Origin of the sequence: Streptomyces albiaxialis (genome assembly GCF_039530985.1) — a bacterium.
Classification (GTDB): domain Bacteria; phylum Actinomycetota; class Actinomycetes; order Streptomycetales; family Streptomycetaceae; genus Streptomyces; species Streptomyces albiaxialis.
Genome location: NZ_BAAAPE010000032.1, coordinates 22,827 through 78,729, shown reverse-complemented (window position 1 = coordinate 78,729; position 55,903 = coordinate 22,827). Strand labels below are relative to the sequence as shown.

The 55,903-nt window shown below is 72.2% G+C and carries 50 protein-coding genes and 1 pseudogene (1 of these 51 running past the window's edge); 30 read left to right on the top strand and 21 right to left on the bottom strand.

Annotated features, from left to right (window positions below):
• Positions 1–411: the 3' portion of an alpha/beta fold hydrolase gene (locus ABD343_RS40415; RefSeq protein ID WP_344535854.1), read on the top strand. It extends 408 nt beyond the left edge of the window; 411 of the gene's 819 nt are visible here — the last part of the coding sequence; the start codon falls outside the window, past its left edge; it ends in the stop codon at positions 409–411.
• Here ABD343_RS40415 and ABD343_RS40410 read toward each other — a convergent pair.
• A complete protein-coding gene (locus ABD343_RS40410; protein ID WP_344535910.1) occupies positions 408–998 on the bottom strand; it encodes a PadR family transcriptional regulator in 591 nt (196 codons plus the stop codon). The genes ABD343_RS40415 and ABD343_RS40410 overlap by 4 nt on opposite strands.
• Positions 999–1,082: 84 nt before the next feature.
• Between ABD343_RS40410 and ABD343_RS40405 the strand changes: the two genes are divergently transcribed.
• On the top strand, positions 1,083–1,934 hold the full coding sequence (locus ABD343_RS40405; RefSeq protein ID WP_344535852.1) for an alpha/beta fold hydrolase: 852 nt from the start codon (positions 1,083–1,085) through the stop codon (positions 1,932–1,934).
• Positions 1,935–1,980: 46 nt separating this feature from the next.
• On the opposite strand, the gene ABD343_RS40400 is transcribed toward ABD343_RS40405, so the two are convergent.
• Positions 1,981–2,934 (bottom strand): LysR family transcriptional regulator, encoded by a 954-nt coding sequence (locus ABD343_RS40400; protein ID WP_344535851.1) that lies wholly within the window; start codon positions 2,932–2,934, stop codon positions 1,981–1,983.
• 235 nt (positions 2,935–3,169) lie between these two features.
• On the opposite strand from ABD343_RS40400, the gene ABD343_RS40395 reads away from it, so the two are divergent.
• From ABD343_RS40395 to ABD343_RS40385, 3 genes are all read left to right on the top strand, one after another.
• Positions 3,170–3,865: a type 1 glutamine amidotransferase domain-containing protein gene (locus tag ABD343_RS40395; protein WP_344535849.1), complete on the top strand. Its 696-nt coding sequence runs from the start codon at positions 3,170–3,172 to the stop codon at positions 3,863–3,865.
• Positions 3,866–3,868: 3 nt separating this feature from the next.
• Positions 3,869–4,609: a TetR/AcrR family transcriptional regulator gene (locus ABD343_RS40390; RefSeq protein WP_344535848.1), complete on the top strand. Its 741-nt coding sequence runs from the start codon at positions 3,869–3,871 to the stop codon at positions 4,607–4,609.
• 123 nt (positions 4,610–4,732) lie between these two features.
• Positions 4,733–5,569: an aldo/keto reductase gene (locus ABD343_RS40385; protein ID WP_344535846.1), complete on the top strand. Its 837-nt coding sequence runs from the start codon at positions 4,733–4,735 to the stop codon at positions 5,567–5,569.
• An 86-nt stretch (positions 5,570–5,655) separates the two neighbouring features.
• Here ABD343_RS40385 and ABD343_RS40380 read toward each other — a convergent pair whose 3' ends face one another.
• Both ABD343_RS40380 and ABD343_RS40375 read right to left on the bottom strand, forming a co-directional pair.
• Positions 5,656–6,333 (bottom strand): hypothetical protein, encoded by a 678-nt coding sequence (locus ABD343_RS40380; RefSeq protein WP_344535844.1) that lies wholly within the window; start codon positions 6,331–6,333, stop codon positions 5,656–5,658.
• Positions 6,334–6,522: 189 nt separating this feature from the next.
• A complete protein-coding gene (locus ABD343_RS40375) occupies positions 6,523–7,362 on the bottom strand; it encodes a nitroreductase/quinone reductase family protein (RefSeq protein ID WP_344535843.1) in 840 nt (279 codons plus the stop codon).
• 264 nt (positions 7,363–7,626) lie between these two features.
• Here ABD343_RS40375 and ABD343_RS40370 point away from each other — a divergent pair, with 264 nt between their 5' ends.
• From ABD343_RS40370 to ABD343_RS40360, 3 genes are all read left to right on the top strand, one after another.
• On the top strand, positions 7,627–8,121 hold the full coding sequence (locus ABD343_RS40370) for a MarR family winged helix-turn-helix transcriptional regulator (protein WP_344535841.1): 495 nt from the start codon (positions 7,627–7,629) through the stop codon (positions 8,119–8,121).
• Between the two features lie 141 nt (positions 8,122–8,262).
• Positions 8,263–9,741 (top strand): MFS transporter, encoded by a 1,479-nt coding sequence (locus tag ABD343_RS40365; RefSeq protein ID WP_344535840.1) that lies wholly within the window; start codon positions 8,263–8,265, stop codon positions 9,739–9,741.
• A 105-nt stretch (positions 9,742–9,846) separates the two neighbouring features.
• Positions 9,847–10,257 (top strand): pyridoxamine 5'-phosphate oxidase family protein, encoded by a 411-nt coding sequence (locus ABD343_RS40360; RefSeq protein ID WP_344535838.1) that lies wholly within the window; start codon positions 9,847–9,849, stop codon positions 10,255–10,257.
• Between the two features lie 35 nt (positions 10,258–10,292).
• On the opposite strand, the gene ABD343_RS40355 is transcribed toward ABD343_RS40360, so the two are convergent.
• Positions 10,293–10,961: a TetR/AcrR family transcriptional regulator gene (locus ABD343_RS40355; protein ID WP_425578387.1), complete on the bottom strand. Its 669-nt coding sequence runs from the start codon at positions 10,959–10,961 to the stop codon at positions 10,293–10,295.
• Between the two features lie 108 nt (positions 10,962–11,069).
• Here ABD343_RS40355 and ABD343_RS40350 point away from each other — a divergent pair, with 108 nt between their 5' ends.
• Positions 11,070–12,689, top strand: a complete 1,620-nt coding sequence (locus tag ABD343_RS40350; RefSeq protein ID WP_344535835.1) for an ABC-F family ATP-binding cassette domain-containing protein — start codon at positions 11,070–11,072, stop codon at positions 12,687–12,689.
• Positions 12,690–12,717: 28 nt separating this feature from the next.
• Here ABD343_RS40350 and ABD343_RS40345 read toward each other — a convergent pair whose 3' ends face one another.
• Both ABD343_RS40345 and ABD343_RS40340 read right to left on the bottom strand, forming a co-directional pair.
• A complete protein-coding gene (locus ABD343_RS40345; protein ID WP_344535834.1) occupies positions 12,718–13,935 on the bottom strand; it encodes an aminotransferase-like domain-containing protein in 1,218 nt (405 codons plus the stop codon).
• Between the two features lie 149 nt (positions 13,936–14,084).
• Positions 14,085–14,354: a muconolactone Delta-isomerase family protein gene (locus ABD343_RS40340; protein ID WP_344535832.1), complete on the bottom strand. Its 270-nt coding sequence runs from the start codon at positions 14,352–14,354 to the stop codon at positions 14,085–14,087.
• Positions 14,355–14,577: 223 nt separating this feature from the next.
• On the opposite strand from ABD343_RS40340, the gene phsA reads away from it, so the two are divergent.
• Positions 14,578–16,503 (top strand): O-aminophenol oxidase PhsA, encoded by a 1,926-nt coding sequence (gene phsA, locus ABD343_RS40335; protein WP_344535830.1) that lies wholly within the window; start codon positions 14,578–14,580, stop codon positions 16,501–16,503.
• 71 nt (positions 16,504–16,574) lie between these two features.
• Here the strand turns inward: phsA and ABD343_RS40330 are convergent, their stop codons facing one another.
• The 3 genes from ABD343_RS40330 to ABD343_RS40320 form a co-directional block, all read right to left on the bottom strand.
• The gene (locus tag ABD343_RS40330; protein ID WP_344535829.1) at positions 16,575–16,994 is read right to left on the bottom strand and encodes an ankyrin repeat domain-containing protein; all 420 of its coding nucleotides are present in this window, start codon (positions 16,992–16,994) and stop codon (positions 16,575–16,577) included.
• A gap of 202 nt (positions 16,995–17,196) precedes the next feature.
• Entirely contained in the window at positions 17,197–18,627 is a 1,431-nt protein-coding gene (locus ABD343_RS40325) for a dihydrolipoyl dehydrogenase family protein (protein ID WP_344535827.1), read from the bottom strand.
• 67 nt (positions 18,628–18,694) lie between these two features.
• Positions 18,695–19,852 (bottom strand): SAM-dependent methyltransferase, encoded by a 1,158-nt coding sequence (locus ABD343_RS40320; RefSeq protein WP_344535826.1) that lies wholly within the window; start codon positions 19,850–19,852, stop codon positions 18,695–18,697.
• A 118-nt stretch (positions 19,853–19,970) separates the two neighbouring features.
• On the opposite strand from ABD343_RS40320, the gene ABD343_RS40315 reads away from it, so the two are divergent.
• Positions 19,971–21,197 carry a sensor histidine kinase gene (locus tag ABD343_RS40315; protein WP_344535825.1) on the top strand — a complete coding sequence of 409 codons (1,227 nt, stop codon included), beginning with the start codon at positions 19,971–19,973 and terminating at the stop codon, positions 21,195–21,197.
• A gap of 87 nt (positions 21,198–21,284) precedes the next feature.
• Positions 21,285–21,968: a response regulator gene (locus tag ABD343_RS40310; protein ID WP_344535823.1), complete on the top strand. Its 684-nt coding sequence runs from the start codon at positions 21,285–21,287 to the stop codon at positions 21,966–21,968.
• A 21-nt stretch (positions 21,969–21,989) separates the two neighbouring features.
• On the opposite strand, the gene ABD343_RS40305 is transcribed toward ABD343_RS40310, so the two are convergent.
• Together ABD343_RS40305 and ABD343_RS40300 are read right to left on the bottom strand one after the other, a co-directional pair.
• The gene (locus ABD343_RS40305; protein WP_344535822.1) at positions 21,990–22,742 is read right to left on the bottom strand and encodes a nucleotidyltransferase domain-containing protein; all 753 of its coding nucleotides are present in this window, start codon (positions 22,740–22,742) and stop codon (positions 21,990–21,992) included.
• A gap of 85 nt (positions 22,743–22,827) precedes the next feature.
• Positions 22,828–23,937, bottom strand: a complete 1,110-nt coding sequence (locus tag ABD343_RS40300) for a DUF5937 family protein (protein ID WP_344535820.1) — start codon at positions 23,935–23,937, stop codon at positions 22,828–22,830.
• A 132-nt stretch (positions 23,938–24,069) separates the two neighbouring features.
• Here ABD343_RS40300 and ABD343_RS40295 point away from each other — a divergent pair, with 132 nt between their 5' ends.
• From ABD343_RS40295 to ABD343_RS40245, 11 genes are all read left to right on the top strand, one after another.
• Positions 24,070–24,327, top strand: coding sequence for a hypothetical protein (locus ABD343_RS40295; protein ID WP_344535819.1), 258 nt, complete (start codon positions 24,070–24,072; stop codon positions 24,325–24,327).
• A gap of 65 nt (positions 24,328–24,392) precedes the next feature.
• Positions 24,393–25,379 (top strand): Rossmann-like and DUF2520 domain-containing protein, encoded by a 987-nt coding sequence (locus ABD343_RS40290; RefSeq protein WP_344535817.1) that lies wholly within the window; start codon positions 24,393–24,395, stop codon positions 25,377–25,379.
• The gene (panC, locus tag ABD343_RS40285) at positions 25,376–26,290 is read left to right on the top strand and encodes a pantoate--beta-alanine ligase (RefSeq protein WP_344535816.1); all 915 of its coding nucleotides are present in this window, start codon (positions 25,376–25,378) and stop codon (positions 26,288–26,290) included. The genes ABD343_RS40290 and panC overlap by 4 nt, the downstream gene beginning before the upstream one ends.
• Before the next feature lie 17 nt (positions 26,291–26,307).
• Positions 26,308–28,143, top strand: a complete 1,836-nt coding sequence (locus tag ABD343_RS40280) for an L-aspartate oxidase (RefSeq protein ID WP_344535814.1) — start codon at positions 26,308–26,310, stop codon at positions 28,141–28,143.
• Positions 28,140–29,156, top strand: coding sequence for a carboxylating nicotinate-nucleotide diphosphorylase (gene nadC, locus ABD343_RS40275; RefSeq protein ID WP_344535813.1), 1,017 nt, complete (start codon positions 28,140–28,142; stop codon positions 29,154–29,156). The genes ABD343_RS40280 and nadC overlap by 4 nt, the downstream gene beginning before the upstream one ends.
• Positions 29,156–29,953, top strand: a complete 798-nt coding sequence (locus ABD343_RS40270) for a type III pantothenate kinase (RefSeq protein ID WP_344535811.1) — start codon at positions 29,156–29,158, stop codon at positions 29,951–29,953. The genes nadC and ABD343_RS40270 overlap by 1 nt, the downstream gene beginning before the upstream one ends.
• 110 nt (positions 29,954–30,063) lie before the next feature.
• Positions 30,064–30,846, top strand: a complete 783-nt coding sequence (locus ABD343_RS40265) for a hypothetical protein (protein ID WP_344535810.1) — start codon at positions 30,064–30,066, stop codon at positions 30,844–30,846.
• A 55-nt stretch (positions 30,847–30,901) separates the two neighbouring features.
• The gene (locus tag ABD343_RS40260) at positions 30,902–31,069 is read left to right on the top strand and encodes a hypothetical protein (protein ID WP_344535808.1); all 168 of its coding nucleotides are present in this window, start codon (positions 30,902–30,904) and stop codon (positions 31,067–31,069) included.
• 64 nt (positions 31,070–31,133) lie between these two features.
• A complete protein-coding gene (locus ABD343_RS40255; protein ID WP_344535806.1) occupies positions 31,134–31,544 on the top strand; it encodes a BlaI/MecI/CopY family transcriptional regulator in 411 nt (136 codons plus the stop codon).
• A 9-nt stretch (positions 31,545–31,553) separates the two neighbouring features.
• On the top strand, positions 31,554–32,078 hold the full coding sequence (locus ABD343_RS40250; RefSeq protein ID WP_344535805.1) for an amino-acid N-acetyltransferase: 525 nt from the start codon (positions 31,554–31,556) through the stop codon (positions 32,076–32,078).
• A gap of 160 nt (positions 32,079–32,238) precedes the next feature.
• Positions 32,239–32,577: a histone-like nucleoid-structuring protein Lsr2 gene (locus ABD343_RS40245; RefSeq protein WP_344535803.1), complete on the top strand. Its 339-nt coding sequence runs from the start codon at positions 32,239–32,241 to the stop codon at positions 32,575–32,577.
• Here ABD343_RS40245 and ABD343_RS40240 read toward each other — a convergent pair.
• Complete coding sequence (locus ABD343_RS40240; protein ID WP_344535801.1) at positions 32,556–32,981, bottom strand: hypothetical protein; 426 nt, start codon at positions 32,979–32,981, stop codon at positions 32,556–32,558. The genes ABD343_RS40245 and ABD343_RS40240 overlap by 22 nt on opposite strands.
• Positions 32,982–33,468: 487 nt before the next feature.
• Between ABD343_RS40240 and ABD343_RS40235 the strand changes: the two genes are divergently transcribed.
• Positions 33,469–35,997, top strand: a complete 2,529-nt coding sequence (locus tag ABD343_RS40235) for an ATP-dependent Clp protease ATP-binding subunit (protein WP_344535800.1) — start codon at positions 33,469–33,471, stop codon at positions 35,995–35,997.
• A 102-nt stretch (positions 35,998–36,099) separates the two neighbouring features.
• Here ABD343_RS40235 and ABD343_RS40230 read toward each other — a convergent pair whose 3' ends face one another.
• From ABD343_RS40230 to ABD343_RS40215, 4 genes are all read right to left on the bottom strand, one after another.
• The gene (locus ABD343_RS40230; RefSeq protein WP_344535798.1) at positions 36,100–37,041 is read right to left on the bottom strand and encodes a serine hydrolase; all 942 of its coding nucleotides are present in this window, start codon (positions 37,039–37,041) and stop codon (positions 36,100–36,102) included.
• A gap of 78 nt (positions 37,042–37,119) precedes the next feature.
• A complete protein-coding gene (locus ABD343_RS40225) occupies positions 37,120–39,708 on the bottom strand; it encodes an NACHT domain-containing protein (protein WP_344535797.1) in 2,589 nt (862 codons plus the stop codon).
• Between the two features lie 77 nt (positions 39,709–39,785).
• Positions 39,786–42,935, bottom strand: a complete 3,150-nt coding sequence (locus ABD343_RS40220) for an NACHT domain-containing protein (protein WP_344535796.1) — start codon at positions 42,933–42,935, stop codon at positions 39,786–39,788.
• 54 nt (positions 42,936–42,989) lie between these two features.
• Positions 42,990–45,578: an NACHT domain-containing protein gene (locus tag ABD343_RS40215; protein WP_344535794.1), complete on the bottom strand. Its 2,589-nt coding sequence runs from the start codon at positions 45,576–45,578 to the stop codon at positions 42,990–42,992.
• A gap of 330 nt (positions 45,579–45,908) precedes the next feature.
• On the opposite strand from ABD343_RS40215, the gene ABD343_RS40210 reads away from it, so the two are divergent.
• On the top strand, positions 45,909–46,601 hold the full coding sequence (locus tag ABD343_RS40210) for a M23 family metallopeptidase (RefSeq protein ID WP_344535793.1): 693 nt from the start codon (positions 45,909–45,911) through the stop codon (positions 46,599–46,601).
• A 61-nt stretch (positions 46,602–46,662) separates the two neighbouring features.
• Here ABD343_RS40210 and ABD343_RS40205 read toward each other — a convergent pair whose 3' ends face one another.
• On the bottom strand, positions 46,663–47,271 hold the full coding sequence (locus ABD343_RS40205; RefSeq protein ID WP_344535792.1) for a TetR/AcrR family transcriptional regulator: 609 nt from the start codon (positions 47,269–47,271) through the stop codon (positions 46,663–46,665).
• A gap of 100 nt (positions 47,272–47,371) precedes the next feature.
• Here ABD343_RS40205 and ABD343_RS40200 point away from each other — a divergent pair, with 100 nt between their 5' ends.
• From ABD343_RS40200 to ABD343_RS40190, 3 genes are all read left to right on the top strand, one after another.
• Positions 47,372–49,189, top strand: a complete 1,818-nt coding sequence (locus ABD343_RS40200) for an MDR family MFS transporter (RefSeq protein ID WP_344535790.1) — start codon at positions 47,372–47,374, stop codon at positions 49,187–49,189.
• Positions 49,186–49,614 carry a helix-turn-helix transcriptional regulator gene (locus tag ABD343_RS40195; protein ID WP_344535788.1) on the top strand — a complete coding sequence of 143 codons (429 nt, stop codon included), beginning with the start codon at positions 49,186–49,188 and terminating at the stop codon, positions 49,612–49,614. The genes ABD343_RS40200 and ABD343_RS40195 overlap by 4 nt, the downstream gene beginning before the upstream one ends.
• Positions 49,615–49,683: 69 nt before the next feature.
• Positions 49,684–50,124 (top strand): VOC family protein, encoded by a 441-nt coding sequence (locus ABD343_RS40190; RefSeq protein WP_344535786.1) that lies wholly within the window; start codon positions 49,684–49,686, stop codon positions 50,122–50,124.
• Positions 50,125–50,176: 52 nt separating this feature from the next.
• Here the strand turns inward: ABD343_RS40190 and ABD343_RS40185 are convergent, their stop codons facing one another.
• Positions 50,177–51,181, bottom strand: a complete 1,005-nt coding sequence (locus ABD343_RS40185; protein WP_344535785.1) for an HhH-GPD family protein — start codon at positions 51,179–51,181, stop codon at positions 50,177–50,179.
• A 294-nt stretch (positions 51,182–51,475) separates the two neighbouring features.
• Here ABD343_RS40185 and ABD343_RS40180 point away from each other — a divergent pair, with 294 nt between their 5' ends.
• Complete coding sequence (locus tag ABD343_RS40180; protein ID WP_344535783.1) at positions 51,476–52,360, top strand: hypothetical protein; 885 nt, start codon at positions 51,476–51,478, stop codon at positions 52,358–52,360.
• A 36-nt stretch (positions 52,361–52,396) separates the two neighbouring features.
• Here ABD343_RS40180 and disA read toward each other — a convergent pair whose 3' ends face one another.
• Positions 52,397–53,530: a DNA integrity scanning diadenylate cyclase DisA gene (gene disA / locus ABD343_RS40175; protein ID WP_344535782.1), complete on the bottom strand. Its 1,134-nt coding sequence runs from the start codon at positions 53,528–53,530 to the stop codon at positions 52,397–52,399.
• Between the two features lie 205 nt (positions 53,531–53,735).
• Positions 53,736–55,136 carry a DNA repair protein RadA gene (radA, locus tag ABD343_RS40170; RefSeq protein ID WP_344535781.1) on the bottom strand — a complete coding sequence of 467 codons (1,401 nt, stop codon included), beginning with the start codon at positions 55,134–55,136 and terminating at the stop codon, positions 53,736–53,738.
• A gap of 288 nt (positions 55,137–55,424) precedes the next feature.
• Between radA and ABD343_RS40165 the strand changes: the two are divergent.
• Positions 55,425–55,903: pseudogene (locus ABD343_RS40165) on the top strand (hypothetical protein); the annotation flags it as partial.

The following is a 55,903-nucleotide window of genomic DNA, read 5'->3' as shown; positions in this document are numbered from 1 at the left end:
GCCGCGCGCCTCATCGCCACGCTCACGGAGGCGGGCGAACGGCGTGCGGTCGCCCGCTTCGCGGCGCTCACCGTCCTCGCGGAACACCACCTCGCCGCGATGTCCCCCACCGACATCGAGGAGGCCGTCAACGGCGTCCTGGCGGGAATGCCCGACGGAATGCCCGCCCACTTCGAACTCATCACCCGCGTCGACGTCCGCGACGACCTCGCCCACGTCCGCGTGCCCACCCTGGTCGCGGTGCCGACCGGCGACCGTCTGGTCCTGCCGGACAGTACGCGCCGCCTCGCGCACGGCATCGCCGGAGCCACCCTCCTCGAACTCCCCGGCGGCGCCCACATCCTGGACGAGACCGACAGGGCGGAGTGGCTCACGCACGTACGGCGGTTCCTCGCGGGGCAGGCCGCCTAGGCGGCTCCGCCGCGCGGTGTCCCACTGCGCGGTGTCCCGTCTCGCGGCGTCTCGCCTCGAGGGGCGTCGTCGAGCGCCTTCAGTGCGCCTTTCAGCCAGCGCAGTTCCGCCTCGCTCGTGGCGCGGGCGATCGTGAGCAGCCCCTTGCGGAAGGGGTCCTCCACCTCCTCCGCGGGCAACGGCCGGTCGCCCTCGTAGAAGAAGCTGCTCGGCCGCTCCAGGAAGGCCAGCCGACGGCGCAGCACCGCCGCCTGCTCGGACGGGCTGTCGAGGTGGCGGAGGAACGCGAGCACGGTGAACCAGCGGTTCTCGTCGCTGATGTCCGTGTCGTCGGCCTCGCGCAGCCTGCGGCGCAGCTCGTCCCGGCCCTCGGAGGTCAGTGTCAGCGTGTGGCGGGGCGCGGCCCTGCTGCCCGGCTCCGTACGGCGGTCGAGCCGGCCCGCGCGCTCCAGCCGTTTGATCGCCGGATAGAGCGTCCCGTCGGCGATGGGGCGCACATGGCCGGTGAGGTGCGCGACGCGGCGCTTCAGCTCATAGCCGTGCAGCGGCTGCTCGTACAGGAATCCCAGGATGGCCAGCTCCAACACCCGAGTATCTTCCCTCACCGTCGCTATACCTCGCAACCTATGTATAGTCTCGGCGATGTATACGGCGTACGAGGAGGACGGCCCATGCGCGATGCCCAGGTGACCCCGGACGGGGCGCGGATCCGATGGGTGGAGATCCCGGCCGCCGGGGAGGGGGACGGTGCCGGTGCCGGTGCCGGTGCCGGTGGCGGTGCCGGTGGCGGTGGCGGGGTCGGCATCGCCTCCGCGCGGCCGCGCGTCTGGCTGCACGGGCTCGGCGCCTCGTCAGGCCCGTACTTCGCCGCGAGCGCCGCACACCCCCTGCTCGCCGGGCCGCGCTCTCTCCTCGTCGATCTGCTGGGTTTCGGCATCAGCGACCGGCCCGCCGACTTCGGCTACAGCCTGGAGGAGCACGCCGACGCGCTCGCCCGCGCCCTGGAGGCGGCGGACCTGGGGGCGGGCGGCGCGGATGTCGTCGCGCACAGCATGGGCGGTTCGGTCGCGATCGTCCTCGCGGCCCGCCACCCGCACCTGGTCGCGCGGATGGTTCTGATCGACGCCAACCTCGATCCGATCGATCCGCAACGGAACGGTCCAGGCAGCAGCGGAATATCGGCCCAGACCGAGGAGGAGTTCCTCGCGGGCGGCTGGCGCGCGGTGCGCGACAAGGCCGGACCCCACTGGTGGTCCACCATGCGGCTGGCCGGACGTGAGGCGCTGCACCGCAGCGCCGTCCACCTGGCGCGCGCGACGGTGCCGACGATGCGGGAGCTGCTGCTGAAGCTGGAGATCCCCCGTACGTTCCTCCGCCCCGAGGGGGACGGACCCCTGCCCGACGAGGAGGGGCTCGTCGCGGGCGGCGTCACCGTCGTGCCCGTACCCGACTGCGGGCACAACGTCATGCTGGACAACCCGGAGGCGTTCGTACGGGCGACGGCCGCCGCGCTGCGTCCCTGAGGAGCGGCACCCGGCACCCGGCACCCGGCACCCGGGGCGCGGGCGTTCACCAGGAGCGGGCCGCCTCCAGCAGGCGGTCGCGTACGCGCGCGACATGCGGGTTGGCCGCCGAGCCCGGGCGCTGGACGAGATAGGCGGTGTTGATCGGCGGATCCTCCGGCTCGCGCAGCGCTACGAGGGCACCGGAGGCCAGCTCGTCCAGGCACAGGTAGCGGGGGAGCACGCTGAACCCCGCGCCCGCCGTGAGCGCCGACAGCACACCCCGCAGATCCGGCACGGTGACGGCGGCCTGGCACGAGAGGTGCTTGCCGAAGACATGGCGCCAGTAGCGCCGGGCGATGGGCAGGTCCTCGGCGTAGGTGATCAGGGGCACGGAGTGCAGGGCGGCCGGTAGTTCGTCCGCGGTAGCGGCACCGGCACCGGCACCGGCACCGGCATCAGCACCCGCGTCGGCGTTCAGCCGTTCCGCCCAAGAAGGCGCGGCGACCAGTACGAACTCCTCGTCCATCAGCGGCACGGCGCTCAGCGTCCGGCCGCGGGGGCGCGTGGTCGCGATGACCAGGTCGTGACGGCCGCCCGCGCGCATTTCCTCCAGCAGCGCGTCGGTCAGGCCCGTACCGACGCGGAGCCGTACGCCGTCCTCGACCAGCGGCGCGAGCGCGGGCAGCGCGCGGGCGCACAGCAGCTCGGCGGGCCCCGCGAGGTGGACGGGGTCGGGGCGAGGCGTCTCGTCCGCCTGCGGATCCCCGGTGCCGCCGCCCGCGACGGCGGCGAGGGCGTCGAGCGGGGCGACCACGCGGGCGGCCAGCTCGTCGGCGAAGGGGACGGGGGAGACGCCGCGCGGCAGCCGTTCGAACAGCTCGCGCCCGAGCTGCCGCTCCAGGGCGCGGATCTGCGTGGTCACCGTCGGCTGCGACAGTCCCAGCAGGTGGGAGGCGGCCGTGAAGGACCCGGAACGGTACACGGCCAGGAAGGTCCGCAACAGATTCAGATCCCGCATACGGCTCACTTTACTCATTGGGATCTCTATGGGAGCCAGAGGATCTTCTATTGGAAACCGATGGCGAACGCGCTTACGTTCGAGATCAGTGGGCGCGCTGACGTTCTGCGTGCAGAACGTCAGAACGTAGACGATCCGCCAGGCCATCATCCGCAGCCCACGCGCGCGGATCGCGCACGCGGAACGTGGGGCGCGGAACCCGGACGGCCGATCCCGAGCAGTGGAGATGAGTGGCATGGCAAAGATCCTTTTCGTGGTGACCGGTGTCGACCACTGGACGCTCGCCGACGGCACCCGGCACCCCACCGGCTTCTGGGCCGAGGAGGCCGTCGCCCCGTACGAGGAGTTCACGCGGGCCGGCCACGAGGTCGTCGTCGCCACCCCCGGCGGCGTCGTCCCCACCGTCGACCAGGGCAGCCTCTCCCCCGACGCCAACGGCGGGCAGGAGGGCGCGGAACGCATGAGCGCCGCGCTCGCCTCCTTCACCGAGCTGGAGCACCCCGTACGCCTGGAGGACGTCGACCTGGCCGACTACGCCGCGGTCTTCTACCCCGGCGGCCACGGCCCCATGGAGGACCTCTCCGTCGACGCGGACTCGGGTCGTCTGATCACCCGGGCCCTCGACTCCGGTACGCCGCTCGGCGTGGTCTGCCACGCCCCCGCGGCCTTCCTGGCGGCCACCCGCGAGGACGGCGCGCACGCCGTGGCGGGCCACCGGATCACCGGGTTCACCAATGCCGAGGAGCGCCAGGCCGGGTTCGCCGACAAGGCGTCCTGGCTGCTCCAGGACCGGCTGACGGAGGCGGGCGCCGCGTTCCAGGAGGGCGAGCCCTGGGCCCCGCACGTGGTCGTCGACGGCACGCTCGTCACCGGCCAGAACCCGGCCTCGTCCGCGCCCCTGGCCGTCGAACTGCTGAAGAAGCTGGCCTGACCCATGGGCACCGGGCGGCTCGACGAGGTCCTGGACGCGACGTACACGTGTCTCGTCAGATACGGCGTACGCCGCACCACCATGGACGACATCGCCACCGTCATGGGCGTCTCCCGCTCCGCCGTCTACCTCTACGTCCGCGGCAAGGACGACGCCTTCCGCAGGCTCGCCGAACGGCTGCACACCCAGGCGCTCGAACGCGCCAGGGAGTCCGCCGAATCGGACCTCCCGCCCGCCGAACGCGTGCGCGGCATCCTCGCCGCCAAGCTCGACCTGGTGCTCCAGCTCGCCGGTGACTCCCCGCACGCCGCCGAACTCCTCGACGAGAAGGCACGCCTCTTCGGCGACATCTGCCACGACTTCACCGCGCGGCTGCGCGGGATGCTGGCGGACGCGTTCGCCGAGACGTTCGCGGAGGCCTCCGCGGCGGCGGGTGCCGCGGGGACGGGTGCCGCCGGGGCGGGCGGCCGGGGCCAGGGGCAGGTGGAGCCCGCCGAGGCGGCCGACATCTGCATCGCGCTCGTCATCGGCCTGGAGTCCGTGCCCGACGGAGCGCGTCTCCTCGGCCCGGCGGCCGAGGCCCTGCTCGCGGGCCTGCTGCCGACGGGTGCGGCCGGGTCCGGCGCGAACGGGTTCGCCGCGGATGGATCCGTCGCGGATGGATCCGCCGTGGAGGGGTCCGTTGCGGACCATGCCGAGGCGGACCATGCCGAGGCGGACCGTCCCGTTGGGGACAGTCCCTGACGACCTTCAACGGCCGCTGGCGGCCCCCCCGCCCACTGCCTCCCACCCCCATCCCCCTCCCCGTCCCGTCCCCAAGATCAATCTCCCCGACAGCAACACCCCGCACAGAAAGCACGGCTCATCATGACTACGCAGCAGCACCTCACCCTGAACAACGGCCTCCGCATGCCGCAGCTCGGCTTCGGCGTCTGGCAGGTCGAGGACGACCAGGCGTACGAGGCCGTGTCCGCGGCCCTCCAGTCCGGCTACCGCTCGGTCGACACCGCCCGCATCTACGAGAACGAGACCGGCGTCGGCCGTGCGCTGCGCGACGCGGACGTCGCGCGCGAGGACGTGTTCCTCACCACCAAGCTGTGGAACAGCGACCACGGCCACGACGAGACCCTCAAGGCGTTCGACGCCAGCCTGGAGCGCCTGGGCACGGACTACGTCGACCTGTACCTGATCCACTGGCCGGTGCCGGAGCAGGACAGGTACGTCGAGGCCTGGCGCGCCATGGAGAAGATCTACGCCGACGGCCGTGCCAAGGCGATCGGCGTCTCCAACTTCACCGCGCGGACCCTGGGCCGCCTGCTGGACGAGACGGACATCGTGCCGGTCCTCAACCAGATCGAGCTGCACCCGTACTTCGCCCAGGGCGAGATGCGCGCCTTCAACGCCAGCAACAACGTGGCCACCGAGGCCTGGAGCCCGCTCGGCCAGGGCAAGGAGCTTCTGGGTGAGCCGGTGCTCGCGCGCATCGCCGAGAAGCACGGCAAGACCGCGGCCCAGGTCGTCATCCGCTGGCACCTCCAGCTCGGCAATGTCGTCATCCCCAAGTCCGTGACCCCGTCGCGGATCAAGGAGAACATCGACGTCTTCGACTTCGCGCTGGACGCAACCGACATGAACGACATCGCGGGCCTGGACCGCGGCGGCCGTATCGGCGCCGACCCGGCCACCATGAACTGGCTCGGCTGACCGGCCGCCCGCCTGGCCGCTCGCCCGACCGGCCGACCGCCTGACCGCTCGCCGACTGTCGAGCGGTCAGGCGCCGTTCATGCCGTTCACCCGTTCAAGGCGTCGAGGTCCACGAGCTGTTCGCGCAGCCCGTGCTCCTCGGCGTAGCGACGGCGGCACGTGTGATGGCAGAAGCCGTACACCGTGCCGCCGTGCTCCAGTTTCAGGTCCGTGTCCGCCTCGACGGTCATCCCGCACACCGGGTCCAGCAGCCTGCCGAGCGGTGGCGTGGGGACCTTGCCCTGGGAGAGGTTCTGCCGGTAGGTGCGCGTCAGTTCTTCCAGCAGATCGTCCGCTCCGAAACTCTTCCCGTACAGACCGATCCCGCCCTCGGAGATGCCGAGCATGTGGACCGTGGCGTGCGGGGAGTTCCACAGCCGTTCGGGATCGCGCCCGGCGGCCTCCTCGGTCTCGGCCAGCGCCCGGGTGACCCTCTCGATGACGCTGTCGCCCATTCTCTTGCGCCAGGCCCCCGGAACGCTGACCCGTACGACATAGCGCGGCGGATCCGCCGGGTCGGCGCCGTTCTCCCCCGGGCGCGAGCCCACGAACCAGCCGTCGGTCTCGTGGACGAGCGCCTGGGCCAGCGTCCTGGCGACGTCGAGGACCTCACTCGCGTGTGTGCCGTCGTCGGTCGTGAGCGCCTCGACCAGGCGGCGGGCGAGGGCCTGCCGCTCGTCCGGGCCGAGCGCGCCTCGGGGTACGTACACGTCGAACAGCAGCATGAGGGGCTCCCTTTCCAGGGCTTCCAGGGCTTCCGGGCATTCCGGGATTTCCGGGATTCCGGTCCGGTGTTCCGTCGTGCTGCCAGGTTCGTGCCAGCCGGGGGCGGGAGAATCCTGCGGGCGTTGACTCCTCTTCGTACGCCCCCGGTCGTACGTCCCGGGGCGAGGTCCGCCCGTGGGAGGGGGCCGTCAGCGGCCCGCCCCCTGGAGAACGGGTATCAACTGTTCCTCTTCATAGAGAAGATGAGCTTCCAGATCGTCCGTGATGCGTTCGACCTCGGCGAGGAGGCGAGCCGTCTCCATGCCGTCCGCCCTGAGGAGCTGCTGGAGCTCTTCCAGGAGCGCGGCGAGCTTCTCGTGCTCCTCGTTCAGCCGCTGGACGGTCGGCGCGAGCGAGGGGTCGGCGTCGACGAGTGCGGGGAACATGCCGAGGGACTCGCCCGTGTGGTGGTTGTGCAGGCCCTGGCAGAGGGTGAGGCAGTTGATGCGGAGCTGCGCGCCGATACCGGGTCCGGAGGAGACGATCTCGTCGCGGATGAGGGCGAGTTCGCGCCGGAAGGCGTTGTGGACCACCCGGAGCGCCTCGCCCCAGTCGTCGGCGTTGGGGTTCGGCGGGCCGGGGACGGCGTCGAGGGCGACGACGGGGATCACGCGGTCCGTCTTCGCCTGGTAGTCGGCCCAGCCCGAATCGGTCTCCACGGCGCGCGCGAACGCGGCGTCGCGCTCCTCGCGCTCCAGAACGGTCGCGGTGACCTCGTACGTGAACGCCCCCGACTCGACGGTGGCACGCGGGTGCGCCCGCAGGTTGTGGAACCAGGCCGGGTGGCGCGGCGCCCCGCCGGCCGACGCGATGACGAGCACGCGTCCGTCGCCGTCGGCGAGATAGCCGAGCGGGGTGGTGTGGGGCGCGCCGGAACGGGCGCCCGTGGTGGTCAGGAGAAGGAGGCGGGCACCCTCGAAGGTGCCGCCGACGCGGCCCTCGTTGGCGCGGAACTCGGTGATGATGTGCTGGTTGAAGTCGTTCGGCATTCGCTGCTTTCTCGTCCGGAGGAAAAAGATTCGCGGAGGGAATGCAGCGAAGGCGGGCCTCTCGCCCGCCCGGCGGTCAAGCCGTGGCCGGGCGCCTCACTCGTGCGTGGCCCATGGCCGACCCGGTAGTCACGGGAAGCACGGTATTACGGGGGAGGGGACGGGGCAATGGGATTCGGCGAAACGATTCTCTGGCGGACTATCTTGCACGGTTCCATCCTGTACGGATCTATCCAACACGGAACGAATCGCTACCCTGGCGGTATGACTGCCATGGCGCCCACGCGCACCCAGCCCGACCTGTCCTTTCTCCTGGATCACACCAGTCATGTGCTGCGCACGCAGATGTCCGCGGCGCTGGCCGAGATCGGGCTGACCGCGCGCATGCACTGCGTGCTGGTCCACGCCCTGGAGGAGGAGCGGACGCAGGCCCAGCTCGCCGAAATCGGCGACATGGACAAGACCACGATGGTGGTCACCGTCGACGCGCTGGAGAAAGCCGGGCTCGCCGAGCGCCGCCCGTCCAGCACCGACCGCAGGGCCCGGATCATCGCGGTGACGGAGAAGGGGGAGCGGGTCGCGCGGGAGAGCCAGGAGATCGTCGACCACGTGCACGTGGAGGCGCTGTCGGCGCTGCGGCAGCGGGAACGGGAGACGCTCGTCAAGGCGTTGGAGCGGCTGGCAGGGGGGCATCTCGCGGCCCCTGTCGAGAGCGAGCGCCCGGTGCGGAGGGCGCGGCAGCGGGGGGAGAAGGGGTAGGGGTCGGGCCGGGGCCCGGTCGAGGAGGGGTGGGAGGTCCGTCGGTCCGGGCGCCGACCGAGGGTTAGATCCGAGAAAGATAGTCCGCAACAAAACTATCTGCTACGTTCTCTTCTGTCGTCCTCATGACAGGAGAGACCCATGTCGCCTGCTGTGCCCCCGACTCCAGCCTCGACCCCAGCTCCAGTCCCAGCGCAGGTCCCCGCCCAGGGCCCAGCCCTCTCCCGCGCCCCGCGCTCCCGGTGGATCGCCCTCGGGGTGATCGCCACCGAGTCGCTGATGGTGATCCTCGACGGCAGCATCGTGACCGTCGCGATGCCCGCCATCCAGAACGACCTGGGGTTCTCGCCCGCGGGTCTGAGCTGGGTCGTCAACGCCTATCTGATCGCGTTCGGCGGCCTGTTGCTGCTGGCCGGGCGGATGGGCGATCTGCTCGGGCGGAAGCGGATGTTCCTGGCCGGGGGCGCGGTGTTCACTCTCGCGTCGATGCTCGCCGGCGCCGCCACGAGCCCGGCGCTGCTGGTCGCCGCGCGCTTCCTCCAGGGCGTCGGCAGCGCGATGGCCTCGGCTGTCGGGCTCGGCATCCTCATCACGCTCTTCCCCGAGGCGCGTGAACGGCGCCGCGCCATCGCCGTGTTCAGTTTCACCGGCGCCGCGGGCGCCTCGATCGGGCAGGTGCTCGGCGGCGTGCTCACCGACGCGCTGAGCTGGCACTGGATCTTCTTCATCAATCTGCCGATCGGGATCGCCGTCTTCGTCCTCGCGCTGCGTTCGCTCCCCGCCGATCGCGGCCTCGGCCTCGCCGCGGGCGCCGACGGGCCCGGGGCGCTGCTGGTCACCGCGGGGCTGATGCTGGGGATCTACACGGTCGTCCAGGTCGAGAGCCACGGCTGGACCTCGGCGCGGACGCTGGGCCTCGGCGCACTGGCTGTGGTGCTGCTCGTGGGGTTCGTCGTCCGCCAGGCAACCGTTCGGACGCCGATCATGCCGTTGCGGATCATCCGCTCGCGGAGCGTCGCGGGCGCCAATCTGGTGCAGGTCCTGATGGTCGCCGCGCTCTTCTCCTTCCAGATCCTCGTGGCCCTCTACCTCCAGCAGGTCCTCGGCTACGGCGCGGCCAAGACCGGCCTCGCCATGCTCCCCGCGGCCGCCGTCATCGGCGTCGTCTCCCTCGGCGTCTCCGCCCGCCTCAACGCCCGTTTCGGCGAACGCGCCGTGCTCCTCGCCGGGCTCGTCCTGCTGACGGGAGTCCTGGGCCTTCTCGTCCGTCTCCCCGTCCAGGCGAACTACGTCACCGACCTGCTGCCGGTGATGCTGCTCGCTGCCGGGTTCGGGCTCGCGCTGCCCGCGCTCACCACCCTCGGCATGTCCGGCGCCCAGGAGGACGACGCGGGACTCGCCTCCGGTCTCTTCAACACGACGCGCCAGATCGGTATGGCGCTGGGCGTGGCCGTGCTCTCGACGCTGGCCGCTTCCCGTACGGACGCGCTGCTCGCCGAGGGGCGGTCCCGCGCGGAGGCGCTGACCGGCGGCTATCACCTGGCGTTCGCCGTCGCGACGGGTCTCCTCGTGACTGCGTTCGCCGTAGCGGCCCTCGTCCTCCGGCGCCCTCGCGCCTGACCAGGGCGTACGGCCCACACCTCGCGCCCCCTAGTCCTTCTCCGCCCCTATCCCTTCTCCACCCTTCGCCCCCTCTCCACTCTTGACCTCTCCGAAGGAGCACCTATGAACGCCGCCGACGCAGCCGACGCCCAGTCCGAAGAAGCCAAGCCCGCGCCCCGTGTGCTCACGGACGCGGAACTGGACGCGCTGCTCCAGGAGCAGCAGTTCGGGGTCCTCGCGACCGTCAAGCGCAGCGGGCATCCGCATCTGTCCACCGTGGTCTACCGGTGGGACCCGGAGGAGCGCACCGTACGGGTCTCCGCGACCAAGGACCGCCTCAAGGTGCGTCACATAGGGCGCGACCCTCATGTGGCACTGCATGTGTACGGGCCGGACGTCTGGTCGTTCGCTGTGGTGGAGGGCGAGGCGACGGTCGTACCCGACCCGGGGGGTGAGACCGAGGACCGCGTGACCATCGAGCTGCGGGCCGCACGTCTCTACGGGACGGCGCTGGACTTCCCCTCCGGGTCGTAAGGCCCTTGTCCCTACTGCCGTCCCCACCGCTGCCTCTACCGCGCCACCCCGAACGCGCGTGCCGCGTCCCGCGCGGCCTGTTCGGGGAGGGCGGGGTCCGGGTCGGAGCGGAGCAGCACCAGATGGTGGTACAGGGGCGCGGTCGCGGCGATCAGCACGCGGCGGGCGTCCGTGTCCCGGGGCAGTTCCCCGCGCCCGGCGGCGCGTTCGACGAGGACCTCGCAGCGCCCGTACCGGTCCTCCCAGAAGCGGCGCAGCGCCTCGGCGGCCTCCGCCGAGCGGAACGACGCGGCGATCAGCGCGGCCGTCACGGAGGGGCGCGCGGTGAGCGCCGCGTACAGCTCGCGGTTGAGGGCGCGCAGATCGTCATCCAGGGCGCCCGTGTCCGGCGGAGTCCAGTCGTCGTCGGCCCCGGCGTCGAGAACGTCCGCGAGAAGGCCTCCCACGTCCCGCCAGCGGCGGTACACGGTCGTACGGTGCACACCCGCGCGGGCCGCGACCGCGTCGACGGTGAGCGCGTCGTACCCGCCCTCCACGAGTTCGGCGCCGACCGCTTCGAGCACCTGGGCCCGCACCCGGGCGGTCCGGCCCCCGGGGCGACGCCCAGAAGGTCGGTCAGGAGACCGCCCAGGAGCACGCTCACGCGACCGCCCGGAACGTCCCTCGGCCTCTGAGGAGGCACTTGCCCTCGCTGACGTACCCATGGCACCATGCTAACGCAACTGTTGTCGCACTAGTGAGGTAGCCCGTGCTCTTCCGCAGCGTTCACCCGGTTTGGCCCGCACCCATCTCGAACGCTCCGGAGACCACGTATGCCCACGCAGATCACGGCGCTCGCCGTCACCAAGTCCTTCGGTGAACTGACCGTCCTCTCCGACGTCACCGTCTCGTTCGCCGCCGGTGAGCGCACAGGGATCATCGGTGAGAACGGGTCGGGGAAGTCCACCCTGCTCCGCCTGCTCGCCGGGCTCGACCGGCCCGACAGCGGTGAGATCGTCGTCCGCGCCGACGGAGGAGTCGGCCATCTCGCCCAGGACGAATCTCTGCCCCCGCATCTGACCGTCCAGGACGTCATCGACAGGGCCCTGTCCGAACTGCGCTCCATGGAGGCGCGGCTGCGCCATCTGGAAGCCGCCATCTCCAAAGGGGCGGAAGGGGCCGAGGAAGCCAAGGAGGCCGAGGACGCCCTCGCCGAATACGGCGAACTGCTCACCGTCTTCGAGCAGCGGGGCGGTTACGAGGCGGAGGCCCGCGTCGAGCGTGCCCTGTACGGGCTCGGCCTCGGCCTCCTGCCGCGCGGCCGTCACGTGGACTCCCTCTCAGGGGGCGAGCAGGTACGGCTGCGTCTCGCCTCCGTCCTGGCGGCGGCCCCCGAGGTGCTGCTCCTGGACGAACCCACCAACCATCTGGACGCTGCGGCCCTCTCCTGGCTGGAGGAACATCTCCGTACCCGGCGCGGCACGACCGTGGCGGTCTCGCACGACCGGGTCTTCCTGGAACGCGTGACCACCACCCTGCTGGAGGTCGACGCCGACCGCCGCACCGTCGTCCGGTACGGCAACGGGTACGCGGGCTATCTCGCCGGAAAGGCCGCCGCCCTGCGCCGCTGGGAGCAGGAACACGCGCGCTGGACGGACGAGATCGCGCGGCTGCGCGAGTCCGCCGCCACGACGGCCCGCAGGGTCGCGCCGGGCCGCGCCATGAAGGACGGCAACAAGATGGCGTACGACCGCGCGGCGGGCCGCGTGCAGCAGTCCCTCGCCAGCCGGGTGCGGAACGCCGAGGAGCGCCTGAGCCGCCTTCTGGCCGAGCCGGTGCCGCCCCCGCCCGAACCGCTCCGTTTCGCCCCGTCGTTCGGCGGCGGGAGGCGGCTGGAGGGGCCGCTGCTCGAAGCCGACGGCGTGACCGTTCCCGGCCGCCTGGCGCCGACGGCGCTCGCCGTCGAGGCGGGCGACCGTGTGCTCGTCACCGGGCCCAACGGGGCCGGGAAGAGCACCCTGCTGGGCGTCCTCGCCGGGGAACTCCCTCCCGGCGGCCATCTGGTGACCAAGGGACGCGTTGGCCACCTTCCGCAGGAGCCCGGCCCCGGGCGCCCCGGCGAGACGCTGCTGCGTGCCTACGCGCGCGGGCGCGCGGGGACGCCCGAGGAGCACGCCGAGAAACTGCTCTCCCTGGGGCTGTTCACTCCGGACAAGCTGTCCGTCCCGGTGACGGCCCTTTCGACCGGGCAGTGCCAGCGGCTCGCGCTGGCACGGCTGGTGACCACGCCGTCGGACGTGCTCCTGCTGGACGAACCGACGAACCATCTGTCCCTGGCCCTGGTGGAGGAGATGGAGGCCGCGCTGGAGATGTACGAGGGCGCGGTGGTCCTCGTCAGCCACGACCGCCTGCTTCGCTCCCGCTGGAAGGGCCGCGAACTCGCCCTTTCTTAAGAGGACAGCTTCTCAAGAGGGCAGCTTCTTAAGAGGACAGCGCCTTCGACAGGCGGCGCAGCCCCTCCTCGATCTCGGCGGGGGTGTGGGTGACGAACGACAGCCGCATCGTCGCCGCGTCCGGGCGCTCGACATGGAAGGGCGCCCCGGGGACGTACGCGACGTCGTGCGCGACGGCACGGGGGAGCAGCTCGGCGGCGTCGTACCCCTCGGGGAGGCGGGCCCAGACGAACATGCCGCCCTCCGGACGGTTCCACCGCGAGCCGTCCGGAAGGGCGTCCGGCAGTCCCGCGAGGAGGGCGTCGCGGCGCTCCCCGTAGACCGCGCGGATACGGGAGATGTGCGCGTCCAGGTCGTTGTCGGCCAGATAGCGCGCGGCGGCCATCTGGTTGACGGTCGGGGTGTGCAGATCGGCGGACTGCTTGACGACCGTGCAGGCGCGCAGCAGTTCGGCGGGGGCGCGCATCCAGCCCAGGCGCATGCCGGGGGCCATGATCTTCGAGAAGCTGCCCAGCAGCACGGCCCGGTCCCCGGCGCCCACGGCCCCGGCGCAGGCGGTGAGGCGGGGGACGTCCTCGCCCTCGTAACGGAGTTCGCCGTACGGGTCGTCCTCGACCAGCCAGAGGCCGCGCCGTGCGGCCAGTCCCGCGACGGCCTCGCGCCGTTTGGCGGGCATGGTGCGGCCGGTGGGGTTCTGGAAGGTGGGGACGGTGTAGAGCAGCTTGGGACGGAGGCGGACGAGCAGCTCGTCCAGGGCCTCCAGGTCGGGCCCGTACTCGTCGCACGGCACGGGCACCACTCGGGCGCCCGCGAAGCCGAAGACCTGGAGGACGGCCAGATAGCACGGGTCCTCGACCAGCACCGTGTCGCCGGGCTCGATCAGCGCGGTGGCCAGCAGGGTCAGCGCCTGCTGTGAACCGGCCGTGATCAGCAGGGACGCGGGGTCCGTGGGCAGCCCGCCGGCCGTCAGGCGGGCGGATATCGCGCCGCGCAGCTCCGGGTCGCCCTCGGTGGTGCTGTACTGGAGCGCCGCGCTGCCCGAATCGGCGAGCACCGCGTCGTAGGCGCGGGCCAGGCCCGTCACGTCGAAGAGTTCGGGGGCGGGCAGACCGCCCGCGAAGGAGATGATCTCCGGCTTGGCCGTGGTCGCCAGGATCTCCCGTACGGCCGAGCCGCCGACGGCGGTGGCGCGGGAGGAGAGAGCGGGCGGGGGCGCGGCGGCGCTCCGGGGGCTCGCGGTGCTCATGACGAGGCGACTCCTTGTTCGTTCCAGCGGCCTTGGAGGCTACAGGACCGCTGGTCAGAGCCTTACCGAGGCTGTAGAGGGGCCCCGAGTCCGTAGAGGGGCCCCGAGGTCGCAGAGGGGCCGTGGGGGCCGTAGAAGGGCCGTGTGGCTCAGCGCGGTCCGAAGCCGCCGTACGGCTGCAGGGGGATCACGCGGAACTCGGACATCTCCCTGCGGGCCAGGGGGAGCCGTGAGACGGCCGCCTCGGCCTCCGCGAGGGAGTCGGCCTCCAGGAGGAAGCAGGCGCCCCTGGTGTCGCCCCGCAGCCAGATCTGGCGCACGGCACCGTCCGCGTACATCTCCCGTACGGCCTCGGTCTCCTGGGGCAGCACCTCGGCGAATTCGTCCTCGGTGAACTGCTGCGTAAAGCGCTCAGTCATGACCATGAATTGCACAGAGCGCAACCTAGCACCCTTGTCCGTACATGCGTGGAGTGGCTCCGACCGCTGGCCACCCCCGGCTACGGCAGCGGCGCCAGTGGTGGCGTGGATCCGGTGGCACCCAGGGGGCACGCGCAACCTCGGAAGGGCGCACATGTGTCCCCTTTACCGTGATTCGCCCCTCAGGGGGCGGTCCGGTGAAATCGCAGTAACGGGGGTTCACTTGTCCGACTTCATCGAGACCATCGAAGAGCTCTTCACACCAGACGAGGGGGAGGGGAACGCGGCGGAGGCCGCGCCCGAGGAGGGCGCGCTCACGCCGTACACGGACGCCCTGCGCGTCCCGCCGACCCTGCGGCCCGGCCCCGACGGCCGGGTCGAGATCGCCCTCACCGAGACCTGGACCCGGCTGCACTCGCAGCTCCCGCCGACCCGCGTATGGACATACGACGGGCACTCCCCGGGGCCCACCCTGGAGGTGCGGCGCGGTCAGCGGATACGGGTCGCGTGGACGAACCGGATCACCGGCACCTACCCGGCCGCGTCCGTCGCGGTCGGCCGCGGTGACCCGAAGGACCCGAACACCAACCATCCCGGCAGGGACGGCGTGAAGCCCGACGAGAACGTCGCCGCGCTGCCCGCCTGGACGGTGACGCACCTGCACGGCGGCGTCACCGGCGGCGGCAACGACGGCTGGGCGGAGAACGCCGTGGCGGCCGGGGACGCCCAGCTCTCCGAGTACCCGAACGACCATCCGGCGACCCAGTGGTGGTACCACGACCACGCCATGAACATCACCCGGTGGAACGTCTACGCCGGGCTGGTCGGTACCTATCTCGTCCGTGACGCCGAGGAGGACGCGCTCGGCCTGCCGCGCGGGGAGCACGAGATCCCGCTCGTCCTGGCCGACCGGAACCTCGACGAGGACGAGGACGGCCGTCTCAACGGCCAGTTGCTCTACAAGGTGATCAACCTCGGGCCGGACCCCGAGTCCGGCAAGGACGTCACCCTGCCGTTCACGGGCCCGTACGCGACCGTGAACGGCACGATCTGGCCGTACCTGGAGGTCGAGCCCCGCTGGTACCGCTTCCGGCTCGTCAACGCCTCCAACGCCCGTACGTACGCGCTCGCGCTCGTCGACGAGAGGGGGCGGCCCGTTCCGGACGGGACGGTCAAGCAGATCGGCAGCGACGGCGGGCTGCTCCCGCGCCCCGTGGACGTGCCGTTCGCGGACGACCGGGACCCGGCACGCCGGAAGGTGCTGTCCGTGGCTCCCGCGGAACGCTTCGACCTCCTGGTCGACTTCCGGGCGCTGCGCGGCAGGAGGCTGCGGCTCGTCAACACGGGCGGCACGGGCTTCGGCAGGCCGGACCGGCCGGCGGGGATCCCGTTCCCGCACGTGATGGAGTTCCGCGTCGCGGACGAGCCGTCGGGCGACCCGGAGCCGTTCACTCTTCCGGAGACGCTCTCTCCGTCGTTCCAGCGGCTCACCCATGACACTCCGCACGGCCACCGGATGGTGCTGCTCACCCCGCCCGGCACCAAGGGCGGCGGCGGTCACCCGGAGATCTGGGAGATGGCCGACATCACCGGGGAGGTGGGGGACAGGCCCGTCGAGCCCCGGGACGGCGTCGTGCAGGTGCGCGGAAAGGACGGAGTGCTGCGCACGTACCGCCGTACGGCCCGGATGTTCGACGACGCCCTGGGCTACAAGGTCGAGCAGAACGACTACGAGCAGTGGAGCTTCCTCAACCTGGGCTCCGCTCCGGTCGACCCCATGCACCCGATGCACATCCATCTGGCCGACTTCCAGGTCCTGGCCCGCGACGGGTACGACACGTCCGGGTTCAGCAAGACGGTCGGCGGGACCACCACTCCCGTCGTCTACAGGGCCGAGGATTCCGTGCCGGTGCCGCCCGGGGAGAGCGGCTGGAAGGAGGTCTTCCAGGTGCCCCGGGGGCAGATGGTCAACGTGATCGGCCGTTTCGACGGGGCGCACGGAAGGTTCATGTACCACTGCCATCTGCTGGAGCACGAGGACGCGGGAATGATGCGTCCCTTCACGGTCATGCCGCCCGAGGTCATGAAGTTCGACCACGGGCACGGCGGCGGCCACCCGCACGACGGCGGCCCCCCGCACGACGGCTGAGCGAGCCGCCGCGTCAGGTGCCGTCGTGCGGGGGCAGTGCCGCTGTTCGGGGAGGGGCCCCGGGCGTGGGATCACCCCTCCCCGAACAGCTCCAGCAGCTCCCGCTTCTCGAACATGCGGGCCGTGTCGATCGCCGAGGGCTGGCCCGCGCGCGGGTCGGCCCCGGCCTCGAACAGGGCGCGGACGACCTCGTCCTCGCCCTTGAAGACGGCGCCGGCGAGGGGTGACTGGCCCCGGTCGTTCAGCCGGTTCGGGTCGGCCTCGCGCGCGAGGAGCGCCCGTACGGTGTCCGGGTGCCCGTGGTAGGCGGCGAGCATCAGGAGCGAGTCGCCCTTGTCGTTGGTGAGGTTCGCGGGCACGCCCGCGTCCACATAGGCCGCGACCGTGTCCGTGTCGCCGTTCCGCGCCAGGCCGAAGATCCGCTGGGCCAGCTCAAGGACCTCGGGGTCGTGCGCGGGCTCGTCGCTCTCGGGCGTGGGTGCGTTGGACATGGCGTGTGAGCCTCCCTGCCTGCGTGCTTGATGTCGGACGCCGAGGCGTCAGCTTACGTACGGGCAGACTCCGTACGGGCCCGGCTCACGTACGGACGGCCGTTTCCGCGTCCGTGCCCGCGTGCGGCACGCGTGTCTCCGTGCGTCACGCGTGTCTCCGTGCGTCACGCCTGTCTGCGTGCGGCACGCGTGCCTCCGTGCCTCACGCGCGCTCGGGCCGGTCCAGGTCCGCCAGCGCGTCCAGGACGCCCCGGTGGAACGTCGGGTACGCGTAGATCATGTCCCGTAGCGTCACCACCGGCACGGCGGCGCGTACGGCCACCGCCAGCCCGTAGAGCGTCTCGCCGCCCTCGGGTCCCGCGGACGTGGCGCCCACGAGCACGCCGCGGGAGGTGTCCTCGACGAGCTTGATGAAGCCGTCGTTGCCCGCCTTGTGGATCCAGCCGCGCGTGCTGGACGGCACCTCGGCGATGCCCGTGCGGATCGAGAGGCCCTGCTCGCGTGCCGCCTCCTCGGTCAGCCCGACGGCGCCGATCTCCGGGTCGGTGAACGTCACGCGCGGCACCGCCCGGTAGTCGGCCGCGGGGCCGTCCTCGCCCAGGATGGAGCGCACCGCGATGTCCGCCTGGTACATCGCCATGTGCGTGAACGCGCCCTCTCCGGTCACGTCGCCCACCGCCCACAGCCCCGGCTCCCCGCCGCGCCCGTGGCCATGCCCGTGTCCGAGGAGCCCGCCGTGCTTTTCCGGCACCGCGCGCATATGGCCGTCCACCCGCAGGGTCCGCGCCTCCGGGTCGAGCCCGGCCGTCTCCAGGCCCAGCCCGGACAGCCGGGGCCGCCGCCCCGTGGCGACCAGCAGCCGGTCGGCCCGCAGTTGTTCACCGCCGTCCAGGACGAGCGTGAACGTGTCGCCCTCGTGCCGTACGGACGCCGCGCGTGCCCGTGTCCGTACGGTCAGGCCCTCCGACTCCAGCACCCGTGCGACCAGGGCGCCCGATTCGGGCTCCTCCGGCGGCAGCAGCCTGTCCGCCGCCTCGACGACGGTCACGCGCGTGCCGAAACGGGCGTACCCCTGCGCGAGTTCGACACCGACGGCCCCGCCGCCCAGGACGAGCAGCGACTCCGGCCTCTCCTTGGCCGAGACCGCCTCCCGGTTCGTCCAGTAGGGCACCGCGTCCAGGCCGTCGACGGGCGGGGCCCAGGAAGCGGAACCGGTGGCGACGACGACCGCGCGCCGCGCGGTGTACGTCTCGCCGCCGGCCTCGACCTGGCCGGGGCCGGTGAGCCGTCCGCGCGCACGGACGAAGTGGCCGCCCTTGCCGGTGAAGCGCTCGACCGCCGCCGCGTCGTCCCAGTCGGTCGTGGCCTCGTCCCTGATGCGCGCCGCGACGGGCGACCAGTCCGGCTCGACCCGTGCGTCGCCCGCCATGCCGGGCACGCGCCGCGCGTCGGCCAGCAGGTTCCCCGCGCGGACGATCATCTTGCTGGGCACGCACGCCCAGTACGGACACTCACCGCCGAGCAGCTCCGCCTCGACGCCCACGACGTCGAGCCCCGCCTCGGCGAGCCTCCCCGCCACCTCCTCGCCGCCGGGTCCCATCCCGATGACGACGACATCGCACTCGCGCCCCATTCCGGCCTCCTCCGTCGACGGTTCCGGCCGTGCGGTCAGGATAGGAGCGCACGGAAGAGGCGGCACGTTACGGGAGAGGCGGCTCCGTGCCCACCCCGCACACCAGCCATCCGAATCCGCCCAGCCCGCGCGGATCGGTCAGCTCGGCCGCCTCCCCGGCGGAGGCCAGCGCCCTCACGTACGCGGTGGGGTCGTGGCTCGCCTGTGCGAGGGGCGGCCGGGAACCGTCGATCCCCAGGGCGCGCAGCGCCTCCCGCTGGGTGAGCAGCGCGCCCTCGGTGCACGGTCCGGCGCAGGCCTCCGCGACGGCGTCCAGTGCGACATGGGCCGTCAGGTCGCCCGTCCCGTCCGCAACGGGCGCGATCTCGCGCCCCGCGCGGAACCCGGTGAGCGTCCCGAAGGGCGGCCTGGTCTCCCGGGTGTGCCCGTAGTCGACGGCGACGGCGACCCCGCGCCGCAGCGTCCGTACGGCCGTGTTCCACGCGGCGTCGCGCGGGCGCCCGACCTCGGCGCGGGCGCCGGGCCCGGCGCCCGCCAGGGGCCACCAGCGGTCGAGCCACGCGGCGTCCTCCGGGCCGGGCGGGCCCCCGAGGCGCTCGTTCCCCTCGGCGTCGGTGAGCACGAGGCGCGGCATCCCCTCGGCGTCGTTCTCGACGACGTCCAGGGGCACGTTGTCCAGCCACTCGTTGGCGAAGAGCAGGCCCGTGAGCGTCCCGGGCCCCGGCAGCTCGCTCCGCCACTCCACCCGGGCGTCCAGCCCGGCGGGCCGGGGCCCGCGCTCGACGGCGTACAGGCGCAGGCGGCGCAGGAGGTCCGCGGTGTTCGCGGCGTCCGGAGCGTCCGGGGCATCACCGGCGTCGGGGCCGCCGGGGTCGTCAGGGTCGTCAGGGGCGTCCATGGGGAGACCCTCCGCCGCCCGTCCCAGGGCCCCGGACTCCTCGGGCTCCTCCGGATCCCCCAGAACCCCCGGATCCTCCAGAGCCGCCAGGACGCCGCTCAGCAGCTCCCCGCGCCCCGCCCCCATGTCCACCAGGTCCAGCCGCTCCGGGCGCCCCAGAGCCCCGTCCACGCGTCTCAGGAGGGCCGCCACGGCCCGCGCGAAGAGCGGCGAGGCGTGGACGGAGGTGCGGAAGTGGTCGGCGGGGGCCTCGCGTGTGAAGAAACCGCCGGGGCCGTAGAGGGCGCGCTCGGCGGCCTCGCGCCAGCCCACTGGGTCGCTGGTCATCGGGGTTTCTCCTCTCCACGCGGACCGTGCTCCTCCACCTTGGGGAGTAGGCGGGGCGACCGCGGATCGGCCGTCCGGTTGACCCCTGCACGTACCTGGCCTGCATACGCTGGGTTACGTGAACCGGCTCTACGACTTCCTCCGCAGGCACCCCACGTGGGTGGACAGCTTCTGGGCTGCGTTCCTGCTGTTGCTGTCGGCGGGCTGGCTGGTCGCGAGCGCCTCCGCGCCACCGGAGACCAATCTTCCCTCCGGTATCAACGAGCGGGTCGCGACGATACCCATCGGGCTGGCGCTCGGGGTGGTCGTGGCGCTGCGCCGCCGCGTCCCCGAGAAGATGCTGCTGCTGGCCACGGGCTGCGGTCTCGCACAGGTCTTCACGAACGTCAGTCCGTTCCCGGGGAACATCGCCTTCCCCGTCATCATCTTCACCGTAGCCTCCGGCCCGGTCCGCTGGGCCTCCAGATTCGCGCTGACCGGCGCGCTCGTCGCGCCCACCATCAGCCAGCTCCGCTGGCCGGAGCCGCAGCAGGACACCACAGGGGCCGTCTTCGGCACGCTCTTCATGACGCTGGTGTTCGTGCTGGCCTGGGTGCTCGGCGACTCCCTGCGCACCCGGCGCGCGTACTACGCGCAGCTCGAGGAGCGCGCCACCCGCCTGGAGAAGGAGCGCGAGGCGCAGGCCAAGGTCGCCGTCGCCGCCGAGCGCGCCCGGATAGCGCGCGAACTGCACGACGTGGTCGCGCACAACGTCTCCGTGATGGTCGTCCAGGCCGACGGCGCCGCGTACGTCCTGGACAGTGCGCCCGACCAGACCCGGATGGCCCTGGAGACCATCTCCGGCACGGGCCGGCAGGCGCTCGCCGAGATGCGCCGCCTGCTGGGCGTGCTGCGCTCCGGGGACGGGGCGCGCGACGGCGGGGAGTACGTGCCGCAGCCCGGCATGGAACAGATCGCCGACCTGGTGGAGCAGGTGCGCGGCACGGGTCTCACCGTCGACTTCAAGATCGACGGCTCTCCGCGCCCGCTCCCCAGCAGCGTCGAGCTGACCGCGTACCGCATCGTCCAGGAGGCGCTCACCAACACCCGCAAGCACGGCGGTCCCGACGTCGGCGCCAGCGTGCTGCTCAGCTACGGGGACGACGAGCTGACCGTGCGGGCCGAGGACGACGGGCGCGGCGCGCAGCGGGAGCTGTACGAGGACGGGGGCTCGGACGGGCTCGGCCACGGCCTCATCGGGATGCGGGAACGCGTCGGCATGGTCGGGGGCAGCCTGGAGGCGGGCCCGCGCCCCGGCGGCGGCTTCCGGATCGCCGCCGCCCTCCCCCTCAAGGGCGCGCACTGACACCGCGCCCCGGCGGCTCCGGCACACTTCGGGCAGCCCGCCGCCACCGCCCCACGCCCCCGACAGACCGCAGGAAAGGGACCCCGCATGACGATCCGCGTGATGCTCGTCGACGACCAGGCGCTGCTGCGCACCGGCTTCCGCATGGTGCTCACCGCACAGCAGGACATGGAGGTCGCCGCGGAGGCGTCGGACGGCGCGGAGGCGCTGGACATCCTGCGCTCGACCTCCGTGGACGTGGTCCTCATGGACGTCCGTATGCCGAACGTGGACGGCGTCGAGGCCACCCGCCGCATCTGCGAGGAGGGCGAGGGCGGGCCGGGCGCGCCCAAGGTGCTCATCCTGACCACCTTCGACCTCGACGAGTACGCGTTCTCCGCGCTCAAGGCGGGCGCCAGCGGTTTCATGCTGAAGGACGTGCCGCCGGGCGACCTGCTGGCCGCGATCCGCGCGGTCTACAGCGGCGACGCGGTCGTCGCGCCCAGCACCACGCGGCGCCTCATCGACCGTTTCTCGTCCGTCCTGCCCGCCACCGCGAGCGAACCGCTCGCCAAGGAGCTGGAGCGGCTCACGGAGCGCGAGCGGGAGGTCCTCACCCTCATCGCCCAGGGCCTGTCCAACGGCGAGATCGCCGCGCAGCTCGTGCTGTCCGAGGCCACGGTCAAGACCCATGTGGGCCGCATCCTCGCCAAGCTGGAGCTGCGCGATCGCGTCCAGGCGGTGGTCCTGGCGTACGAGACGGGCCTCGTACGGGCGGGCGGCGGCGCGTAGGACCCGCCGGCCCCGGCGCCCTCACCCGTCCCAGCGCTGTGTGTACCCCTCCCGCAAGGGCCCGCCCAGGAGGTTGAGCACTCGCTCAACGGCCATGGCCAGCGGCCCGACGTCGGCCCGCTCCGCGACGGCCCGGTGCCCCTCCAGCAGCTCCCCGCCCCGTACCGGGTCCGCGGCCAGCAGCCTGCGGGGCAGCCACTTCCCGATGCCCGTCCAGCGGCCGTGGTGGGCGGTGAGCAGGTGCGCCGCCTCGCGCAGGGCGAAGTCGGCGAGCACGAGCTGTTCGTGCCGGTCGTACCGGTTGTACCCGTCGTGCCGGTCGTCCGGCGAAGTGTCGTTCAGGTCGTCCAGGAAGCACGTCAGGACGTAGCGCCCCCGCTCCCACTCCGCCGGAGCGAGCGGCGGCGGCCCTTCCGCCAGCAGGGCCCGCGCCCGGTCGCGCAGGCGGGCCATATGGCCGTGCGGATCGCCCAGGACCGTCCCCTGGTCGTACAGGAAGAGGATGGTGCCCCGGCGCAGCCTCCTGTCCCGTTCGAAGTGGCCGGGGACGTCCGCCAGGGTGTGCAGGAACAGCTCGGCGGGGCGGCCCTCGTGGCGTATCACCTCCCGGCGGCTGGTCTCCCCCTCGGGGAGCAGGACCACGACGTCCAGATCGCTGGTCGCGGTGGCCCGTCCCGTGGCGGCCGAGCCGCCGAGCAGGGTGCCGAGGGCATGCGGGAAACGGTCGTCGGCCAGGGCCCGTGCCCGGTCGGCCGGTGCGGTGCGCGCGTCCATGGACGGCCATCGTGCCAGCGGGACCCGGACCCGGGACCGTCCAGCCGTACGGTCAGCGGTCGGCGGTCAGCGGTCGGCGCATACGTCAGCGCAGCACCGCTCCGATGAAGTCGCTGCCCATGCGGGCCACCGCGGACAGGTCCAGCCGGTACTGGACGTACCGGCCGCGGCGGCGGGTGGTGAGCAGGCCCGCCTTCTTCATGGCCTTGAGGTGCCGGGAGACCTCGGGGGCGCTCAGTCCGTGGGTGGCGGCCAGTTCGCTGGTGGTGTACGCGGCGCGGGACAGGCTCAGGCACAGCCGCATCCGCTGCGGGTGTGCCAGGGCCTCCAGACGGCACTGCATGAGGTCCAGGGCGATCGGCTGCGGCAGCTCTGGCGTCGCCACCGGGTAGGTCACGACGGGGCGCCAGCCGGGCGCGTACAGCGCCAGCAGGTGCGGCTGGCCGATCAGTGTCGGCAGGAACGTGACGCCGGGACCCTCGTACAGTGCCGGGTCGGCCGCCCAGGTGCGGCCCTCGCTGAGCTTGTCCACGACGATGCGCGGCGCGGGGCCCTCCTCGTCCAGCGTGATCGCGGGCGAGACCGCGTCCAGCGTGGCCGCGAGCCCGCGGTGCTGGAGCAGCTCCGTCTTGTGCCGGGCGTCGGCCGCCAACTGGTGGCGCGTGCGCTCCCACAGGTCGCCGAAGAACGCCGTCTCGCAGTCCTCCAGGAGCCGCCTGATCCACGCCCGCACGGTGGCCGTGTCGTCCAGCAGCCGCCGGGCGAAGTCCGCCTGGCGCGGTCCCCGTACGGTCGCGCGGTCCAGCGCCGCCTGCCGCTCGTCCCGGTCGACGAGCGGAGAGCGCGCCCCCTGGGCGTAGGAACGGCGGGTGCACGAGATCTCCAGGGCCGCGTCGACGAACCGCTCGTCGTCCATCCGGTCCAGGTCGTCCAGCTCCTCGCGGAGGGTGGGCTTCGGGTTCGCGGGGAGCAGGATGTCCGCGCGGGTCGAGCTCCACAGGAAGTCCGCCTCGCACAGCCGGTCGGCGAGCTCGCACTTGAGCGACGCGTTGGTCGCCGTCGCCCAACTGTGCAGGGCCGGATGGTGGCCCGGCTCGGCCAGGGCGTGCAGCGCCGCGCCCAGCTCCGCCAGGGGAGAAGGGCTGAAGACGATCCGCTCGGGCGGCAGCCCGGCGATGTCGATGACCACACTCATGGGCCCTATCCTCGCCCGTCCGTATTCCCCGGGCCACGTCGATTGACGGGGCTCGTCAATCGACGGCGGTTCGATTGACGTCCCTGGTCAATCCGCGTGCCAGGGGGCAGGGGACGGTCGCAGCCTCGTGGCATGACTCTCAGCACGCAGTACGCACTCGACACCTGGCGCCTCCAGCAGGAGGGTTCGCCGCCGCCCCCGGCACCCGGCACGCACGAGGCGAAGCTCCTGCACGCGTGGTGGACGGCGCGCAAGGAGGCCCGCAGGACATGGGGCTCCCGGCGGGGCGGACGGACGGAAGCCTCCCGGCGCGGGACGGGCACCGTCCGCCGGCGGACGGCCGTTCCCCGCCGTTCCGGCGCCCTCCGCCGCCGTGCGGGCAGGGCTTAGCATGGCCTGGTCACGTCCGGTACCGGCGGAACGAGCGGACCGGAACGCATACGGAAGGCCAGTCCGTGAACAACCCCACACCTCCAGAGCCCCCCGATCCGTCGGGCCCGGCACGGGCCGAGGACCGCCCCGCGCGGCTGTCCGTCGGCGTCGTCGGCGCGGGCCGCGTCGGGCCGCCCCTGGCCGCCGCGCTGCGCCTGGCCGGGCACCGCCCCGTCGCCGCCTCGGGCGTCTCCGACGCCTCCCGGCGGCGCGCGGCCGAGCTGCTGCCCGACGTGCCCCTCGTGGACCCCTCGGAGGTCCTCGCGTGCGCCGACCTGGTCCTGCTCACCGTCCCCGACGACGCCCTGCCCGACCTGGTGGCGGGGCTCGCGGGGACCGGCGCCGTCCGGCAGGGGCAGCTCCTGGTGCACACCTCGGGCCGGTTCGGCGCCTCCGTCCTCCAGCCCGCCGTCCGCGCGGGCGCGCTGCCGCTGGCGCTGCACCCGGCCATGACGTTCACGGGGACGTCCGTGGACGTCCAGCGCCTGGCGGGCTGCTCGTTCGGAGTGACCGCGCCGGAGGAGCTGCGGCTGGCCGCCGAGGCGCTCGTCATCGAGATGGGCGGCGAGCCCGAATGGATCGAGGAAGCGGCCCGCCCGCTCTACCACGCGGCGCTCGCCATCGGCGCGAACCATCTCGTCACCCTCGTCACCCAGTCCATGGAGCTGCTGCGCGCCTCGGGCGTGCGCGCCCCCGACCGGATGCTCGGCCCGCTCCTGGGCGCCGCGCTCGACAACGCGCTGCGCTCCGGCGACCAGGCGCTCACGGGCCCCGTCGCGCGGGGTGACGCGGGCACCGTCGCGGCGCACGTCGCCGAGTTGCGCAAGCACGCGCCGCAGACCGTCGCGGGCTATCTCGCGATGGCGCGCGCGACCGCTGACCGCGCCCTCGCACACGGCCTGCTCAAGCCCGAACTCGCCGAGGACCTGCTGGACGTCCTCGCCGCAGGCGGCTCCCCGGGCGGCACCTCCCAGGGCCACGGGAGCGACGACGAGGGGGCCGGAGAATGACCCCGCCCGTCGTTCGTACGGGCGCCGAACTGCGCGCCCTCGCCCGCGGCACCGCCGACGGTTCCGGCGCCCCCGGCGGCTCCGAGCGGGCCGTCGTGATGACCATGGGCGCCCTCCACGAGGGCCACGCCGCGCTCGTACGGGCCGCACGCGAACGCGTCGGGCCCCATGGGCAGGTCGTGGTGACCGTCTTCGTCAATCCGCTCCAGTTCGGCGCGGGTGAGGACCTGGACCGCTATCCGCGCACCCTGGACGCCGATCTGCTCGTCGCGGGCAAGGAGGGCGCCGACGTCGTCTTCGCCCCCTCCGTGGACGAGGTGTACCCGGGCGGCGAGCCCCAGGTGCGGGTCTCCGCGGGCCCCATGGGCGAACGGCTGGAGGGCGCGCACCGTCCCGGCCACTTCGACGGCGTGCTCACCGTCGTCGCGAAGCTCCTCCATCTGACCGCGCCCGACGTGGCGTTCTTCGGCCGGAAGGACGCGCAGCAGCTCGCCATGGTGCGCCGTATGGTGCGCGACCTGAACTTCCCCGTCGAGATCGTCGGCGTGCCGACCGTACGGGAGAGCGACGGCCTGGCCCTGTCCAGCCGCAACCGCTACCTGTCGCGGCAGGACCGCGCCACCGCGCTCGCGCTCTCCCGTGCCCTGAAGGCCGGAGAGGCCGCGGCAGGGCGGGGCGAGGAGCCGGACGCCGTGCTGCGGGCGGCACGGGACGTGCTGGACGGCGCGCCCCTGGAGCTGGATTACGTCGCCCTGGTCGACCCGGAGGACTTCACGGCGGTCGACGACCGTTACACGGGGGAAGCCGTGCTGGCGGTGGCCGCCCGGGTGGGCACCACGCGCCTCATCGACAACGTCCGGCCGCACCTCGCGCCCGCCCCCGGCGCGGAACGAGCGGACCGGGCGGACTGAGCGGAGGACGCCCTCACATGACGCACGACGGTACGGCCCTGGGAACGGCACACGACGGTAAGGCCCCAGGGGCGACGGACGAAGGCACGCCCCCAGGGGCGGCGCACGAAGGCACGGCACAAGAGGTCGCCGGGCGGGCGCTGGAAGCGCCCGCCCCCGGCTGGACGGTCGACGCCGATGTCGTCGTCGTGGGCTCCGGGGTCGCGGGCCTCACCGCCGCGCTCCGCTGCGCCGCCGCGGGCGCCCGCACGGTGGTCGTCACCAAGGCGCGGCTGGACGACGGTTCGACCCGCTGGGCCCAGGGCGGCATAGCCGCCGCCCTCGGCGAGGGCGACACCCCGGAACAGCACCTGGAGGACACCCTCACCGCCGGGGCGGGCCTGTGCGACGAGGACGCCGTACGGGCCCTCGTCACGGAGGGCCCGGATGCCGTGCGCCGCCTGATCGAGGCGGGCGCCCGCTTCGACGTCTCGGACACCACGGGCGGCATCGAGCTGACCCGCGAGGGAGGGCACCACCGCCGCCGTATCGTGCACGCGGGCGGCGACGCGACGGGTGCCGAGGTCTCCCGCGCCCTCGTCGCCGCCGTACGGGCCGAACCCTCGCTCCGTACCGTCGAGAACGCCCTCGTCCTCGACCTCCTCAAGGACGCGTACGGACACACCGCGGGCGTCACCCTGCACGTGATGGGCGAGGGGCAGCACGACGGCGTCGGCGCCGTCCACGCGCCCGCCGTCGTCCTCGCCACGGGCGGCATGGGCCAGGTGTTCGCCGCGACGACCAACCCGTCCGTCTCCACGGGCGACGGTGTGGCCCTCGCGCTGCGGGCGGGTGCGGAGGTCTCCGACCTGGAGTTCGTCCAGTTCCACCCCACGGCGCTCTATCTCGGCCCGGACGCGGAGGGACAGCAGCCCCTCATCTCGGAGGCCGTACGGGGCGAGGGGGCGCACCTCGTCGACGCGGACGGCGTGCGCTTCATGGTGGGGCAGCACCCGCTCGCCGAGCTGGCCCCGCGCGACATCGTCGCCAAGGGCATCGTGCGCCGCGCCGCCGAGCAGGGCACGGACCACGCCTACCTGGACGGGCGGCACTTCGGCGCGGAGATGTGGGAGCGCCGCTTCCCCACCATCCTGGCCGCCTGCCGCGCCCACGGCATCGACCCCGTGACCGAGCCCGTACCCATCGCCCCCGCCGCGCACCACGCCAGCGGCGGCGTCCGTACGGACCGCTACGGAAGGACGACCGTCCCCGGGCTGTACGCCTGCGGCGAGGTCGCCTGCACCGGCGTGCACGGCGCCAACAGGCTCGCGTCCAACAGCCTGTTGGAGGGCCTGGTCTTCGCCGAGCGCATCGCGGAGCGCGCCGTCACCGAGACCGCGGGCCCCGGCCCGTACGCGAGCGCCCGTACGCGCGTGCCGCTGCTGCCGCCCGAGGCCCGCGTGGCCGTCCAGCGGGTGATGTCCCGCGGCGCGGGGGTGCTCCGTTCCGCCGACAGCCTGGCCGAGGCCGACGAGCGGCTTTCCGCGCTCCCCGGCGAGATGGCCGACAAGCCCGCCGAACCGGGCGTCGAGACCTGGGAGACGGCCAACCTCCATCTGGTCGCGCGCGTCCTCGTCACGGCGGCCCGGTACCGCGCGGAGACCCGTGGCTGCCACTGGCGCGAGGACCATCCGGACCGCGACGACGCACAATGGCGCCGCCACCTGAGGGTCTCGCTCGCCCCGGAACGCACCGCGCCCGAGGGCACGGCCCCGGGCACCGCTCCGGGCACGGCCCCGGACACGCCTTTCACCGTCCGTACGACACAGACGACCGCCTTCCCGCCGGTCGCGCAGAACCAGGAGACACAGTGACCGACGACCTTCCCCTGCTCCAGATCGGCAAGGGCCCGGCCGCGCCGGCCGGACAGGACGGCGGCTGCGGTGACGGCTGCGGCTGCTCCGGGGGCGACGAGACGGGCCTCGACCCGCTCGAATGCGGCCTCGACCCCGGCCTGGCGATGCTCCTGGCGGCCCAGGGTCTGGACCCGGTGCAGGTCGAGGACATCGCGCACCTGGCCATCGAGGAGGACCTGGACAACGGCGTCGACGTCACCAGCGTCGCCACCATCCCCGAAGAGGCCGTCGCGACCGGCGACTTCACGGCGCGCGAGGCCGGTACGGTCGCGGGCCTGCGCGTCGCCGAGGCGGTCCTCTCCGTCGTGTGCACCGACGAGTTCGAGGTCGAGCGCCATGTCCTCGACGGGGACCGCGTCGAGCCCGGCCAGAAGCTGCTCACCGTCCGCACCCGCACCCGTGACCTGCTGACGGCCGAACGCAGCGCCCTGAACCTCCTGTGCCGCCTGTCGGGCGTCGCGACGGCCACCCGCGCCTGGGCGGACGCCCTGGAGGGCACGAAGACGCGCGTACGGGACACCCGTAAGACCACCCCGGGGCTGCGCGTCCTGGAGAAGTTCGCCGTCCGGTGCGGCGGGGGCGTCAACCACCGCATGTCCCTCTCTGACGCGGCGCTCGTCAAGGACAACCACGTGGTCGCCGCGGGCGGCGTCGCGGAGGCGTTCCGGCGCGTACGGGAGGAGTTCCCGGACGTCCCCGTCGAGGTCGAGGTCGACCGCCTGGACCAGATCCCGCCCGTCCTGGACGAGGGCGCCGACCTGATCCTCCTGGACAACTTCACGCCCGAGCTGACGGCGGAGGCCGTCCGGCTGGTCGGGGGCCGCGCCCGGCTGGAGTCCTCGGGCCGCCTCACCCTGGTGAACGCCGCCGAGTACGCCGCCACGGGCGTCGACTACCTGTCCGTCGGCGGTCTCACCCACTCCTCCCCGATCCTCGACATCGGCCTGGACCTGCGCGAGGAGCACGCCTGATGCTGCTGACCATCGATGTGGGGAACACCCACACCGTGCTGGGCCTGTTCGACGGGGAGGAGATCGTCGAGCACTGGCGCATCTCCACCGAGGCCCGCCGTACGGCCGACGAACTCGCCGTCCTCCTCCAGGGGCTGATGGGCATGCACCCGCTCCTGGGCGAGGAGCTGGGCGACAACATCGAGGGCATCGCCATCTGTTCGACGGTCCCCTCCGTGCTGCACGAGCTGCGCGAGGTGACCCGTCGCTACTACGGCGACATCCCCGCCGTCCTGGTCGAACCGGGCGTCAAGACGGGCGTGCCGATCCTCATGGACAACCCGAAGGAGGTCGGCGCGGACCGCATCATCAACGCGCTGGCCGCCGTCGAGCTGTACGGCGGCCCCTGCGTGGTCGTCGACTTCGGCACGGCCACGACGTTCGACGCGGTCTCGGCCCGCGGCGAGTACGTCGGCGGCGTCATCGCGCCCGGCATCGAGATCTCCGTCGACGCGCTGGGCGTGCGCGGAGCGCAGCTCCGCAAGATCGAGATCGCCCGCCCGCGCAGCGTCATCGGCAAGAACACCGTCGAGGCCATGCAGGCGGGCATCGTCTACGGCTTCGCGGGCCAGGTCGACGGCGTCGTCAACCGCATGGCCGCCGAGCTGGCGGAGGACCCCGACGACGTCACCGTCATCGCCACGGGCGGCCTCGCGCCCATGGTCCTGGGCGAGTCCGCGGTCATCGACGAGCACGAGCCCTGGCTCACCCTGATCGGCCTGCGCCTGGTCTACGAGCGCAACGTCGACCGGAGCTAGCCGGAGCCGACCGGAGCTGACCGGGGCCCCATCGGCTACCGGAGGGGGCGCGCCACGCCGCGCCTCGGGCGATAAGAAGACTTGTCCGTTTCACCCCGTATCGTCGGCCCATGCCCACGCCATACGGTTCCCGAGGCGGCGTCGCGTTCAGCGCGGACGAGCTGCGTGTGCTCGGCGGCGCCCTCGCCATCGCCCTGCAGTCCGGCCCCACGCCCGAGGAGGCCCGCGAGTACCTGCGGCTGGCCGAGGCCGTCGACGAGACGGTCCGTGAGGGGTACCGGCTCCGCTCGTTCCTCCTCGCGGACCTCGCCCGCTACCGCGGCGCCCTCCCCGGCGCGGCCGTCGGCTACCTCGACCAGGTGGAGGCGGCCCTCACCGCGGGCTACCTCCCGCGCCCCGACGACATCGTCGCGCTGCGCTCCCTGTGCGAGGAGGCCGTGAGCGCCCCCGAGGCGGCCCGCCGCCGGGCGCTGCTCCTGCGCTGCGAGCGCCTCTCCGAGAGGGCCGTACGCTCGCGTCTGCGGGTCCTCCCGCACGGCAGGGTTCCGGTCCCGGCCCCCGCGTCGGAGCCTCCGTCCGGATCGCCGTCCGTACCGCAGCCCGGGCCGGTGTCCCCGGAGTCCCCGGAGTCCCCGGAGGCCGCCGACGACGGCGGGACGCCGGGCGAGCAGGACGAACCGGAGTCCCCGGAGGCCCCGCAGTCCCCGGAGCCGTCCTCCGAGCCCTCCCCGCCTCCCGCTCCGGGCCGTCCCGTCCCCACCCCGGCCGAGGTCTTCCCGCCCCGGCGCGACCCGTCGGAGCCCTCAGGGCCGCCGGAGCAGCCGGAGCCGCCGGAGTCCCCGGAACCGTCGGCGCCCCCGGAGGAGGAGCACAGGCGGGCGGTCCCGGCGTAGGGCCTCGAACGCCTCGCAGTAGGCTGGACTTCTGCGCACCGAGGAGGCCAAAGCCATGGAGTACGTTGCCGCACTCACCCCGCCGTTCGTCATGGCGGTGGCATTCACGGCGCTCATCGTGGTCATCGTGAAGACCCAGGGCGGGACGAACAAGGCCAAGGAGGACGGCATCGTCGATGCCACCCTGGCCCGTGCCGAGGGCACCCGGCAGAAGAAGGACTGAGTCCGGCCGGTCCCGGCCGGTTCTTATTCCCCTCGATTCGGACATCTCCGACTATTATTCATCTGTGCCGAGGCCATTGGGTGAGTTGGAAGATGCCGTGATGACCCGGGTATGGCGCTGGAACCGCCCGGTCACCGTGCGAGAAGTCCTGGAAGATCTGCAGAAGGAACGCGCCATCGCCTACACGACGGTGATGACCGTAATGGACAACCTGCGGCAGAAGGGCTGGGTCCGCCGGGATCAAGAAGGCCGGGCCTATCGATATGAAGCGGTCTCCACTCGGGCCGCGTACTCGGCCGCTCTCATGAACGAGGCGTGGTCGGCCAGTGACAACCCGGCCGCCGCTCTCGTCGACTTCTTCGGCATGATGTCGCCGGAACAGGTGGATGTGCTCCGGGACGCGTTGCGCGTCGTACAACTGAACGGCGTGCATCTCGATGCCCCCGACGGCGGGGCCGGAGGCCAGGAGCGATAGCGTCCGTTCATGCCAGAAGCCGCGCCGCTAAGCGAAGTCACCATCCGCAGGGCACGCACAGCGGATGTGCCCGCTGTCCGCGCGCTCATCGAGGCCTACTCGCGCGACCAGATCCTGCTCGGCAAAGCCACGGTGACCCTTTACGAGGACATCCAGGAGTTCTGGGTCGCCGAACGGGACCACGATGCGGAAGTGGTCGGATGCGGCGCCCTCCACGTCATGTGGGAGGACCTCGCCGAGGTGAGAACCCTGGCTGTGGCTCCGGCGCAGCGTGGAAGCGGAGTCGGGCGGCTGTTGCTGGAGAAGCTGCTCCAGACCGCGCGCTGGCTCGGCGTCCGGCGCATTTTCTGTCTCACCTTCGAAGTTGACTTCTTCTCGAAGCACGGGTTCACGGAGATCGGCGAGACTCCCGTCGACGGCGATGTCTACAGCGAGCTGCTGCGTTCCTATGACGAGGGAGTAGCCGAGTTCCTGGGCCTCGAACGGGTGAAGCCGAACACCTTGGGCAACAGCCGCATGCTGCTGCATCTCTGAACCCCGGCTCTGATCTGCCGCCACTATGTCCGAAAGATCCCGCCAATCCCAGCGGGTGGCCAGGCAAACTCCGCCGAGGGTTTGTGTTTCTCCGGGAAAAGCGGTTTGCTTTCGTCGTCAGTATCAGTAATCCGTTATCGATGACGAATGGGAGCAGTCGGTGGCACAGAAGGTTCAGGTTCTTCTTGTCGACGACCTCGACGGTGGCGAGGCGGACGAGACGGTGACGTTCGCTCTGGACGGGAAGACCTACGAGATCGATCTCACCACCGCTAATGCGGACAAGCTCCGGAGCGCTCTGGAGCCCTATCTCAAGGGTGGGCGCCGTACCGGCGGCCGTTCCGCGCGCGGAAAGAGCGGCCGCGCGGCCACGGGCGGCGGCGGCAGCCAGGACACCGCGAAGATCCGCGCGTGGGCCAAGGAGCAGGGTTACGAGGTCAACGACCGGGGCCGCGTCCCCGCCAGCATCCGTGAGGCCTACGAGAAGGCCAACGGCTGAAGCCCCAGCCGGGCGCGGTGGCACTCCGTGGCCGCGGCGCTCACCAGCCTGACGAGATCGACGGGCCGTCCGGTCGTCCCCGGCGCTCCCCGTCCGCACCCCGGCTCGGGGGGCCGCAGCCATACGGCGGCCTCCCGAGGGTCGTATCCGGCGCGGGCGGTCAGCCCCAGCTCGATCCCGCCCCACTCCAGCCACTCCAGGAGCCCCGGCAGTTCCTCGGCACTGCCCGAGGGCACAAGCAGTTGCACGCGTACGCGCACCGGGTCGTACGCCACGGGTCCGGTGCGCAGCCCCCGGCGCCGCAGCAGCGCCAGCCCGGCACCGGCCGGCACCTCCAGCACGTCTGCCGCACCGGTACCGGCCTCCCCGGCCTCCCCGGACGGGCGCGGAATCGCGAAAGTCATGTCCGGTGCAACGGGCCGCGCCCCGTGGGTGTTACGCAGGGTTGACAACGGCTACCCGGCGTGCTCAAAGAGAATCCGCACAAGCGCAAGGCTGTTCGCCAACAGCGGATGCGCCCGCGCGTATCGGCTGTAAGCCGCATGGACTGTCACCGCGAGCGGGTAAGAAGGCTCTAACGAGCAGGAAGCCCAGGTGAAGACGGGCGGAGCGGGGGTGTGAACGGCCGGTGTCGGACCGGGACGGGCGTGTCGGTGCGGGGGCGTTCGCCGTCGGCGTAGTGGATCCAGGTGAATACGCCTGGCCTGCGGGAACATCGTCTCGCACCATCGGGTTGGAACTGTTGTCGGCTGTCCGGGGCAGGAGACAAGGAGTCAACTGGGCTGGTGTCGGCAGTTGGAATGAGCGGTCCCCCGTTGCGGGACTAAGCTGCGGAAGGACAGCGAGGGGAGCGTCCCCTCACTGCCTGACCGCTCTGAGGAGCGATTAACGATGTTCGAGAGGTTCACCGACCGCGCGCGGCGGGTTGTCGTCCTGGCTCAGGAAGAAGCCCGGATGCTCAACCACAACTACATCGGCACCGAGCACATCCTCCTGGGCCTGATCCACGAGGGTGAGGGTGTCGCCGCTAAGGCACTGGAGAGCCTCGGGATTTCGCTTGAGGCTGTCCGCCAGCAGGTGGAGGAGATCATCGGCCAGGGCCAGCAGGCCCCGTCCGGTCACATCCCCTTCACGCCCCGTGCCAAGAAGGTGCTGGAGCTGTCGCTCCGCGAAGCACTTCAGCTCGGCCACAACTACATCGGCACCGAGCACATCCTGCTCGGCCTCATCCGCGAGGGCGAGGGCGTCGCCGCCCAGGTCCTCGTGAAGCTCGGGGCCGACCTCAACCGGGTGCGCCAGCAGGTCATCCAGCTCCTGTCGGGGTACTCGGGCGGCAAGGAAGCCGCGACCGCGGGCGGACCCGCCGAGGGCACGCCCTCCACCTCGCTCGTCCTGGACCAGTTCGGCCGCAACCTGACGCAGGCCGCACGCGAGTCCAAGCTCGACCCGGTCATCGGGCGCGAGAAGGAGATCGAGCGGGTCATGCAGGTCCTGTCCCGCCGTACGAAGAACAACCCGGTTCTCATCGGCGAGCCCGGCGTCGGCAAGACCGCCGTCGTCGAGGGGCTGGCGCAGGCCATCGTCAAGGGCGAGGTGCCCGAGACCCTCAAGGACAAGCACCTCTACACCCTGGACCTCGGCGCCCTGGTCGCCGGCTCGCGCTACCGCGGTGATTTCGAGGAGCGCCTGAAGAAGGTGCTCAAGGAGATCCGTACGCGCGGCGACATCATCCTGTTCATCGACGAGCTGCACACCCTGGTCGGCGCGGGCGCCGCCGAGGGCGCGATCGACGCGGCGAGCATCCTCAAGCCGATGCTGGCCCGCGGCGAGCTGCAGACGATCGGTGCCACGACACTCGACGAGTACCGCAAGTACCTGGAGAAGGACGCGGCCCTCGAGCGCCGCTTCCAGCCCATCCAGGTCGCGGAGCCGTCGCTGCCGCACACCATCGAGATCCTCAAGGGCCTGCGCGACCGTTACGAGGCGCATCACCGCGTCTCCATCACGGACGCCGCCCTGGTCGGCGCCGCGACGCTCGCGGACCGATACATCTCGGACCGTTTCCTGCCGGACAAGGCGATCGACCTGATCGACGAGGCCGGATCGCGGATGCGCATCCGCCGGATGACCGCGCCGCCGGACCTCCGCGAGTTCGACGAGAAGATCGCGAACGTCCGCCGGGACAAGGAGTCCGCGATCGACTCGCAGGACTTCGAGAAGGCCGCCTCCCTCCGTGACACGGAGAAGCAGCTCCTCGCCCAGAAGGCCAAGCGGGAGAAGGAGTGGAAGGCCGGCGACATGGATGTCGTGGCCGAGGTCGACGAGGAGCTGATCGCCGAGGTCCTCGCCACCGCCACCGGCATCCCGGTCTTCAAGCTGACCGAGGAGGAGTCCAGCAGGCTCCTGCGCATGGAGGACGAGCTGCACAAGCGCGTCATCGGCCAGGAGGACGCCATCAAGGCGCTCTCCCAGGCGATCCGGCGCACGCGTGCGGGCCTGAAGGACCCGAAGCGCCCGGGTGGTTCGTTCATCTTCGCCGGCCCGTCCGGCGTCGGTAAGACGGAGCTGTCCAAGACGCTCGCCGAGTTCCTCTTCGGGGACGAGGAAGCGCTCATCTCCCTCGACATGTCGGAGTTCAGCGAGAAGCACACCGTCTCGCGCCTCTTCGGCTCCCCGCCCGGATACGTGGGTTACGAGGAGGGCGGTCAGCTCACCGAGAAGGTGCGCCGCAAGCCGTTCTCCGTCGTCCTCTTCGACGAGGTCGAGAAGGCCCACCCGGACATCTTCAACTCGCTGCTGCAGATCCTGGAGGACGGTCGCCTGACCGACTCCCAGGGCCGGGTCGTGGACTTCAAGAACACGGTCATCATCATGACGACCAACCTCGGCACCCGGGACATCTCCAAGGGCTTCAACCTGGGCTTCGCGGGCCAGGGCGACGTCCGCGCGGGATACGACCGGATGAAGGCGAAGGTCAACGACGAGCTGAAGCAGCACTTCCGCCCCGAGTTCCTCAACCGTGTCGATGACACGGTCGTCTTCCACCAGCTCACGCAGGACGACATCATCCGCATCGTGGACCTGATGATCGCCCAGGTCGACGAGCGGCTGAAGGACCGTGACATGGGCATCGAGCTCAGCACGGACGCCAAGGAGCTCCTCGCCAAGAAGGGCTACGACCCCGTGATGGGTGCCCGGCCGCTGCGCCGCACCATCCAGCGCGAGGTCGAGGACGTCCTCTCGGAGAAGATCCTCTTCGGCGACCTGCGTCCCGGCCACATCGTGGTCGTGGACACGGAGGGCGAGGGCGAGTCCAAGACGTTCACCTTCCGCGGCGAGGAGAAGTCGGCGCTGCCCGACGCCCCGCCGGTCGAGTCCGCCGCGGGCGGCAGCGGGCCGAACCTGTCCAAGGAGGCCTGACCTCCAGGGAGGCTCGATCTCCCAGGAGGCCTGACGCCGCACGTCGCGCCGAGCGTGGCCCGGAGGGCCGGTATCCGTCACGGGTACCGGCCCTCCGGCATGTCAGGACGCCTTGCCCGCCCCGCCGTCGCCCAGCGCGCCGACGGCGGTCTTCGCGACCCGTTCCACCAGATCGATGCCCGCGCGGTGCGAGGGCTGCCCGTCGGACAGCACGGTGACCAGATAGGCGCGCCCTCCTGCCTCGATACGGCCGACGCTGTTGACGTCCCACAGCCCCGTGGCCGTACGCGGCAGCCATCCGTTCTTCAGCGCGGCGTCGTCCGCGTCCTCCGCGTCCCCCGCCGCCGGGACGCCCCAGCGCTGGTCCGCGCGGACGGAGGCCATCAGGGAACGGACGTACGCCCGCGAGGCGCGGTCCAGCGGCGAGGAGTCCGCGTCCCCGGCGAAGACGGCCTCCAGCAGCGTGAGCTGGTCGGCGGCCGTCGTCCGCGTCAGGCCCCACCGCCCGCCGTCGCCTGGCGTGGTCGCCGTCAGCCCGAGGCGGGCGTTGGCGGCACGCAGGCCGTCCGCACCGCCGATGGCGCGCCAGAGGGCGTCCGTCGCCGCGTTGTCGCTGTCGCGGATCATCGCGGAGGCCAGCCGCCGCCGCTCCTCGCTCAGCCCGGCCCCTTGGTCCTGCGCCTGGAGCAGCAGCGCGGCGAGGACGTCCACCTTGACGACGCTGGCGGTGTCGAAGGCGGCGTAGGCGCCGGCGCTGCCGTGGACGACGCAGTCGCCGGTGCGCAGGTCCTTGACGGCGACCGCGTAACGGCCCGTACGGGAGGTGCCGCGCGGCAGGCCGTCCAGCGCGGCGCGGACCGTGTGCGCCGGGTCGGCGGGCACGGTCCGCGCCTGCTGCGACGGCGCCGGGGAGGAGGACGCCGTGCGGGCCCTGGCTCCCGGCGGGCCCTGCCCGGACCCCTGACAGGCCACGACGGCGGTGAGAGCCGTCACTGCGGCGGCGGTCGGCAGGAGTCTGCGGATCCGGCGGGAAACCCTCGGCACGCGCCGGACGCTAGCCAGCCCGTATGAGAGGGGGCTGTGAACGGCCTCAAGAGCGCGTGAGAGCCGGGCAGCCGGATGCTACGACAGGATCCGTACGCCCTCCGGGACGCCCGTGACGCGGGGCAGCCGGGGGTTGACCCGCAGGGTCGTCAGGTGCGGGAAGGCGCTCAGCCAGTCCATCCGTACGCCCAGGTCGTAGGCGAGCCACAGGTGGGTGAGCTGGTCGGGGACCAGGCCGTCCAGCAGTTCGTCCGGGGTGAAGTGGCCGACGATCTGGACGCGTTCCCTGCCGCCCAGCTTGCGCAGGGCCGCCAGTTCCACGCGGTCGCTCACCGGGAAGTACAGGCCCTCGGGGTCGAGATGGCCGATGATCTCCTCGGCGTAGTGATCGGTGTCGAAGTTGCGCCAGCCGTGCGCGAGTTCGGCCCGCAGCTCCAGGGAGGCGCGGTTGCGGAGCTGCGCGAGGTAGTGGACGGCCGCGTCGTCGCCGATCCGGGTGACCGTCACGGCGAGGCGGTGGGCCTCCTGGTCCGAGACGGTCGACGGGTCGGGCAGCATCTCCAGCACTATCGGGCCCACCCAGCCCAGGCCGCGCGCCGCGGCGACCGTCGCGGGACGCAGCATGTTGCGCGTCTCGCGGCGGATACGGTCGTGCGTCTCCGGGTCCAGCTCCGTGACGTGCTCCAGGCAGGCGGCGGCCAGCAGGCGGCGCCGGTTGCGCTGCATGCCCGTCCTGCCGGGCGCCAGCAGGCCCGTCAGCAGCCGGGCGCACTCTCCCGGCCTGGCGTGGGCCACGGCCATCCGGATCACCTCCTCCCACTCCGACTCGTGCGCGTGCGCGAGCAGCAGGTCGAAGGCGCCCTGCTCGACGGCCTCCTTGGCCGCGAGATAGTCCTGGACGGTGCGGTGCACGAACTCCATCGAACGGTCCGCCTGCTCCCGCAGCAGCCCCGTGCGCAGCAGCAGATGCCGGAAGATGGCCTGCGGGCCGCCCTGGCCGGCCGTGGACGGGATGGCGGGCAGGCTCCGCTGGATCTCCTCCAGTGCCTCGTCCATGTCCAGTTCCGCGCGCTGCTCGGTGAGCATCCGGAAGGCGAGCTTGCGCAGCAGCCGCTCGCGGGGCGCCCGCTGGAGCCGTACGGCGTCCGCGTAGAGCACCCGGCGCTCGGGGTCGCGGCGCTGGAGGAGCATCTCCATGGCCGCCTCGTACAGCTCCTTGCGGCCCTTGGGCAGCGAGCCCGAACGGTCGCGGTTCAGGGCGCAGATCAGGCCGCACATCAGCGGGTTGGTCGCCAGGCCGCGCAGCTCGCGGAAGAGCGGGATGGAGGCGAGCAGCTTGTCGCGGTACTCGTCGAGCCGGGAGTGGTCCTTGCCCTCGTCGTTCCGCGCGGCCGTGTGCCAGGCGGTGATGAACGCGGCGACCTGGTCGCGGTTCATGGGTGCCAGCGCCAGCTCGTCGAAGCCCTCGTCCGCCAGCCAGTTCGGCTCGACCGCCGAGGGGCGGGCCGTGACGAGGCAGAAGTTGCCGGAGTAGATCCGCATCAGCCGCTTCAGCGCGGCACGCAGCGGCCCCCGCTCGGACTCGGGCGCCTCGTCGATCCCGTCGACGAGCAGCAGCGCCCGTTCCTCCGTCAGCACGCGCGCCACCCACCCGTCCGGCGCCTCGTCCGCGAGCGGGTGCCGTACGGCCGTCAGGAAGTCGTCCGGCGCGGGGAACCCCTCCCGCGCGAAGCGCCGTACGGGCAGCACGAGCGGGATCCGGCCGCGCAGCGCCTCCAGCTCCGGCGGCAGCGCGTCGCGCGCGGTGGAGACCGCGAGCCACTGCACGAGGGTCGTCTTCCCGGCGCCCGCGACGCCCCGCAGCAGCACCCGCTCGTGCCCGGACAGCGCCCGGTCGGCCGTCAGGACGGGCTCGTCGGACTCGCGCTCCTCCGCCCCCTCGTTGTCGAACTCGGCGCTCAGGCTCAGATAGGTCGCGTCGAGCGACCAGTTGTCGGGGGTGTTCGGGTTCGGCAGGTCGATGCCGTAGATGGTGACGCGGTTGTACTGCTCGACGACCGAGTCCGCGTACCGCGCCTCGAAGTCCGCGTCCTCCACGGACGGCCGCCCGCCCGGGCCCTCCAGGCCGCGCACGGCCTCCACGTCGTTCAGGTCGATGAGCTGCCGTATCCGGTGCGCCCGTTCGGGCAGCCGGGCCGCGAGGCGCGGGGAGCGGCGGATCAGGTGGTGCAGCAGGTGCAGGCAGACGGTCACCAGCAGCCGGTCGTGGAACCAGGCGGCGTCGGGCGTCAGCTCCCGGTCCGCGCCGGGCACGGCGGACCGCAGCCGCCGCGCGTAGTCCTGCGGCCCGAGCCGTACTGCCTGGACGTCGGTCGTGTCCAGCTCGCCGATGATCCAGAGCGTGCGGGACAGCACGACGGCGATGGGCGCCCGCTCGACGGCGGGCAGCCGGTGCGCGGCGGAGGCCAGTTCGACCAGCTCCTGCGAGAGGGAGAGCAGGCCCTCGTAGGAGAGCGCGGGGTTCTCGCCGCGGAACGAGACGAGATGCGCGAGCAGTTCGGACGTCGTGGCGTCCTTGAGCGAGGCGGGCGCGGCCTCTACGGGCAGCAGGAGCTGGCTGACGATCGGGTCGGCGACGGCGGACGCGAGCCGTACTGCGGGATCCATGTGGACGTCGACTCCCTGACGGGGGCAGGGGGCGTATGGGCTTACGGGTCCAGCGTATGCGCGGTGCAGTCAGATGGTCACGGGGTGGGGTCTGTGCGGGGTCTCGGGAAGATGCTGAGGTCAACGTTTTCGGACAGGAGGCCGGAGTTGACGATGCGGTCGGCTCTGTTCACATGGACGGTGCGCAGGTTCGGCAGGGCGCTGAGGGGCGACAGGTCGACGTCTCCGACGGGCTGGTGCACCGCCAGGGTCCGCACCATCGGGAAGAGGCGGCACGCCCGTTCGAGGTCGCCGGGGACGGCATCCTGCAACTGGAGCAGCGTCACTTCGGGGAACTCGGGGAAGCCGTCCGGCAGCGACGAGAGCTGCGGGTGGTCCAGGACGAGCTGCTGGAGCCTCGGCAGCCCGTGGAGCTGCATCCAGTCGGCCTCGGCGAGCCGGTGCTCCACTCCCCAGAAGCTCACCTCTGTGAGTTCCTGGAACTCCGTCAGCCCGTTCAGGACCGCCAGTCCGCGCCGGGGGAAGAGCAGCCCTTCCAGGGTTCCGGGCGGAGGCAGGGCCTCGAAGCCGGGCCAGACCGTGTCTCCTCTCAGCACGAGCCGCTTCAGCCGGGTGAGCTCATGGAGTCCCCGTGTCCCCTGCGCGCCGAAGTCCCACAGCCAGAGTTCCCGTACGGCGCTGAGGGGCGCCAGATCGACGACGCGGTTGCAGCGGCGGAGGTCGAGTTCCTCGATGCCCGGGAATTCGCGGAGGAACGTGAGGTCGTCGAGCACGGCGTTGTCGGAGAGTATGAGCTTGGTGGTCCTGCCGCCTTCCAGCGCCCGGGCGACCTGCTCTTCGGTGAAGTTCCCGGTGAGGCTCAGCTTTGGGTGCCCTCCGAACCGGTGCAGGTGCGAGAGCTCCTCGTGGGACCGGACGGTGATGAACGCGCGTTCGAGGTACGGGAGGATCTCGGTCGCGTAGGCGTCGGTGTCGAACTCGCCCCAGTGCGACCCCAGCAGTGCGGCCATAGGGTGCTCGCGGAACTTGACGAGCAGGAGCAGCGCGGCGTCTCCGCCGATGTTGGCCGCCGTGCGGACGGTGGCATCGACCTCGTCGTCCATCAGCCCGTCCGGCCGCTCCGGCAGCAGCTCCAGCACCACCGGCCCCACCCGAGCCAGCTCCTGGGCCTCATCCGCGCTCCGCGGAGGCAACAGCACGCGTGCCCGCTCCTCCACCGCGTCCCGGACCTCCGGATCGAGGTTCGTGGCGTGTTCCAGGCAGGCCATGGCGAGGAGGTGGACGCGGGTGCGGAACTCCGGTTCGGCGTCCCCTCGGGCGAGGAGCGCGCTGAGAAGGCGGGCCCGTTCGTGGGGGCGGGCGTGGGCTACGGCCATGCGGAGGACGTCCTCCCACTGGTCGAGGTGCGCGTGCCGGACCAGTACGTCGAAGTCCCGCTCCTCCACGGCCGCCTTGGCGCCCAGGTAGTCCTGGAAGGTGCGGTGGACGAACTCGACGGTGCCGTGCGCCGGTTCGCGGAGCAGGCCCGAGCGGATCAGGAGGTGCTGGAAGACCTCTTCCGGGCTGCCCTGCGAGGCGACGTACCGCATGGACGGCAGGACGCGTTCCAGGAGCGCGAGGGCGTCGTCGTGAGCCATCTCGGAACGGCCGTTGCGGATGAGCCAGTACGCGAGCCGCTGCAACAGCTCGACCTGCGATTCCTCGTCCATGTCGATGCCGTCGGGGCGGTGCATGTCGCGCTCGCGGTCGCGCCGTTCCAGGAGCATGCTCAGCGCCGCGTCGTAGAGGGCCTTGCGGCCGCGCGGGAGGAAGCCGCGCCGTTCGCGGTGCAGGGCGCAGATCAGGCCGCACATGAGGGGGTTGGTGGCGAGCCGGCCGAGGTCGGGTTTGGAGCGTACGGAGGAGAGGAGCGCGGCGCCCAGCTCCGGTTCGGCCTCCGCCGCCTCGTGCCAGCGCCGGATGAAGACCTCGACGTCGGCGGGGCGCATCGAGGACAGGGACAGCTCGGTGAAGTCGTCCGTGCCGAGCCAGTCCTCGCGTACGGCGGAGGGGCGGGAGGTGACCAGGAAGAGGTTGCCGGGGAAGGCGCTGAGCAGGTCGCGCAGCCAGCGGCGGGTGCGTTCGCGCTCGCCCTCGGGGACCTCGTCGATGCCGTCGACGAGCAGCAGCCCGCGCCCGGCGGCGAGCACGCGGTCGGTCCAGCCGGGCGGCTGGGAGCCGCTCAGCGGCGAGGAGACGGCCGTGAGGAAGTCGGCTGGCACCGGGAGCCGCGCGCCCGCCCGCGTGAGCGTACGGAGCGGCAGGACGAACGGCACGCGCCCTATCAGGTGCGAGAGGCGCCCGGTGAGCTTGCCCTGCCGGGCGGTCGTCACGGCGAGCCACTGGACGAGCGTGGTCTTGCCGGAACCCGCGATGCCGCGCAGCAGCACGCGGCGGTGGCCGGAGAGGACCTGCTCGACGGGTTGCGGGTCCGGGTGCGCGTTCCGCTCGCCGGGCGTGTCCGGCGCGGTGGCGGGCGTGGCCTCCAGGCTGAGGTAGGCGGTGTCGAGGGGCCATTCGCGGGCGTGGTGGAGGTCGATGCCGTAGATGGTGAGGCTGCTGTGCCGCTTCGCGACGTGCTGGGCGTACTGGCGCTCGAACGCCGCGTCCTGCGCGGACTGGGAGGGCACGCGCTGGATCAGTACGTCGACGAGCGTCACGAGGTCCCGCAACTGCTGGGACTGGGCGGCGAGGGTACGGGCGACGAACGTGGACCTCTGGGTGAAGAAGTGCAGGATGTGCAGGCAGGCGCTCTCCAGGACGCGGAAGTAGAACGCCGTCTCGTCCTCCTCGACGGCCAGGGAGGTGCGCCCGATGGTGGCCTGGTCGTGCAGGGCGCGGGCGAAGGCCGCATGGCCCATGGACACCGCGTCGACGTCGGTCAGGCCCGTCTCGCCGAGCGCGTCGAGGGTCCAGGCGACCCGTCCGGCCACGCGCCGCCGCGCCTCGTCGCCGGGGGCGTCGTGGGGGCCCGCGTCGCGCGCGGCCCGCCGCACCAGCTCCTCGGCGATCTTGCGCAGGTCCTTCGCGGTGAGCGTCCGCTTCTCGCCCCGGAACGAGACGAGTCCGGAGACCCGTACGGGCCGGTCCACCAGTCCGGCGCCCGGGCCCTCGGAGACGAAGAGCTTCTTGACGAGCGGCCCCACGACACTGGACGCGAGCCGCGCCCCCACGACTCCGGCGTCCATAGGACCGGTCCTCCAGGTCAACTCGGCGGGTGCTGCGGCTGGTTGGTGCCCGGTTCAGCTTACGTGCGCGTCCGTGACCACCTGGACGTGCGCGGGGATGCCGTCGAGGTCCGGCGCGGGGGTGTCCTCCGGCACGACGAGGGTGCGCAGCCGCGGGAAGGCGTCGAGCCAGGACCATCCGTCACGGGAGCGGACGTCGGCGGTCAGCCAGAGCGCGGTGAGGCGGGACGGGTCGATCAGTCCGACCAGTTCCGCGGGGTCGTGCGGGCCGAAGAACTGGATGCGTTCCCGCCCTCCCAGTTCGCGCAGTACGCGCAGATGGGCGGCCGAATGGGCGGTGAAGTAGAGGCCCGTCCCGTCGAGACGGGCGATGATCTCCCGCCCGTACTCCTCCGTGCCGAAATGGTGCCACCGCCAGGCGAGCTGGCGGCGTACGGCCAGGGAGGGATGGTCGCAGTAGCGGCCGAGGAAGGTGATGGCGGCGTCCGTGGCCACGTGGGAGGCGCAGGTGACGGTGCGTACGGCCTGGTCGTCCGTCAGTCCCTCGGGTCCCGGAAGGAGCCCGATCAGCAGGGGGCCGCAGGTCTCGGCCATGCCGATGGCGTCCTTGACTGTCGGGGGAGGGAGGAAGACGCGGGCCCTTCCGGTGACCTCGTCCCGTACGGCGGGGTCCAGCTCCACGGCGTGCTTGAGGCAGGCCATGGCGAGCATGACCGGGCGGAACTCGGCGGGCCCGACGAGCGCTCTGAGGATGCGCGCCCTCTCGGCGGGCCGTCCGAGGGCCACCGCCATCTGGACGACGTCCTCCCACTGGTCCCTGGAGGCGTTGTCCGTGAGGAGCGGGAAGTCGCCCTCTTCCACGGCCGCCTTGGCGGCCAGGTAGTCCTGGAAGGTGCGGTGGACGAAGTCGACGCGCCCCTCGGCGGGCTCGCGCAGGAGGCCCGAGCGTTCCAGCAGGTAGCGGTGGACCTCCTCGGGCCCGGCCGTCACGTGCGCCATGGAGACCAGGGCCCGCTCCAACTGGGCCACGGCGTCGGCGCGTTCCATCTCCGCGCGGTCGTTGCGCAGGAGCCAGTGCGCGAGTTTCTGGAGGAGCTGGATCTGCGTCTCCTTGGAGAGACGGAGGCCGTCCGCCACGCCCCGTTCGACGTCGCGCCGTTCCAGGAGCATGCTCAGGGCCGCCTCGTAGAGGTCCTTCCTCCCTTGCGGCAGAAAACCCCGCCGTTCCCGGTGCAGCGCGCACAGGAGGCCGCACATCAGCGGGTTCACCGCGAGCTGGGCGAGCGCGGGGGCCGTACGGACCGCGTCGAGCAGGGACGTGCCCAGCTCCGGGTCGGCGCCGGCGGCCTCGTGCCAGCGGCGCACGAACTCCGCGACGTCGGCGCGCGCCATGGGGGCGAGGGACAGCTCGGTGAACCCCTCGTGCTCCAGCCAGTCCTCCCGTACGGCCGACGGGCGGGCGGTGACCAGCCACAGGTTGCCCGGGTAGTCGCCCATCAGTTCGCGCATCCACCGGCGCACGGGCTCCCGCTCGCGCTCCGGGATCTCGTCGATGCCGTCGACGAGGAGGAGGCCGCGCCCCGCGCGCAGCACGCGCGCCGCCCATCCCTCCGGCTGCTCGCCCGCTACGGAGCTGCGTACGGCGTCCAGGAAGCGGTCCGGCGCGGGCGGCAGCCCGTCGCGCCCGACGCGGCGCAGCGGCAGCACGAAGGGCACGCGGCCGACGAGATGGGAGAGGGACGGGGGGAGCGCGTCCTGCCGGGCGGCCGTCACGGCGAGCCACTGCACGAGCGTCGTCTTGCCGCTCCCGGCGCCGCCGCGCAGCAGGACGCGCTCCTGCCCCGAGAGGGCGCGTTCGGCCGGGAGAGGGGCCGTCAGTCCCTCCTGGCCGTCGCTCGCGGTCGCCTCCAGGGAGACGTAGGCGCTGTCGAGCCGCCATTCGCGGGCGTGCCGGAGGTCGAGGCCGTAGATGGTCAACTCGCCGTGCTTGCGGGCGATGTGGTCCGCGTAGCGCTGCTCGAAACGGGCGTCCCGCGCGGTCTGTGAGGGGATACGGGCGGCGAGCAGGTCCGTCGTCGCGACGACCTGCTCCAGGGTGCGGGTCTGCTCGACGAGGGTGCGCGCGACGAAGGTCGAGCGCTGGGTGAAGAAGTGCAGGATGTGCACGCACGCGGTGCGCAGCAGGGGACGGAAGCAGGCTTCGGCGGCCTCCGAGAGGCCGTCGGTCCGGTCGGAGGCGGAGCCCGCGGACGCGACGGGCCCGTCCCTTGAGCCGTCCCGACGGGCCAGCAGTGCCGCCAGGCCGTCCGCTCCGAGCCGTACGGCCTGCACGTCGTCCATGTCGAGGTCGCCGAGGCTGTGCAGGGCGGACGCGAGGGCCTCGGTGACCTCGTCGCGGGTGGCGGGGTCCGGCGCCTCGTGCGGCCCTCCGGCCTCGGCGGCGCGGCGGACCAGCTCGGCCGCGAGCTTGTGGAGGTCCCGCTCGGTGAGGGTGCGCCGCTCGCCCCGGAAGGAGACACGGCTCGCGATCCGTACGGGTCTGTCGGTGAGTCCCGCACCCGGCCCTTCCTGCACGAACAGCCTCTTCACCAGCGGCGTCACGGCGCTGGAGGCGAGGCGCGCGGCTACGGTCGTCGGCTCCATGGAGGGAGCCTAACGAGGCGGCGCGGAGCGGTGATCCCGTTCACAGACACGGACTTCGCGCCCCTTGCCGCGCCGTGACGTCACGCACAGATCGTCCGCGCGTACGAACGGGCCTAGGAGCGAGGGGTGCGGTGCGCCCCGGTGCGGCCCGTGCGCGGCGGGTTCACGGGGACCAGGAGCGACCTACGTCACTCCTCCTGCTACGTGCGTCTTTAGTACGTCACATCCGGACTGCCCCTTGATGTCCGCTATGCCGCCGGTTACCCATGAAAGTCGCCCGTCATTCAGGGCGGCTCTCCATTGCATCCACACACCGGAGGTACTACCCCTATGTCACGTTCCTGGACCACCAACGGCGCCGCAGCCAAGGCGGTCGTGCTCGCCGCGGGCCTCGGCGTCTCGATGGCCCTGGGGGCGGGCGTCGCGACGGCAGCGGATTCGCAGGCGCACGAGACCGGGCTTCAGCCCGTACGTACGGCGGAGCAGTTCGCCGAGGCGGCGCAGAAGCAGGCCGACGCGCACCGCGACGCCGTCAAGAAGGAGCGCGAGGCGAAGAAGCACGAGGCCGAGAAGAAGGCCAAGGAAGCCGCTCGCAAGGCGCGCTCCTGGGAGAAGCCGATATCCGGCAAGTACAAGCTGACCGCGTCCTTCGGCAACAGCGGCGGGCGCTGGGCGCACAAGCACTCCGGCCAGGACTTCGCCGTGCCCGTCGGCACGCCGGTGCACGCCGTGCACAAGGGCACCGTCGTGAAGGCGGGCGGCAACGGCGCGGGCGACGGCCCCGCCTACGGCAACGCGATCGTGATCAAGCACGGCAACGGCTCGTACTCGCAGTACGCCCACCTGAAGGGCGTCAAGGTCAAGCCCGGCCAGCAGGTGAAGACGGGCCAGAAGATCGGGCTGTCCGGCAACACCGGCAACTCGTCCGGTCCGCACCTGCACTTCGAGATCCGGCACACCGCCGACTACGGCTCGGGCATCGAGCCCAAGAAGGCGATGCGCGGGCACGGCGTGCACGTCTGACGGAACACTCCGCCGTGAGGGCGGGGAAAACCGGGAGAAGGAGGGCGCGTGGCGTGACTGGCTACGCGCTCTTCTTCTCCGTGCGGGGCAGGTCCCCGTGCGACGCCCCCTCGCTTCCCCTGTGCGCCGTCGTGACCAGCTCCTGGGCCACTTCCAGGGCCGCCTTGCTCTTCTCCTCCAGCGGCACGTCCGAGTGCTGGAGGGTGAAGAGCGAGGCGTGCATCGTGAACAGCGCGCTGGAGCAGCGCACTTGGTCGACCAGCGGGGCGTCGTTGTCACGGATCAGGTCGAGCAGGTCGAAGATGCGGCGCTTCATGTGATCGCCGATCTTCAGGTCGCGCATCGTCGCCTGGTTCTCCTGCATGAAGCGGAAGAGGGGGGCGGCGCCGGTGATCGCCTGGCTGTACCGGCGCAGTATCTCCAGCTTCGTCTCCAGCGTGCTCGGCTGGGTCTCGGCCCAGGCGATCAGGTCGGTCGTGGGCTTCGCCGCGAGGTCCTGGAAGAGGCTGTCGAGGATGTCTTCCTTGGTCTTGAAGTGGTAGTAGAGCGCGGCCTTGGTGACGTCGAGGCGCTCGGCGATCTCCCTGAGCGAGGTCTTCTCGTAGCCCTGCTCGGCGAAGAGCTCCAGGGCGACGTCCTGGATTCGCTGGCGGGTGTTTCCCCTGCTCATGCCCTCTCCTCAAAACTTACTTGACGCCCGGCTAGTGAGCGCCCTACTGTCATCATGATACTGAACTAGCCGGGCGGCAAGTAAGGGGAGAGTGCCGGGCATGAGTACGAACGGAACGAGAGGGACGACCGGCGACGGGGGAGACGGAGCCGCGGCCCAGAAGGAGCCCCGGAAGGGGGCCAAGGAGCCGCAGCCGCGCAGCGTGCGCGTCGTCATCTTCTCCCTCATGATCGCGGTCCTCCTCGCCATGCTGGACAACATGATCGTGGGCACCGCGATGCCCACGATCGTCGGCGAGCTGGGCGGGCTCGACCACCTGTCCTGGGTCGTCACGGCGTACACGCTGACGACCGCGGCGTCCACGCCGATCTGGGGCAAGCTCGGCGACATGTTCGGGCGCAAGGGCACCTTCCTGACGTCCATAGTCATCTTCGTCGCCGGTTCGGTGACCTCGGGTGCCGCCCAGACCATGGGCCAGCTCATCGGCTTCCGGGCACTCCAGGGCCTGGGCGCGGGCGGTCTGATGGTCGGCGCCATGTCGATCATGGGTGAGCTCGTCCCGCCCCGTGAGCGCGGGAAGTACATGGGCATGATGGCCGGCGTCATGTCGCTGGCCATGATCGGCGGGCCGCTCGTCGGCGGCACCCTCACCGACCACCTCGGCTGGCGCTGGGCCTTTTACATCAACGTGCCGCTGGGCGCCATCGCCCTCGCCATGGTCACCACCGTCCTCCACCTGCCGAAGAAGCCCCGCCAGGGCCGTATCGACTATCTGGGCGCCGCGCTGCTGACCATAGGCATCACCGCGGCCGTGCTGGTCACGAGCTGGGGCGGCACGGAGTACGCGTGGAAGTCCGCCACCATCATCGGCCTGGCCGCCCTCGCGATCGTCTCGATCGCGGTGTTCCCCTTCGTGGAGCGCCGGGTGAACGAGCCGATCATGCCGCTGAGCGTCTTCCGCAATCTCAACTTCTCGCTGGTCACGGGTATCGGCTTCCTGCTCGGCTTCGTGATGTTCGGCGCGATGACCTTCCTGCCGCTCTTCCAGCAGGGCGTCCAGGGCGCGTCCGCGACGAACTCCGGGCTGCTCCTGCTGCCCGTGCTGCTGCCGATGATGTTCGTCTCGGTCGTCACCGGCCGTCGCACCACGACCACCGGCAAGTACCGCGCGTATCCGATCATCGGCGGTGCGCTCATCCCGATCGGCCTCTTCCTGCTGGCGCAGATGGACGTCGGCACCAGCCGCGTGACCTCCGGGCTCTACATGGTGGTTCTCGGCGCCGGTATGGGCTTCCTGATGCAGCTCACCATGCTCATCGCGCAGAACAGCGTCGAGATCAAGGACATGGGTGTCGCCTCCTCGACGGCGACCCTGTTCCGGACCATCGGCGGTTCGTTCGGCGTCGCGCTCATGGGCACGATCTTCGCCACCCAGGTGGAGGACACCATGCGCGAGCGCCTGCCCCAGGGCGGCGCGGGCGCGGGCGGCGGCGGTGCCCAGCAGTCCATGGAGGGCGGCGCCCAGCTCGACGCCGACTCGCTCGCCAAGCTCCCGGACCCCGTCCGCGAGGCGTACGAGCACGCGGTGTCCGCCGGTACGCACCACGTCTTCCTGCTCGCCGCGGGCATCGCGGTCCTCTGCTTCATCGGCGGCTGGTTCATCAAGGAGGTCCCGCTCAAGACCGGCGAGGCCCCCGCCCCCGAGAGCGGCGCCGAGGGCGCCCCGGAGGCCGGTCCCGGGGACGGGACGGACACGGCGGGCGCCCAGCCCGGCCAGGAGCCCGCGGACGCCGCCCCGGGCACCGCGGACACGGCAGAAACGGCGACCGGTGACGGATCCGGCGCCGGTTCCCAGGCCGCCTCCGACGGGACCGGCCGCGAGCCGGTGTCAGACGGGCGTGCCAGCATCGGGGCATGACCACCCCTGGCATGACGCGGCTGCGGGCCCTCCGGCTCGCGAAGGACACCATGGACCGCGACTGGGCCGAGCCCTCGCTCGGCCTGGACGCGGTCGCCGCGCAGGCCGGATATTCGCGCTATCACTTCGTGCGCGCGTTCAAGGAGACGTACGGGGAGACGCCGGGCCAGTATCTGAGCCGCCGCCGCATCGAGCGGGCCCAGGAGCTGCTGCGCTCGGCGAATCTCACGGTGACCGAGATCTGCGGCCTCGTGGGCTTCAGCTCCCTCGGCACCTTCTCCAGCCGCTTCAAGCAGCAGACCGGCCTCACCCCCAGCGCGTACCGCGCGCGGTACGCGCACAGGGGCGCGTCGATGATCCCGGGGTGCTACGCGATGCTCTTCGCGGGCGGTTTCAGGAACCGCAATTCTCAGGAAGCAGGCTGACGAGCGGCTGACTACGGTGAAACGGCAGGCGGAAATCACCGCCCAGACCCCTATGCACCGGAGTCGATCATGATCAAAGCGCTGGCTCTCGTCACGATCTGGTCCACCGACCAGGCCCGTACGGTCGCCTTCTGCACGGAGAAGCTGGGGTTCGAGATCCGGACCGACATCGACATGGGAGGGGAGCGCTGGGTCACCGTCGGCGTTCCCGGCCAGGACGAGCTCCAGATGGCGATCATGCGCACCGACGGCCCCGGCATGGACCCCGACTCGGCGGAGGCCCTGACCACGCTCGTCACCAAGGGCGTCCTCGGCGCCGGTGCCCTGCACACCGACGACTGCCACGGCGACTACAAGCAGCTCAAGGACAAGGGCGTCGAGTTCGTCCAGGAGCCGCAGGAGCGGCCGTACGGGATCGAGGCCATCTTCCGCGACGACAACGGGAGCTGGTGGTCGCTCACCCAGACCCGCGAGGGCGACGAGCTGGACATGGACAAGCCCTGGGCGTGAGCCCCGCCAACGTCCGTACCCGTGCCCGTGCCCGCGCCCGTACCCGCGTCCGTTACGTCAGCGGGAGCCGGTAGCGGCCGCCGTCCAGCGGTTCGACCAGGCCGTCCGACACGAGCCCGTCCAGCGCCCGCGCGCGCTGCACGGGCTCGTGCCACACCTGGTCCAGGTCGGACTGCGGCACCGGGTCCTTCGACGCGCGCAGCACGGCGAGGAGCCTGCCGCGCACCTGACGGTCCGTACCGGCGTACGACTGGGTGCGGCGGGCCGGTCCCTCGTGCGCGGGGGCGCCCGCCAACTGCCAGGCGCACTGCTCCGCGATCGGGCAGCGCGCGCACTCCGGGCTGCGCGCCGTGCACACCAACGCGCCCAGCTCCATCGTGGCCGCCGCCCAGCGGGACGCCGTGGCCTCGTCCTCCGGCAGCAGGGCGCGGGCGATACGGCGTTCGGCGGCCGTCGTCGCGTTCGGCGGGTACTGCTGGCCGCCGACCGCGCGGGCGAAGACCCGGCGGACGTTGGTGTCGAGCACCGCGTGCCGCTTGCCGTAGGCGAACGAGACCACGGCCGCCGCCGTGTACTCGCCGACGCCCGGCAGCGCGAGCAACTGCGCGTGCTCCTCGGGGACCTCGCCGCCGTGCCGTTCCGCTATGGCCTTGGCGGCGCCGTGCAGCCGCAGGGCGCGGCGCGGATAGCCGAGGCGGCCCCACGCGCGTACGGCCTCGCCCGGGGGCTCGGCCGCGAGATCGGCGGGGCGGGGCCAGCGCTCCAGCCACTGCTCGTACACCGGCAGCACCCGGTTCACGGGCGTCTGCTGGAGCATGAACTCGCTGACCATGACGCCCCACGCGCCCGCTTCCCGGCGGCGCCAGGGAAGGTCGCGGGCGTGAGCGGCGAACCAGTCGACGACGGGGGCGTGGAGGGAGCGCGCGGTCTCGGCGAGGTCGGGGTCGACGGGGTCGACGACCGGGCCCGCGGAGGCGACGGCGGCGTCTGCTTCGGCCCCGTCCCGGGGGTTCCTGGGGGAGGAGGCCGCTGAGGAAGTCTCGGTGGTCGCAGTCATGGCACGAACGATCCTGGCACGGCGTTCCTGATCCGAAAAACGCACACGCGGTACGGCGGTTCCCGCACGGATCCGTTACGGAAACGTGTGCGGTACGGGCGCGGTGCGGACGCGGTACACGTGCGGTACGCGGGGCGCGTTCGTGCGGGTCCGCGTACGGCCTGGCACGCACCGCATCCGTGCGATCACGCGAAGTGATCAACGTGCGTGCGGTTTGCCGCTCATCACAACAATTCCCGCTCGCTGCGGCGGGTACGGGCCTGTGGGGCGCCTGATGTCTCGTAAGGTTTCCGCGTGGGATCTCTGCGCAATCCGATCGGGCCGCTTCCCTCCTCCATCTACTGGCGTCGGAGGGCAGTTGCCCTTGCCGTCCTCGCGCTGCTGGTCCTGCTCATCGTCTGGCTGCTCGTCTCCGGCGGCGGTGACGGCGGCACCAGCGACGAGGGCAAGGGCGGCGGAAACGGCCCCGCCAGCACCATCACCCCGGGCCCCACCAAGTCCGGCCCCGTGAACAGCGACCGCCCCGGCGGACGCGACGAGGAGGACGGCGACGGAGGCTCGGGCGGATCCGGGGGCTCCGGCGACGAGGACGGCGGAACGGGCGGCTCCGGCGACGACGAGGGCGGTGGCGCCGCGGGCGGCTCCGGCTGGGGCGCGGGCAACGGCTCGGGCGCCGGCGGCGATGACGGAAGCGCCGGGAGCGGCGGCGGTGGCGGTGGCGGTGCCGGCGGAGGCAGCGCCGCGGGCAAGGGCGCCGGGGTGGCGCTCCCGGCCGACACCAAGCTGCCCGACTGCGCGGACGGTGACGTCGAACTGAAGCTGCGCGCGGTCGAGAAGAAGTACGAGGCGGGCGAGAAGCCCAAGTTCCGGCTGACGGTCGAGAACGCGAAGGGCAGCGCCTGCAAGATCGACCTGGGCCGCGGGGCCACGGTCGTCACGATCAAGGACTCCGACGACGACAAGGTCTGGACGTCCGACGACTGCCTGCGCGACAAGCAGCCGTTCCTGCGCCGGGTCCCGGCGAAGGGCGACTCGGTGCACACGCTGACCTGGTTCGGCAAGCCCAGCGCCGCCAACTGCGCCTCACCGCCCGCCGCCTCGGCGAAGGCCGGTGACTACGAGATCGAGGTCAAGGTCAAGGGGCTGAAGACGGCCCGCACTTCGTTCGAGCTGACCTGAGGCCTGAGGGGCGGTGCCTCCCGAGAGGGCGGTGCCTCAGACGTACCGTTCCAGGATCGAGGACTCGGCCAGGCGCGAGAGGCCCTCGCGGACGGAGCGGGCGCGGGCCTCGCCGACGCCGTCGACGGTCTGCAGATCGTCGACGCTGGCGGCGAGCAGCTTCTGCAGGCCGCCGAAGTGCTCCACGAGACGGTCGATGACCGTGCCCGGCAGCCTCGGCACCTTGGCCAGGAGCCGGAAGCCGCGCGGCGAGACGGCGGAGTCGAGGATCTCGGGCGCGCCGCTGTACCCCAGCGCGCGGGCGACCGTGGAGAGTTCGAGCAGCTCGGTGTGGGTGAGCCGGTCGAGCTCGCTGAGCGCCTCGGGCACCGTACGGGCGCGGCGGCCCGAACCGCCGGACTGCGGTGCGTAGTCCCGCACGACCAGCTCGCGTTCGGGCTCGACGCCCGCGATCAGCTCGTCGAGCTGGAGGGAGAGCAGGCGGCCGTCGGTGCCCAGCTCCACCACGTACTCCGCGATCTCGGTGGCGATCCTGCGGACCATCTCCAGGCGCTGCGCGACCGCCGTCACGTCCCGGACCGTCACCAGGTCCTCGATCTCCAGCGCGGAGAGGGTGCCCGCGACCTCGTCGAGCCGGAGCTTGTACCGCTCCAGGGTGGCGAGGGCCTGGTTGGCGCGGGAGAGGATCGCGGCCGAGTCCTCCAGGACGCGGCGCTGCCCGTCGACGTAGAGCGCGATGAGGCGCATCGACTGGCTGACGGAGACGACCGGGAAACCGGTCTGGATGGAGACGCGCTGCGCCGTGCGGTGCCGGGTGCCGGTCTCCTCGGTTTCGATCGCGGCGTCGGGCACGAGCTGCACCCCGGCGCGGACGATCTTCGCGATGTCGCGGTCGAGGATCAGCGCGCCGTCCAGCTTGCACAGCTCGCGCAGCCGGGTCGCGGAGAAGTCGACGTCGAGCACGAAGCCGCCGGTGCACAGGGAATCGACGGTCTTGTCCATGCCCAGGACGATGAGGCCGCCGGTGTTGCCGCGCAGGACGCGCTCCAGGCCGTCGCGCAGGGCCGTGCCGGGGGCGACCGCGCTGAGCGAGGCGCGCATCAGGCCCGAAGCCCCGTCGGCCCTGCTCTCGGCCCGGCCGGGGGCTGCTGCCCGGTCGTTGGGTGCCACTGCACTCCTTCGGTCGTGCGATTGCCTGCCGCCTTCGGCATGACTTTGCTGGACGGGCTAGACCGGGGCAAAGTCTACCGGCGTTGTAGGGGACCCCTCCGGGCCGCCCACGGTTGCCTGGAAGGGGCTCGCCTCTCCGTCGCCCGGAGGGGCCCGCTCCTCCGTCGCCCGGAAGGCGCCCACTCCTCCGTCGCCCGGAGAGGGCTCACTCCTCCGTCCGGCCCTGGCGCGGGGCACGCGCGGGCAGGACGCGCAGGGCCTCGCCTATGTCGCCGACCTCCAGGACCCGCATCCCGTCCGGGATCCGGCCCGGGTCGGACGGGACCAGCGCGTGCGTGAAGCCGAGCCGCGCGGCCTCCGCGAGGCGCCGCTGCACGCCCGTCACGCGCCGGACCTCGCCCGCGAGGCCGACCTCGCCGATCGCCACCAGGTTCTTGGGCAGCGGGGTGTCGCTCGCCGCGCTCGCCAGGGCCAGGGCCACCGCGAGGTCGGCGGCGGGCTCGGAGAGCTTCACGCCGCCGACCGTCGCGCTGTAGATGTCGCGCTTGCCGAGGGCGCTGATCCGGCCCCGCTGCTCCAGCACCGCGAGCATCATCGAGACGCGCGAGGTCTCCAGGCCCGAGGTCGTGCGGCGCGGGGAGGGGATCTGGCTGTCCACGGTCAGCGCCTGGACCTCGGCGACGAGGGGGCGGCGGCCCTCCAGCGTGACCGTCAGGCACGTGCCGGGAACGGGCTCGGCGCGCCGGGTCAGGAAGAGGCCCGAGGGGTCGGCGAGGCCCGTGATGCCCTCGTCGTGCAGCTCGAAGCAGCCGACCTCGTCCGTCGTCCCGTACCGGTTCTTGACGCCGCGGACCAGGCGCAGGCGCGCGTGCCGGTCGCCCTCGAAGTGCAGCACCACGTCGACCAGGTGCTCCAGGAGGCGGGGGCCCGCGATCGAGCCGTCCTTGGTCACATGGCCGACCAGCAGGGTGGACATGCCGCGCTCCTTGGAGGCGCGGATGAGCGCCGCGGCGACCTCCCTCACCTGCGCGACGCCGCCCGGCGCCCCGTCGATCTCCGGCGAGGCGACCGTCTGTACCGAGTCCATGACCAGCAACGAGGGCTTGACCTCGTCCAGATGTCCGAGGACGGCGGACAGGTCGGTCTCGGCCGCGAGATAGAGGTGGTCGCTGAGGGCGCCGATACGGTCGGCGCGCAGCCGCACCTGGCTCGCGGACTCCTCCCCCGTCACGTACAGCGTCCTGTGGTCGTCGCTCGCGGCCTTCGCCGAGACGTCCAGCAGCAGCGTCGACTTGCCGACGCCGGGCTCGCCCGCGAGCAGCACGACGGCGCCGGGCACCAGCCCGCCGCCCAGCACCCGGTCCAGCTCCGGGACGCCGGTGCCGCGCGCGGTGGCCTGCCGGCCGTCGACCTGGCCGATGGGCAGGGCCGCGGCGGAGACCCGGCCGGGCGCGGTGGTCCGCACGGCGGCGGCGCCGCCCGCCTCCTCGACGGTGCCCCAGGCCTGGCACTCCGGGCAGCGGCCGAGCCACTTGGCGGTCTGCCAGCCGCACTCGGTGCAGCGGTACGTGGGGCGGTCCTTCGCAGAGGACTTGCGGGTGGCCATGACGGTCACCGTATAGGCGGCCCCTGACAGCGGGCGTTCCGCGGGCGGTTACGGGCGTCCCGCCTACGGCTACGGGCGTCCGCCTACCGCTACGGGCGTCCGCCTACCGCTACGGGCGTCCGCCTACCGCTACGGGCGTCCCGCTGACCTCGTGAGCCTCCGGTACAGGATCACAGCGGTCACATCCGTACCTTGTGTCCCCTTTCGAAGGAGATAGTCACCCGTAAGGGTTAATCATCGGCAAGCGGCTCCGGTAAAGCGCCATCATCCGCCTACCGTCGCCGGGTGATGACGAGCAGGCGCGAGCACCCCACGCACTCCACCGGCGCACCCCCGGCGCACCCGGCGGCCGGGCCGACGCTCTGCGAGCGTGACGAGCCGTATCTGGACGGGTTGTTCACGTATTGCCTGTCCGTCATGTGCGAGCACGAAGCGGCGCTCGCGGCCCTCGGCGAGGCCCTCGCGATCGCCGAGCGGCAGCGCGGGCGGGGGCGTGCGCCGGAGGGCGCGGGCGCGACGAGGGCGTGGCTGTACGCGCTCGCGCGCTGGTCCTGCTTGCGCCGTCTGGCCGAGCAGCGCGAGCGGGAGCGCGAGGTAAAGGAGCGCGCCGCGAAAGAGCGTGCGGCGCGCGAGAAGGCCGGGCAGAAGGCGGCCGGGGAGGAGGCGGGCCGCGGGCCGGTGCGGCGGACCGGGCCGGAAGCGGGCCCCGACGCCATGGCCGGGGCCGGGACAGGCGGCCGGACGCGGGCCGGCGGCGGCGGGATCGG

Bases quoted from the DNA above. Each gene is read 5' to 3' on its own strand.
- ABD343_RS40215 (WP_344535794.1), bottom strand. From the start codon at position 45,578: ATGGAGCCGACGACCGTAGCCGCGCGCCTCGCCTCCAGCGCCGTGACG.
- panC (WP_344535816.1), top strand. From the start codon at position 25,376: ATGACCCCGCCCGTCGTTCGTACGGGCGCCGAACTGCGCGCCCTCGCC.
- ABD343_RS40395 (WP_344535849.1), top strand. From the start codon at position 3,170: ATGGCAAAGATCCTTTTCGTGGTGACCGGTGTCGACCACTGGACGCTC.
- ABD343_RS40200 (WP_344535790.1), top strand. From the start codon at position 47,372: ATGAGTACGAACGGAACGAGAGGGACGACCGGCGACGGGGGAGACGGA.
- ABD343_RS40330 (WP_344535829.1), bottom strand. From the start codon at position 16,994: ATGTCCAACGCACCCACGCCCGAGAGCGACGAGCCCGCGCACGACCCC.
- radA (WP_344535781.1), bottom strand. From the start codon at position 55,136: ATGGCCACCCGCAAGTCCTCTGCGAAGGACCGCCCCACGTACCGCTGC.
- ABD343_RS40380 (WP_344535844.1), bottom strand. From the start codon at position 6,333: ATGCTGCTGTTCGACGTGTACGTACCCCGAGGCGCGCTCGGCCCGGAC.
- ABD343_RS40300 (WP_344535820.1), bottom strand. From the start codon at position 23,937: ATGAGTGTGGTCATCGACATCGCCGGGCTGCCGCCCGAGCGGATCGTC.
- ABD343_RS40370 (WP_344535841.1), top strand. From the start codon at position 7,627: ATGACTGCCATGGCGCCCACGCGCACCCAGCCCGACCTGTCCTTTCTC.
- ABD343_RS40205 (WP_344535792.1), bottom strand. From the start codon at position 47,271: ATGAGCAGGGGAAACACCCGCCAGCGAATCCAGGACGTCGCCCTGGAG.
- ABD343_RS40405 (WP_344535852.1), top strand. From the start codon at position 1,083: ATGCGCGATGCCCAGGTGACCCCGGACGGGGCGCGGATCCGATGGGTG.
- ABD343_RS40220 (WP_344535796.1), bottom strand. From the start codon at position 42,935: ATGGACGCCGGAGTCGTGGGGGCGCGGCTCGCGTCCAGTGTCGTGGGG.
- ABD343_RS40340 (WP_344535832.1), bottom strand. From the start codon at position 14,354: ATGACTGAGCGCTTTACGCAGCAGTTCACCGAGGACGAATTCGCCGAG.
- ABD343_RS40390 (WP_344535848.1), top strand. From the start codon at position 3,869: ATGGGCACCGGGCGGCTCGACGAGGTCCTGGACGCGACGTACACGTGT.
- ABD343_RS40240 (WP_344535801.1), bottom strand. From the start codon at position 32,981: ATGACTTTCGCGATTCCGCGCCCGTCCGGGGAGGCCGGGGAGGCCGGT.
- ABD343_RS40385 (WP_344535846.1), top strand. From the start codon at position 4,733: ATGACTACGCAGCAGCACCTCACCCTGAACAACGGCCTCCGCATGCCG.
- ABD343_RS40225 (WP_344535797.1), bottom strand. From the start codon at position 39,708: ATGGATCCCGCAGTACGGCTCGCGTCCGCCGTCGCCGACCCGATCGTC.
- ABD343_RS40400 (WP_344535851.1), bottom strand. From the start codon at position 2,934: ATGCGGGATCTGAATCTGTTGCGGACCTTCCTGGCCGTGTACCGTTCC.
- ABD343_RS40355 (WP_425578387.1), bottom strand. From the start codon at position 10,961: ATGGGTACGTCAGCGAGGGCAAGTGCCTCCTCAGAGGCCGAGGGACGT.
- ABD343_RS40190 (WP_344535786.1), top strand. From the start codon at position 49,684: ATGATCAAAGCGCTGGCTCTCGTCACGATCTGGTCCACCGACCAGGCC.
- ABD343_RS40260 (WP_344535808.1), top strand. From the start codon at position 30,902: ATGGAGTACGTTGCCGCACTCACCCCGCCGTTCGTCATGGCGGTGGCA.
- ABD343_RS40360 (WP_344535838.1), top strand. From the start codon at position 9,847: ATGAACGCCGCCGACGCAGCCGACGCCCAGTCCGAAGAAGCCAAGCCC.
- ABD343_RS40325 (WP_344535827.1), bottom strand. From the start codon at position 18,627: ATGGGGCGCGAGTGCGATGTCGTCGTCATCGGGATGGGACCCGGCGGC.
- ABD343_RS40280 (WP_344535814.1), top strand. From the start codon at position 26,308: ATGACGCACGACGGTACGGCCCTGGGAACGGCACACGACGGTAAGGCC.
- ABD343_RS40265 (WP_344535810.1), top strand. From the start codon at position 30,064: ATGCCCACGCCATACGGTTCCCGAGGCGGCGTCGCGTTCAGCGCGGAC.
- ABD343_RS40195 (WP_344535788.1), top strand. From the start codon at position 49,186: ATGACCACCCCTGGCATGACGCGGCTGCGGGCCCTCCGGCTCGCGAAG.
- ABD343_RS40235 (WP_344535800.1), top strand. From the start codon at position 33,469: ATGTTCGAGAGGTTCACCGACCGCGCGCGGCGGGTTGTCGTCCTGGCT.
- ABD343_RS40210 (WP_344535793.1), top strand. From the start codon at position 45,909: ATGTCACGTTCCTGGACCACCAACGGCGCCGCAGCCAAGGCGGTCGTG.
- ABD343_RS40310 (WP_344535823.1), top strand. From the start codon at position 21,285: ATGACGATCCGCGTGATGCTCGTCGACGACCAGGCGCTGCTGCGCACC.
- ABD343_RS40375 (WP_344535843.1), bottom strand. From the start codon at position 7,362: ATGCCGAACGACTTCAACCAGCACATCATCACCGAGTTCCGCGCCAAC.
- ABD343_RS40305 (WP_344535822.1), bottom strand. From the start codon at position 22,742: ATGGACGCGCGCACCGCACCGGCCGACCGGGCACGGGCCCTGGCCGAC.
- ABD343_RS40350 (WP_344535835.1), top strand. From the start codon at position 11,070: ATGCCCACGCAGATCACGGCGCTCGCCGTCACCAAGTCCTTCGGTGAA.
- ABD343_RS40270 (WP_344535811.1), top strand. From the start codon at position 29,156: ATGCTGCTGACCATCGATGTGGGGAACACCCACACCGTGCTGGGCCTG.
- ABD343_RS40250 (WP_344535805.1), top strand. From the start codon at position 31,554: ATGCCAGAAGCCGCGCCGCTAAGCGAAGTCACCATCCGCAGGGCACGC.
- ABD343_RS40320 (WP_344535826.1), bottom strand. From the start codon at position 19,852: ATGACCAGCGACCCAGTGGGCTGGCGCGAGGCCGCCGAGCGCGCCCTC.
- ABD343_RS40295 (WP_344535819.1), top strand. From the start codon at position 24,070: ATGACTCTCAGCACGCAGTACGCACTCGACACCTGGCGCCTCCAGCAG.
- ABD343_RS40365 (WP_344535840.1), top strand. From the start codon at position 8,263: ATGTCGCCTGCTGTGCCCCCGACTCCAGCCTCGACCCCAGCTCCAGTC.
- ABD343_RS40185 (WP_344535785.1), bottom strand. From the start codon at position 51,181: ATGACTGCGACCACCGAGACTTCCTCAGCGGCCTCCTCCCCCAGGAAC.
- ABD343_RS40345 (WP_344535834.1), bottom strand. From the start codon at position 13,935: ATGAGCACCGCGAGCCCCCGGAGCGCCGCCGCGCCCCCGCCCGCTCTC.